Here is a 44,309-nt window from a genome sequence, read left to right on the forward strand (position 1 = left end):
GCCGCAGGCGCCGGCCGGCGCGAGCGCCGCCTGCTGGCCGTGGGCGCTGCCCGTGGTCGGCGCCGGCTGCCGTGGGCGCCCCGGGCGCAGGTTCCCCGCTCCCCGAGGGGTGTCAGACCTCGTGGTAGAAGCCCACGTTCACGCTGCGTGGGCCCGTGCGGTCGTGGATGACCAGTTCGCCCGAGCCGCCCATGGGCAGCTTCGCCGTCCCGCCGTACGGCAGCGGCTGCTGGACCCCGCCGCCTCCGCCCACCAGCGAGAACCGCACCTCGGACGACGGGTCGTCGTGCGTGCCCCGCAGCCAGGTCACCTGCCAGGTCCCCTCGGGCCCGCACAGGAACTCCAGGTGGACCCGCGAGACGAACAGCCAGTCGTCGGGCGTGGCGAGGCGGCACGCGCCCCGGTCGCGCCCCACCCGCAGCACGGCACCCGGCTCGCTCGGCGCGTCGGCCATCTGCATTCCGGCCGTCGCGCCGGCGTCCGTCCCGGACACCGAGGCCATGGTGAGTTCGAGCACGTGCGCTCCTTCGTTCCCGCGCGTTCCGCGTTCCCGCGTTCCGACGTTCCGATTGTCCCGCGCCGGGACCTGTTCGACGCCCGGCGACGTATCGCCGCCGAATGATAGAGCGCCGGGGTGTACGACGTCCGGCACAGTCGCATACCGCTCCGCACGGTCCATACCGTGCGGCACAGTTGCATACCGTGCGGCACGGTCGCACACCGCTCGCCGGTCCCGCGCGGCATCCCGCACAATGGACGCATGACCGAGCGCAAACCTCCCGGAGTCAGCTTCGAGACGTGGGTCGACCGGCAGATCCGCGAGGCGGAGGCACGCGGCGAGTTCACCGAACTCGCCGGTGCGGGCAAGCCGTTGCCGAGCGGCCCCGACACGTCGTACGACGAACTGTGGTGGATCAAGCAGAAGATGGCCCGCGAGGGCCTGTTCGTACTGCCTCCCACGCTGGCGCTGCGCAAGGAGGCGGAGGACGCGCTGGAGCAGGCCGCCGCGGCGCCGTCGGAGCGGGTGGTGCGGCGGATCGTCACGGAGATCAACGCGAAGATCCGCGACATGATGTTCAAGCCGCCGCCGGGCCCGCCCCTGGGCCTCAAGCCGTACGACGTGGACGAGATCGTCCGCGCCTGGCACGAGCGCCGCGCGGCCTGACGCACGAGCGCCGCGCGGCCTGACGCGCGACGGCGACACCGGGCGGCGGCGGTTCACCCAAGCGCGTCCGCTCACCAGTGAGGAGGCCCCGCCCGGGCACTGTGCCCGGGCGGGGCCTCCTCACTCACGCAACTCGCCTGCCACGCACGCCAGTCGCGGCGGCGCGGCGGCGAGGATCAGATCTTCAACAGCCGTTCCGTCAGTTCGCGGTAGTCCTTCAGGGCCAGCCGCAACTGCTCCGTGTCGCCCTTGTCGTCGGCGGAGCCCTGCCAGGTCGTGCTCAGGGCGCGGCGCCGCTGGTTGACGGCGTCGGTGAACCGTTCGGCGACCTCCTGGAGCACCTGGTCCGCCTCCTCGACCGAGCCGCGGGGCCCGTCGACGAACCCGGCGACCGCGTGCTGCAGGCGCAGCGACCACTTGTCGCCCTCGTCGTGCGGCATGAGCCGCCCGCCGGAGCCCGCGCCGGTCCCGGTCCCCGCCCCGGCGTTCACCCTCGCCTCGGCGCCGAGGACGCCCTCGCGGGACGCGCCGGTCCGGCCGCCCGGAGCCGCCTTGCCCGTGCTCCCGGGAACCGTGCCCCCGGGAACCTTCCCGGCGCCCTCACGCGCCGGTGAGCGGTCCTGCTCCGGCGTACGCGGTCCGGTGGCCGGAATCCGACCCCCGACCATCGTGTCCTGGCCGCCGTCCCGGACGCGCTCCTGGGACGCCGTGTCCCGGCCGCCGAGCACATCGTCACGCGCGGCGGAACCGGTCCGCGTCGAGGCCTCGGGCCCCGCCGTACCTGCCGCGCCCGCCGTGCCCGCGCTGCCCGTGAGCCGCCCGGCCGCGGACCCGCCGCCGTGCCCCGCGCCGCCCGTTCCCGGTGTCCTGGTCACATTGCCCCGCTCATCGCGCTCGTCCCGCTGGTCCCTGGACGGTCCTGCCGCGGTGTTGTCCGGCATACGTCTCAACTCCCCTTCACATGGCGCCTGTTGAGCGCCCACGGCGCGTGCGAACGGCCGCGGGAGCTGTCGGTTCGAGTGGTGTCGGCCGCTTCCTCGCCGCCGTCCCTTTCGGCCTTCCGCAGCTGCGCCCTGTCGTCGCGCGCGGAGGTCGTCAGGGCTTCGAAGAGAGCGCGGGCCTCGACCAGGGACTCACGCAGTTCCTCGGTGTCGGCCCGGTCGGCGCCGGCCCCGTTCGGGTTCACGGCCAGGTGGACACGGCGGTAGCCGTTCACGTGGTGCGCGTGGTGCACGGAGAGCGCGGAGAGCTGCTCCTCGTAACCGTCACCCGTCGGGAAGCCTCGCGCGCCCGCGACCTCGCCGAGCAGCCGGTCCGCCTCGACGACGGCGTCGCGCGGCGAGTCGACGAACTGCTCCTGGATCGCGGTCCAGCGGACCGCGTAACGGTCGCGCGCCGCGGGGTCCAGCGGCTGCTCGCGCAGCGACCCGTGCCGCTGCACGCGCTCCTCCAGCTCGCGCTCGGCGGCCTGGGAGTCGCCGTTGTGCCGGGCGAGTGCCCGGTCGTACTCGGGCCCGAAGCGCCGCTTCAGGCTCTGCCCGCCGCCCGCCCCGCGGGCCATCACGAGCCGAGCGATCACGGCGGCGACGACGGCCACCACGATCACGATCAGAACGATGATCACGCCTGTGGACATGGATTGCCTTCCGGGTTCTGGGCCCAGCGGGCCGCTTCTTCCGTCGGGTTGCCCGGACTTCGGGTAACAAACGGCCCGTGGCCGGATCCACGTCATGAGGGCCCTCAACCGGGCCCCGGGTCAGCTCACTTGGCGAGCCAGGTTCGTCCGGCCGGTTTCGGCGCCGACTCCTCGTAGGGCCGTTCCGCGTCGGAACCGCACAGCTCGGAGTTCAGTTCCGTCACGAGCTGGGTGAGGTCGGTGGGCCGGTTCGGCCCCCACCAGTCGCCCAGCAGCTCGGCGAGGGACTCCTCCCGGGCCGCGGCCAGCTTCCCGGCCACCTCCCGCCCCTCCTCGGTGAGGACGAGGTCAAGACCCTCGCGTACGCCCAGACGCCGCTCCTCCACCTGGCGCGCGGCCGCGATGACGATCTGCAGGGGCACCCCGCTGTGTTCGGCGAGGGCGGCGGGTTCGGCCCAGCCGTAGCGCCGGATGCGCAGCAGCAGCCAGCTCGCGGCGGGCAGCAGGTCGTACCCGGCGCGGGCGGTGATCTTCTCGTAGATGTGCCGCCGCCCCTCCCTCGTGCCCAGTACGGACAGCGCGCGGCACACCTCGTCGTACGAGGAGCGCTCGACGGGGTTGCTGGCGAGCGTCTGGGTGGCGTCGGGCGCCGTCACCGAGCCCCGCAGCCTGTCCTCGCGCAGGAACCAGGCGAGCACGAAGCCGACGGCGGCGACCGGGGCCGCGTACAGGAAGACGTCCGTGATGGAGACGGCGTACGCCTCGACGACGGGTGGCCGGAGCGCGGCCGGCAGCTCGCTGATGATCTTCGGGTCGGATTTGAGCGCGTCGGCGCCCAGGCCCGCCGGGAGTTCCTGCCCGCGGAGCACGTCGGCCAGTTCGGTGCCCAGCCGGCTCGTGAAGACCGAGCCGAAGATCGCGACACCGAACGAGGCGCCGATGGACCGGAAGAAGGTGGCGCCGGAGGTCGCGACGCCCAGGTCCTCGTACGAGACGGCGTTCTGCACGATCAGGACGAGGACCTGCATGACCAGGCCGAGCCCGAGGCCGAAGACGAGGAAGTACAGGCTCATCTCACCCGTGGAGCTGTCGACGTCGAGCCGGTGCAGGAGCAGCAGTCCGAGGGCCGTGACGGCGGTGCCCGCGATGGGGAACACCTTCCAGCGGCCCGTACGGCTGACGATCTGCCCGGACACGGTCGAGGAGACCAGCAGTCCGGCCACCATCGGCAGCATGTGCACGCCCGACATGGTGGGCGACACACCTTGGACGACCTGGAGGAACGTCGGCAGGTACGTCATGGCACCGAACATCGCGAAGCCCACGACGAAGCTGATCACCGCGGCGAGGGTGAAGGTGCGGATGCCGAACAGTTTCAGCGGCAGTACGGGTTCGGCGGCGCGCCGCTCGACGGCCACGAACGCCACTCCGAGGACGACGCCGAGGACCGCGAGGCCGATGATCTGCGGCGAGCCCCAGCCCCAGGTGTTGCCGCCGAGCGAGGCGACGAGGACCAGGCAGGTGGCGACGGCCGCGATCAGGAACGTACCGAGGTAGTCGATCGTGTGGTGCCGGGAGCGGACCGGGATGTGCAGGACGGTGGCGATGACGGCGAGCGCGACGACCCCGACCGGCAGGTTGATGTAGAAGACCCAGCGCCAGCTCAGATGCTCGGTGAACAGCCCGCCGAGCAGCGGCCCGAGGACACTGGTCGCGCCGAAGACCGCGCCGAACAGCCCCTGGTACTTGCCCCTCTCCCGGGGCGGGACGATGTCGCCGACGATCGCCATCGACAGCACGATGAGTCCGCCGCCGCCGAGGCCCTGGAGCGCGCGGAAGGCGATCAGCTGGGGCATGTTCTGCGCCATGCCGCACAGCGCCGAGCCGATCAGGAAGATCACGACGGCGACCTGGAACAGCTTCTTGCGCCCGTACTGGTCACCGAGCTTGCCCCAGAGCGGGGTGGCGGCCGTGGAGGCCAGCAGATACGCCGTGACGACCCACGACAGATGATCGAGCCCGCCCAGGTCGCTGACGATGGTCGGCAGCGCGGTCGACACGATGGTCTGGTCGAGCGCGGCGAGCAGCAGCCCCAGGAGCAGCGCCCCGATGGAGACGAGGACACCGCCCTGCATGTGCGGGGGAACGGCGGTGGCGCCGCGCGAATGATCTCGCGGATGCCGGGCCCCGGCTCCGGCCCCGGGACCACCGGGGACCTCCTCGGGCACACCCCCGCCGCCCGAGCCCCCGTCATCCCGCCCGCCACGCCGCCTGTCGCCCCGCCTGCCACCCCTGCCGTGCGCATCCTCGGCCATGAAGACCTCCCGGCCACGAGAATCCCGTTCCTCTTCCATCCTGGTCGGTGTGACCGGTTATGGCCTGTTGGATTCGGCCAGGAGTTCGGGATTCCGGGGGTAACCGGGAGATTGTGTGGAGGGGGTCTGCATAATCGCTGGAGTTCGTACGGGGAAGGATCAACGACGTGAGCGACCGGAGCGGTCATATATGCCCGGAATGCGGGGCACCCAGGGAGTCGGGGGGCTCCCCGACATGCGGCTGCGCGCGCAGAGCGGCGGACGAACTCCTGGAGACCCGGTCCGCCGAGACGGCAGCCGCGGAGGACTTCGACCCGCTGCGCATACGCCCCTACGTGGACCTGGAAGTACCCGCGGAGGGCGCCACCCCGGACCCCGGTAACGAGCGGCCGACCATAGCGATCCCGCTGCAACGCTCCGCGTCCGACGCCCACCCGGACGACGGGCACGACGCCTACAACAGCCACGACGTCCACAACGGTTACGACGACCCCACGGCCGACCCCTCGGACACCCCCGAGAAGCCGAGCCGCCGACGTCGTTTCGTGCTCGTGGGTGCCGGCGCCACAGCGGTCGTGGTCGCGGCGGCGGGGTTCGCGAGCGGACTGTTCTCGTACGAGTCGCCGTCGCGGAACGGCGCGGCCCCGGACGACCTGCGCGCGAGCGTGCCGGACACGGCGGTGGACGAGCCGTCCCCGTCGGACTCCGAGTCACCGTCGGCATCGGCGTCGGCCTCGGAATCCGCGTCGGCCAGTGAGAGCGCGACGCCGTCGGCCTCGGAGTCGCCGAGCGCCTCGGCCACCCCGTCCAGGACGTCCGCGACGACGCGCGCTCCCTCGCCGCAGAACTCGGTCAGCACCACCCCGCCGCCCGCCGACCCGACGGACAAGGCGGGCCCGGCGGTGCTGCGCCGCGGCGACGAGGGCCCCGAGGTCACCGAACTGCAGCTGCGCCTCAAGCAGTTGGCCCTCTACGTGGGCGACGCGGACGGCGACTACGACAACCGCACCGAGAACGCCGTACGCAACTACCAGTTCACCCGAGGCATAGACGCGGACCCAGGCGTCTACGACGAACAAACCCGAACCCGCCTGGAATCAGAAACATCAACCCCCTGACCCCCGGGGGCACGGGGAACGGCGCAGTGTTTCGCCTTTCGCCCTCAGGGGCGCGGGGAACGGCGCAGTCCCTCGCCTTTCGCCCTTAGGGGCGCGGGGAACGGCGCAATCCTTTCGCCCCTCAGAGCCGCGGACAACGACGCAACCCTTCGCCCCTTCAGGGGCGCGGGGAACGGCGCAGTCTTTTCGCTTTTAGGGGCGCGGGGAACGGCGCAGCCCTTCACCTGCCAAGGGCACGGCGAACGACGCAGCCCTTCGCCTGCCAGGGGCGCGGGGAACGGCGCAACCCCCCACAACGCCCCCCGCCCCCGCACACTCACCCCACCCACAACCGAACTCCCCCGCCCTCCAACCCCTCCACTCGAACCCCCCGAAGATCCCGAACAACCGCATCAGGCCGATGAATCCGAGCCCGATCCCCCACCCCCACCACCCGCATCCCCGCGGAGCGCCCCGCCGAGATCCCCGCCCCCGAGTCCTCGAACACCACGCACTCCTCAGGCGCGACGCCCAACTCTGCCGCCCCCTTCAAGAACCCCTCGGGATCCGGCTTGCTCGCCCCCACGGACTCCGCGGTGATCCGCAGTTCGGGCATCGCGAGCCCCGCCGCCCCCATCCGCGCGGCGGACAGCCCCACGTCCGCCGACGTGACGAGCGCGTGCGGCACCCCCTGCTCCCGCAGGGACGCCAGAAACTCCGCCGCCCCCTCGATCGCCACGACCCCGTCCATGTCGGCGGTCTCCTCGGCGAGCATGCGCGCGTTGTCGGCGTAGTTCTGCTCCATGGGCCGGCTCGGCAGCAGCACGGCCATCGACGCGTACCCCTGCCGCCCGTGGACGACCTTCATGACCTCGTCCCCGTCGAGCCCGTGCCGGTCGGCCCAGCGGCGCCAGACGCGCTCGACGACGGCGTCCGAGTTGACGAGGGTGCCGTCCATGTCGAGCAGCAGGGCGCGGGCGGTCAGCACGGTCGAGGCCGTCATCGGCATGCTCCAAAGCGTGGAATCGAAACGTTGAGTCGAGGCGCGGAATCGAAACGCGACCCCACACGCGGAACCCACGCGCGGAATCCCGGCGCGGAACCCCCGCACGCGGAACCCCCGCACGGATCAGGACGCGAAAAGATCACGGCGCAGCCGAGAACCGAACCCCGCCTCCGAGAGACAAGGTGGCCCCGCCCGCCGGTCAGGGAGTGCGAACGGGGACCACTTTGTTCCCCCACGGTACAAAACAAAGAGTGATCCCGCCACCCACGCACACCGAACCCGCACAGAACCCGTTCCGAAATCCCCGTCGGACATCTTGTCCTGTCATGCCCACGTCATTAACTTCTCACCTGACGCACATCTCCCGGAAACCGGCCCCCGCGAGCATTCAGTGGTTCGCAGGTCAACTTCCCCCCACCCGTAGGGAGTTCGCATGCCGAAGGTCTACGCGCGTCGACGGCTGAGTCTAGTGGCCGTCTTCGCCGCTCTGATAGCCATGGTCGGGCTTTTCAACGGCCCGACCGCCTCCGCCGCCCTGCCCACCCCGGTCAGCGCCGCCACCGCCCGCACCTACCTCGCCTCGCTCACCGTGGCGACCGAGGACCGCACCGGGTACGACCGCGATCTCTTCCCGCACTGGATCACCATCAGCGGCACCTGCAACACCCGCGAGACCGTGCTGAAGCGTGACGGTACGAACGTCGTCACCAGCTCCGCCTGCGCGGCCACCAGCGGCTCCTGGTACTCCGTCTACGACGGCGCCACCTGGACCGCCGCCTCCGACCTCGACATCGACCACCTCGTGCCGCTGGCCGAGGCCTGGGACTCCGGCGCCGACGGCTGGACCACCGCGCAGCGCCAGGCCTTCGCCAACGACCTGACCCGCCCGCAGCTCATCGCCGTCACGGACAACGTGAACCAGTCGAAGAGCGACCAGGACCCGGCCGAGTGGATGCCGTCCCGCACGGCCTACGCCTGCACCTACGTCCGTGCCTGGGTCCAGGTGAAGTACTACTACGACCTCTCCGTCGACTCCGCGGAGAAGAGCAAGCTCACCTCGGTCCTCAGCGGCTGCTGACCCGGCCCCGGAGCCGTATCTCTCGCGATGTCTCATGCGACGGATCACGCGATCTCACGTGATCTGTCGCAGGAATGTCCCCACCGGCCTCCGTCGTTCCGTACCGTACGGGGCGACGGAGGAGGTTGATCACGTGGCGAGTCTGCGCCTGGGTCCATTGCTGAGGTATGTCGACGGCTCGTCCGCGACCGTCTGGGTCGAGGCGAGCCGTCCGGCCACCGCCGAGGTGCGCTGCGAGGGCGGCGCGGGCGGTGAGTCCCGCACCTTCCAGGTGTCGGGCCACCACTACGCCCTGATCCCGGTCACCGGCCTGACACCGGGCACGACCACCTCGTACGAGGTGCTGTTCGACGGTGAGCGGGTCTGGCCGCTCCCCGACTCGCCCTTCCCGCCCTCGGCCATCCACACCCCCGTGGACGACCACGAGACCGTCCGCGTGGCCTTCGGTTCCTGCCGCTGGGCCTCGCCGCCCGACGGCGAGAAGGACCCGGTCGGCCCGGACGCGCTGGACACCCTCGCGGCCCGGATCGCCGCGGATCCCGAGGGCGAGCGTCCGGACGTCCTCCTGCTGCTGGGCGACCAGGTGTACGCGGACGAGGTGTCCAAGGCCACCCGCCACTGGCTGGAGGTCCGCCGCGGCCTCGACCAGCCGCCGGGCGCCGAGGTCGCGGACTACGAGGAGTACACGCACCTCTACTACGAATCGTGGCTCGACCCCGAGGTCCGCTGGCTGCTGTCCACCGTGCCCAGCTGCATGATCTTCGACGACCACGACGTCATCGACGACTGGAACACCAGCGAGGCCTGGGTCTCCGACATGCGGGACACCCCCTGGTGGCGTGAGCGCGTCCTCAGCGGCCTCATGTCGTACTGGGTCCATCAGCACCTCGGCAACCTCTCCCCCGACCGCCTCGCCGAGGACCCCCTGTACGAGGAGGTCCGCGCCACGCCCGACGGCACGGACGCCCTGCGCGCCTTCGCCGCCCGGGCCGACGCCGACCCGGCCTCGGTCCGCTGGAGTTATCGCCGCGACTTCGGCCGCACTCGCCTCGTGATGGTCGACAGCCGTGCCGCCCGCGTCCTCGACGAGCAGAACCGCTCGATGCTCGACCCCGAGGAATGGGACTGGCTGCGCGCGCAGATACGGGACGGCCACGTACTGGACGAGCAGGCGCCCGAGCCCTCCGACGCCCCCGGCGCGTACGACCATCTCCTCATCGGTACCTCCCTGCCCTGGCTGCTCCCCAACCTCGTGCACGACGCGGAGGCGTGGAACGCCGCGATGTGCCGCGGCGAGCGGGGCGAGCGCTGGGCGCGGCGGGGCGAGAACCTGCGGCGGGCGGCCGACCTGGAGCACTGGGCCGCGTTCCCGTCGTCCTTCGACAAGCTGGCGGAGCTGATCGCGGAGGCCGGTTCGGGCCCCCAGGCGCCCGCGACGATCTGCGTGCTGTCCGGCGACGTGCACCACGCGTACATCGCCGAGCCGGTCTGGCGGGAGGATCTGCCGGGCCCCGACGCCCGCGTTGTCCAGCTGACCTGCTCCCCCGTCCACAACTCCATCCCGCCGTACATCAAGGTCGGCTTCCGGTTCGGCTGGAGCGGGGTGGGCCGGGCGCTCGGCCGGCGTTTCGCCCGGCACGGCAGGGTCGCGGCCCCGCCCGTGGACTGGCGGAAGACCGGCGGGCCCTGGTTCGGCAACCAGCTGATGACGCTGACTCTGAGCGGGCGTTCGGCCCGGCTCCGGCTCGATCACGCGCGTGAGGAGCGGGGTGGTGGGGCGCGGTTGCGGACGATCGTCGAGTCCGTCCTGAGCTGAACCGCTCCGCTGGCGGTGGTTGGTCGTCCGCGGGCCACGGTGGGAGTCGGGTGCGCGGTTTGCCGCGCCCCTTGCGGGGCACGGCATACGCCTATGGGACGGGTTGCCCGTGATGTTGGTGCTTGGTGTGCATGAGTCCCGTGAGGCATCCCACAACCGGTGTCGTTGATCCGCTCCAGGGGTCGGTTCCCGTGGTGTGCGGCGGCATGATGATGCGGACCGTCCGCTTCCACCGGGGCGGTGAGCCGCGTATGCCCCACCTGTCCGGGAGTCACACCCTTGTCTGCAGCGCCCGCGGAGCCGACGGAACCGATGGACCCGATCGACCCCATGGACCCGATGGCCCCCATGGATCCGATGGAACCCTCGGTACCGACTAGGACCACCGGGTCCACGGAACCGGGAGATCACGTCTCCGTGGCCCTGGTCGGCGCCGGACCGCGCGGCACCAGCGTGCTGGAACGCCTGTGCGCCTCCGCGCCCGAACTCCTCACGCCCGGCACGCGTCTGACGGTCCACGTCGTCGATCCGTCGCCGCCGGGCCCCGGCCGCGTCTGGCGCACCGCGCAGCCGCCCGAGCTGCTGATGAACACGGTGGCCTCCCAGGTCACCCTCTTCACCGACGACAGCGTGGACTGCTCGGGCCCGATACGCCCCGGCCCCAGCCTGTACGCCTGGGCGGCCGGACAGAGCGGTGGCGGGCGGCTGGACCCGGACGACTACCCGACCCGGGCCCAGTACGGCCGGTACCTGGAGTGGGTCTTCGGCGAGGTGGTCCGCGGGGCGCCGCCCGCGCTGCGGATCGAGACACACCGGGCGCGCGCGACCCGCCTCGACGACACCGCCGACGGCCTCCAGACCCTCGTACTCGACAACGGCCGTGTCCTGCCGGACCTGGCAGCCGTGGTCCTCGCCCAGGGGCATCTGCCGACCGTGGCGGACCGGGCGCAGGAGCGGCTGTCCGCGGACGCCGAGCGCCACGGGCTGCGCCACGTCCCGCCCGCCAACCCGGCGGACCTCGATCTCTCCTGCGTGCTCCCCGGCGAGACCGTCCTGCTGCGCGGTCTGGGCCTCAACTTCTTCGACCACATGGCCCTGTTGACGACCGGCCGCGGCGGCCGTTTCGTACACGACCCGGCCGGTACGCGCTACCTCCCCTCGGGCCGCGAGCCGCGCCTGGTGGCCGGCTCCCGGCGCGGCATCCCGTACCAGGCGCGCGGCGACAACGCGAAGGGCCCGTACGGCCGCCACCTTCCGCTCGTACTCACCCCGGAGGCCATCGCCGGCTTCCGCAAGCGCGCGGACTCGGGCGACGCCCCGGACTTCCTCACCGAGATATGGCCGTTGGTGGCGAAGGAGGTCGAAACGGTCTACTACGAGACCCTGTTGGCCCGGAGAGGCACGCGGGAGCCACAACCCCCGGTCGTCCCGACGGCCCCGGCTGCCCGAGCCGACCGACCCGCGCAAGCCGCCCCGGGCGTACGCGGCTTCCGTGAGCGGTTCCTCGGCGTTCCTCACCGGGATCCCCAAGAGGCTTCGGTGCTCGACGAGTTCGGGATCTCCGGGGCCGACCGCTGGTCCTGGGACCGCGTCTCGCGCCCGCACGGCGGCCGTGTCTTCACCGGTCCCGCCGACTTCCGGGGCTGGCTGCTGGCCCATCTGCGCGAGGACGCCGAACAGGCCGCGCTCGGCAACGTCGACGGCCCGCTCAAGGCGGCTCTCGACGTACTGCGCGACCTGCGCAACGAGTTGCGGCAGATCGTCGACCACGGCGGCCTCGCGGGGCCGTCCCGCCGGGAGCACCTGGACCGCTGGTACACCCCGCTCAACGCGTTCCTGTCCATCGGCCCGCCCCGGCGCCGTATCGAGGAGATGGCGGCGCTCATCGAGGCGGGCGTACTGGAGGTGATCGGCCCCCGCCTGGAGGTGCGGGCCGAGGACGGGGCCTGGGTGGCGCACTCCCCCGACGTGCCCGGCTCGACCGTGTCGGCGACCACGCTCGTCGAGGCCCGGCTGCCGGAGCCGGACCTGCGGCGCACCGCCGACGCGCTGCTCGCCCGGCTGCTGAAGACGGGCCAGTGCCGCCCGCACACCGTCGACGGTTACGAAACCGGAGGGCTGGACGTAACACAGCGCCCCTACCATCTGATCGACCGTCAAGGACGCCCGCACGGAAGGCGGTTCGCCTTCGGCGTGCCCACGGAAGGGGTGCACTGGGTGACCGCGGCCGGGGTCCGTCCAGGGGTGGACTCGGTCACGCTGTCGGACGCCGACGCGGTGGCGCGGGCCGTGCTGCGCACGGTTGCCGCCGAGGTCGGGCGGGGGGCCGAGGCGGACGAGGAACCACCTTCGACACCCGTATCGACTGAAAAACCATGGCCCAAAGTTGAACTTGCAAGCATTGAATAGGCAGACCTAACGTAGAGCACTCACTCGGTTACGTCCCCCACCGGTCCGCCATGGACCGTACCGACACCGAAGGAGTCATCCCACATGACCGGACGCCTCAACAGCGCCCAGCCATACGCCATCGGCCTGTTCCGCATCGTCGTCGGCCTGCTCTTCGCCTGCCACGGAGCCGTCTCGCTGCTCGGCGTCCTCGGCGGCCTGGACGGCAAGGGCGCCACCGTCGAGACCGGCGCCTGGCCCAACTGGTACGCGGCCGTCATCGAACTCGTCGGCGGCACTCTGGTCCTGCTCGGCCTCGGCACCCGTATCGCCGCGTTCATCTCCTCGGGCGCGATGGCCTACGCGTACTTCAAGGTCCACCAGCCCGAGGCGCTGTGGCCGATCGAGAACAGCGGTGAGGGCGCGGCCATGTACTGCTGGTCGATGCTGCTGCTCGTCTTCACCGGCTCGGGCGCGTTCGGCCTTGACCGGCTGATCCCCGGCCGTTCGTCCACGACGACCGGGGAGAACCGCCCCTCGGAGCCCGTCGCGGCCTGACTGCCGCAGTGACACCAGTGACGCCAGAGACGTCACTGCCGTGGTCAACGTCAGTGGCGTGGTGTCATCCGGCCCACCCGAAGGGCACGGTGAAGCACGCCAGCCGGGCGCCCGCGCCGCCCGGCTCGGCGTGCAGCACGACGGAGGCGGCCTCGCCGCGCCGGAAGTTCCAGTCGTGACGCGCGCTCGCCCCGCCCTCGCCGCGGTCGTCGGCGGTGAAGTCGAGCCACACCTCGTTCTCGGGATTGATCCCGGCGGGGTCCGTGGTCGGCCGGTGCTGATAGTGCCCGCCCGCCGCGGCCGGGTCGGCGCCGCAGGGAGCCCGGTGCACATGGACCCCGTACGCGTACCCCGCCTTCATCCCCCTCGCACGCAGCGCCAACGTCGTGGGCCCGCGCTCCTCGCTGTGCTGGCTCACCTCGATCCACGCGGCGGGCGGTACGAGTCCGGTGCCGTCGTACGTGACCGCCGCCGACGCGACGAAGGCGCCGGGCGGGGCGAAGCGGGCGTCCGTACGCATGCGGTAGCCGGGCGCGGGATCGGAGTCGGCGGGACCGGCGGCGTCCGAGGGGCCCACGGTGACCGCGGTGATCACGACCGAGGCGAGGGCCCCGGCGAGGAGCAGGGCGGTTCTCCGTACGACGGCGCCCGCGACGCCACCCATGCTGTCCGCGCGTTCTATGCCTGACGTCATCGTCGGTTCCGCTCCTTGGGCGATCGGCGCTCGGTGGCCCCTTTCTCGTTGGTACGGGACGTCCGCGCCGCCCGCCCCGGGGACGTGGCAGCCGGGTGAACATGGTGTGGCGAACCCACGAGCACCCTGTGGCTCTCCTGTCGCACCCGAGGCGTACGCTGTATGGCTGTCACAGGCCGCTCCTGCCGCTCCCCCGCGACATCGCGGCATACCGGCACGGTCCGGGCCTACGGGGGAGACACAGGGGAGTTTCGGTGCTTGAGAGTGTGGGGTCGCTGTCCGGCACCCCTTGGATCTACAGCCAATGGATCTATGCCGTAGTGGCGCTGTCGGTCCTGTTCGACGTCTTTCTGCCGGTACTGCCGAGCGGCGTGCTGGTCATCACGGCGGCGACGGCCGCCGCGGCGGGCACCGGAGCGGCGGTCCAGCACGTGCCGGACATCCTCTCGCTGATCCTCTCCGCCGCGACCGCGTCGGTCCTCGGCGACCTGGTGGCGTACCGGCTGGCCTGGCGCGGCGGCGAACGGCTGGACCGCGCCATCGCCCGCTCCCAGCGCCTGAGCGGGGCGCAGGAACGTCTCGGCGCGGCCCTCGCCCGCGGCGGCGGCCTGCTGGTCGTGCTCGCCCGCTTCGCCCCCGCGGGCCGCTCACTGGTCTCCCTCGGCGCGGGGGCCGCACACCGGCGCGTACGCGAGTTCCTGCCCTGGTCGATCCTCGCGGGCCTCGCGTGGGCCGCGTACAGCGTCGCCCTCGGCTACTTCGGCGGCCAGTGGCTGGGCGCGACGTGGCTCTCCTCGGGCGTCTCGCTGGTCGCGCTCTTCGGGGCGGGCGCGGGGGCGGCCTACCTGATGCGCCGCCCGACGCCGGCGCCCGTACCCGTACCCGCGTCGGAGCCGAGCCCGGGCGCCTGAGACCCGGCCGGAGCCGGCGGGACGTGCGGACTCGGCCTAGGACGTGCGGCCGGCCTGGCCGCGGACCTCCAGTCCGGCCAGCAGTTCGGCCGTGGCCTCCGCGACCGCGTCGACGGCGCGTTCGAAGACCTCGCGGTTGTGGGCGGCCGGGGCGCGGAAGCCCGAGATCTTGCGGACGTACTGGAGAGCGGCGGCGCGGATGTCCTCCTCGGTGGCCTCTTCGGGCAGGACGGGCGGTCGGAGTGTCTTGATGCTGCGGCACATACGTCCAGTCTCGCGCGCGGCACTGACATCGCGAGCGTTCGAGTGAAGTCACCCTTCCGAGTCCCCCAAAGAACTCGCATCGCAAAATCGAACAGACGTACCATTGGGGGGTGGCTGCGACCTACGACTTCCCAAGCGACCTCCTGGCCGGTCAGGAGGAGCTGCATCAGGTCCGGGCAGAACTTCTGGCCCTGCTGAAGCGGCTTCCCTGGTCGGTCGAGCCCCTGGACGGCTTCAGCGACGACCACGGCTGGCGCAAGGTGGAGCGCCCCGCCTCCCCTGGCTGGACCCCCGACGAACAGGCCGAGGTGGAGAAGCTCCGGGAGCGCGAACGAGAACTGGCGGTCTTCGTGACCTGCCACCGCTTCTGGTCGGACATCACACCGACGGAAAAGGTGGACGCCCGAATGACAATCAAACACACCCAACCAACAAACAACCGCCCCCCGTCATAACAGGGGCACACCCCACCCCCTAGGGGCGCGGGGAACTGCGCGAACGGCCCCCAGTTGACCCACCCCCCGCAGACAAGGCAAGCCCCACCCCCACCCCCCAGGGGCGCGGGGAACGGCGCAAACGGCCCCCACCGAACCCACCCCCGCAGACAAGGCAAGCCCCACCCCGGGAGGGAACCCCGCTCAAGCCCCCGCCCCCCGCTCCTCCCGAATCTGCGAAACAACCCCCGCAACAGTCCCCCGCACAGCCTCCAGCTCAGTGAGGAAGTGCCAGTAATCGGGATGCCGCCCCTCCAACGACCCGATCGCCCGCTCCAGCCGAGCCACCGAGTCGTCGAGCGGACGCGCCTGCCGAGGGTCGGGCGTGTTACGCCCGGCCATGGCGAGCCGCTGCGCGTCCCGGATCGCGAACCGCGTCCGCTCGATCTCCCGCTGCGGGTCCTTCGACACCTCGTTCAGCCGCCGCAGCCGATCCCCCGCCGCGGACACCGCCTCATCGGTCGTGTTCAGCAACGCCCGCACCGTCGACAGCAAGGCCGTCGCGTCGGCCCACCGCTGCTCCTCGCGCGCGACCCGCGCCTCCGCCAGCTTCACCTCGGCCTGCCGAACGGCCTCCGCGGCCTGGTCCGGCACCTGCTGCAGGTCCTGCCAGCACGCGGCCACGAACCGCCGCCGCAACTCGCTGAGCACCGGATTCACCTGCCCGGACCGAGTCGTCAGCGCCTGCGCGCGCGTACGCAGCGAGACAAGACGGCGGTCGATCTCGGTGGCCCGCTCGGGCAACCGCTCGGCCTCCGCGCGCACGGCCCCGGCGTCCCGGGCGACCCGGTCGGCCCGCTCCAGCGTCTCCGGCACGCCGTGCTGCCCGGCTCCCTGATTGAGCTTGGTCAGCTCGGGAGCGAGCGCGGCGAGCCGGGCGGCGAGATCGTCGGCCTTGAGCCCGGTGGCCCGTACGGCGTCGAGCGCGTTCGAGGCGGCGAGCAACGACTGGCGGGCGCGCTCGACGGCGGGAGCGAGCCGGGCGAGCTGCGTCTCGGCCTTCCCGAGCAGCGGCCCAAGCCCTTGTTCGAACCGGTCCAGCTCCTGCTTGACCCGGCCCAGCTCGTCCTTCGCCCGGGTCAGCTCCGTACGCGCGTGGGCGGCGACGGAGGCTTCCAGGTCGTCGCGGTCGAGGTCGTGGGCGTCGACGGCGCTGATGTACGTGTGACTGACCTCGTCGATGCGCCGGCCGAGCGCCTCGAAGTCGGCGACCGCGCGCCGGGCGGGCGGGGTGTCGTCGACGGCGGTGATGGTCTCGATGGAGATGCGCAGATCGCGCTGCGCCGTGTCGAGTTCGTAGAACGCGGCCGCCGCGGCGTCCTTCGCGGCCTGCGCCTCGGCCCGCTGGCTCTCGGAACGCCCGCCGAACCACCGCCGCGTCCCCCCGCCGGCGAAGGCGGCGGGCAGCACGAGCGCGACCAGCGGAAGCGGCAGCAGAACGAGCGCCACCAGGTCACGGCCGGCACGGAACCGGGGCGCTCGGCGCGGCAGTTGGCGAGGTACTGGCTGTGCGCACGGCACAGACGGCGTGTACGGCTGTGAAGGTGTCGCCGGTGTCGCCGTCACTTCCCTCTCCCGTGCTGAGATCCGTCCTGCCCCGGTGGTGGCCCCGATTCATTCTCCCACCAGGTAAGGACGAACACACGGGCCGGTTAGTTCGCGGTACGCACCGTGACTTTGCCGTCCTGGGTGTGGGCGGACACCACATGGGAGCTGCTGTTGTCCCGCGGCACCGACACATCCACGGAGCCGTCCTGGGCACCGGTCGTGACCCGGTACTCGGCGTGCGGCAGCCCGATGGTGAGCGAACCGTCCTGCCCGCGCGCGGAGACCCGGTCCGGAACGGAGGCGAAGTCGAGCCGGGTGGACCCGTCCCGCGTGTTCACCTCCACCCGCCGGGAGTCGATACCACTGCCGTGGACGGACCCGTCCGCGGTACGCAGTGTCAGAGGCCCGGAGACATCCTCGACCCGCACGGACCCATCGCTCGCCCGGATGTCGAGGGCTTCCTCGAACCCGGTGGCCCGCACGCTCCCGTCCTGATCCTTCACCGTCAGCGCGACCCCGCGCGGCACGACGATCCGGTGCTTGGCAGAACAGTCGGCGACCACGCCGGAGCAGTGCACCCGGAGCTTGAGGGTGTCGCCCTTCTCCATGCTCCAGGTGATGTCGGGGTCCTTGCCGATCGCGACGTCGGCCTTGAACCACCGGGTGACCTGGACCTGGTCCACGTCCCCCACGACCAGCTCCAGCGCCGAGTCGTCGGAATCAACGGTCAACGTCCGCCCGTCGATCGCGAACGACCGCGTCTCAGGTTCCTTGTCCTCATCAGCGCTGTTCCCACACCCGGAGGCCAGCAGCCCCAAGGCGACCACCCCCACACCGACGGCGGCCAGGCCCCCGCGACGCCCCCGCACACCCCTGCTCGTAGACCGCTGACGACCACTCATGACGGGACTCCCCCCAGCTGCGAACGCCCGGGGCCCCACCTGCGCCCCGAACACTTCGACCGTACGGACCCGTCCCCCACGGCGGGATCCGGGCCACTCCCGGATCCGGGGTGGGGTAAACCCCCGCACGGCCCCCCGGAACGGGTTTGCGGGGCACCACCCCGGGCAATGTAGGCTGTCGACTCGTCCCGGGCGCGTAGCTCAGTGGTAGAGCGCCGCCCTTACAAGGCGGATGTCGGCGGTTCGAAACCGTCCGCGCCCACCAGTCCCAGGACACGACTAAGGCCCAGGTCAACCGGCGTGATGCCGGATGCCTGGGCCTTGATCTTTGTCGGCGCGTTTTCGCCGCCGTGCCACTTACGTGCCAGAAGGATCCTGCGGAGGCCGCTTGACCTTCCGGATCTGCCCGTCGACGTAGTCGGCGATCTGGTGATCACGCCCGTTGACGAGGTGCTGATAGATCAGCGCGGCCCGCACGGACGAGTGGCCCATGCGGTGCATCAGCTCACGGGTGGTGGCTCCACCGGTCGCGGCGAGGGTGTTCCCGGTGTGCCGAAGATCGTGGAAATGGACGTCACCGAGGCCGGTCGAGTCGAGCGCCCGAAGCCAGATCCGTCGGAAGTTGTTCCGCCGCAGAACACCACCGCGGGCCCCGACGAAGACGAGCCCGGTCCGGCCGGCACTCGCGTACTCGGCGAGGTGATGGGCCAGCTCCTCGACGAGCGAGGCAGGGAACGCCACGGTTCGGACACCGGCCGCGCTCTTGGGAGCCTTGACCGTGAGGCCGTCGGTACGCGTCTCGGCATACGCGCGACGAACGGAGACGGTACGGGCCTCCAGGTCGATGTCACGGCGCTGGAGTGCGGCCAGCTCACCGAAGCGGAGCGCCGTGAACGCGGCCAGGAGGATCAAGACGCGGCAGTGCGGAGGAACAGCCTCGGCTAGCCGGTAGACCTCAGGCACGGACAGGAACGGCCGCTCGGTGTGGGTGACCGCCCCAGCGCCCTTGATCCGGCACGGGTTGCGCTGGATCAGTCCGTCATCCACGGCCGTGTTCATGATGGCGCGGAGTACTTGGTACGACTTGGACACGGTGGCCACGCCGACCCCGGAAGCGAGGAGGTCGGTACGCCAGCGCCGTACCTGCGGTGTGGTGATCTCCCGCAACGGAACCGCACGGAAGCTCGGCAGGATGTGCAGCTTGAGCACGCCCGCGTTGCGCTCCCGAGTGGTGGCGGCGTAGTCGCGATCTTTGAACCAGGACTCCGCGAAGTCACCGAAGATCACCGTGACGTCAGGGTTCTGCCAGTTGCCGTCGAGGATCTCGGCCTCTTGCTTCACGAGCCAGCGGTCCGCGTCGGTCTGCGTGGCGAACGTCTTGTCCGCGGTGCGCATCAGACCGTCCGGGCCCCGGTAGCGGGCCTGGAAGCGCCCCGAGGGCAGCTTGCGTACGGATCCGAAGCGGCGACGGCGCCCTTTGGCGTTGGGCATCAGGCCACCGCCTTGAGATGCGAGGTACGACCGGTGATCGGCTCCACGGTGTGCGCCGCCACGAAGGCGTCCACAGCACTTTCGGGGATGCGGACATGACGGCCGACCTTGACGAAGGTGATGCGCCGCTCGGCGATCAGGCGTCGAGGGAAGCGGGCCGTCGTGCCAAGCAGCTCGGCGACCTGGTCGACGCTGAGGTAGCGGTCTCTCATATTGCGGCTCCTTCCGTGGCGCGTTGGTCGCGTAGGGCTTCGCGTGCGGTTTCACGGTTGAGTTGCAGGTCGCGGGCGATGGTGGCGGCGAGTGCGGATTCGCCGGGGGTGTGGCCGTGTCCGGCGTATTGCCAGTCGGCCAGGACGAGGACGGTGTCCGGCTCGATGTCGTTGAGGCCGAGTACTTGGCGTTCCTGCTCGGCACGGAAGTCGGCACGGGCCTGCCGGAGCTCCCCGAGGGTGGTCGAGTAACGCCGGGACTTGGAGGAGAAGTGGCCGCGGAAGCCGAGCATGTGGGCCCAGGCCCAGAGGCGCCGGTCCGGATACAGCGGATCGAGTCGCTTGCACGCTTCGATCAGGCTGCGGGTGTGGTCGGGCACGTCGTGGCGGTCGAGTTCGGAGAGTTCGCCGATGCGGCGGTCGATGGAGCCGGTGTTCTCGGCGGCTTTGGTGGCGTACTTGGCGACGTACGAGGCCACGGCTTGCTCAGTGATGTCGGAGCCGTCGCCGAACGCCTTCACGGGCCGTACGTCGAGCTGAGTGCCCCACCGGAAGGCGCGGGCGGGCTCATTCTCGATGGCAGGCACGGAGACCGATGTGTAGGAGTGCGCCGCGGCGGCTTTGATGGCATCCGAGAGCAGGTCAGCCGATGCCCAGAATGGGGGCGGGGTGTCAGGTCCGTCCGGGCCGTCGATGCGGACCACGGCGTGGAAGTGCAGGGCGCCGCGCTTCTGGAACTCGGCGACCTTTCCGTACGAGAGCCGAGCGACCTCCTTGAGCTCGCGTTGGGTGAGGCCGGCGCGGACAGCGATCTCGCGGCGCAGTCGGTTGGTGAAGCGCTGCCACAGCTGTCCGGCGTAGTTGTTGAACAGGACGGCGCCCGCGTAGTCGTACGTCTTCGGATCGAGTGCCGTGCCGAGCACGGGGGCGTCCGACGGGTGGCGGGTGCCGCAGCGGCAGGTGCCCCGGTCGGGACGGTTGTGGACCGGTCCGAAGGACGGAGCGGTGAGGGTGGCGAAGACGCGGGGGTGGTCGCGAACGGTGGCGGGGATGTCTCGGCGGTCGTCCCCGGCCAGGCCCGCGCGGATGAGGTGGTAGGTGTCTCCGGCGTACGTCCAGGCGCAGGAGGGGCAGCGGGAGGCGCGGCGGTTTCCGCAAGCGACGCGGAGCCGTCCGCCGGGCTCGTTCTCGGTGGAGTAGCGGTGCAGGGTCTCGCCGGTCGTCTTGTCCTTGGCGAGTGTCCAGCCGGTGAGGTGGATCGGGTCGGCGCAGCCGCCGGTGCGGTGGATCTGGTCCTGCCAGCGGTCGAAGTCGTCGGCCGAAGCCACCCTCAGCAGGTCGCCGAGGGTGATCGGGTTGAGGAGGACGTCAGGCACGGGCGCCCTCCCCTGCGGTCGAGCGGCGGGAGGTACCGGTGCCGTGGCAGGCCGGGCAGTTGGCGGTGATGATCCGCAGGTGGCCGTGCCGGTCACGTCCGCCGAGGGTGATGGCGACGGAAGCATGACCGTTGCAGTTCGAGCAGATGTGAGCCTGCGGGTGGCTGTGCGGGGGCATGCTGGGGGGTTCCTTCCGGTTGCGAGATCGGAGAGGGGCACGGCTCCCGGGCGGCGGAGACTTGGCGGTTGAGGCCGCCCGGGAGTAGGTCAGCGGTGCTTCGCCTCGCTCGTGATGAGCGAGCGGATGACCAAGGCGCAGATGGCGACGGACGCACCAGTGATGGCGACCGCCAGGAGCATCGAGACGAGTACGGCGCCGACGACCAGGACGACGGCCATGCCGCTTCCGACGAGGGCGACGACGGCGCCAGGGGTGAGCTGAACAGTCGGCTGAGTCGGAGCAACAGATACGGGCGCGGGGGCTGGCGGGGTGTGCTGGATGATGGCCGTCGGCTCGATGACGACGGGCGGGGTGATGAAGCCGGTGGGCTGCGGCATGGACGGGATCTTCGGGCGGAACATCGGCGGATCTCCCTTCGGGACGGGTTACTTGACGGCGGTGTCGATGACCGGGGCGAGGAGGCTGTCCGCGATGAGGTAGCCGCCGAGCAGCAGCACTAGGACCAGCCAGAGCGGCGGGCGGATGAGCTTGACGCCGAGGTAGCCGACGGCGGCAAGGGCGAGCCAGAGCGGAACGTCCACGGGGCGGGCTCCTATCGGGCGGTGCAGCGGTGGGTACGGGCGGCGAGCTGGGCGGCGGTCGCGCTGCCGTAGTCGGCGGACCAGCCGCACCGGTCGTTCGTGCACACGGCGGCGTGCTTGGTCTGGCCGTTGCGGTCGCGGTGGGTGCCGATCTGCACGGGCCCGATCCGCATCACGGAGTGGAAGTGGTCGCGAGCAGGCATGTCGGTGGCGCTCCCTTCTGATCAGGCAAGTTGGGCGGCGATGGCACGGGCGAGCTGGGGTGGAACGCCGAGGCGTGCGCGCAGGGTGTCGAGGTCGATCCGGGAGCCGGTTCGGGCGTGGTGGTCGGCGGCGACTTTCCGGGCGTGGTCGACCAACGCGGCCGGAACCGGCGGGGCCGCAGCGACGGGCAGAGCCGGGGAAGCTTCCGGAACTGGGACCGGAACAGCGGCCGGGAGCGCTGGAACTTCCTCGGACTCGGGCACCACGACCGGCACGGATCCCGGCTTAGGCGAGGCGACCGGTTCGGGGCAGGTCTCGGACTCCGGTGCCGCGGCCGGCACTTCGGTCGCCGCCGGGTGGTCGTTGGCGGAGTGGGCCAGGAGTGTGCCGCCCATGAAGGCCAGGGCGGGCCAGGCTGCGACGAGGATGCTCAGCCAGGCCGGGACCCGGTCGAGGTCGAGGAGTCCGGCGGTGGCGATGTTGGCGCCGAGCGAGGCGACCAAGGCGATGACGAACCAGCACCAGGCCAGCCGGGACGGCCCCTCGGAGCGCAGTCGTCGCCAGGCGGCGACCAGGAGCAGGTCAACGCTGATCGGGTAGGCCCAGGCTTTCCAGCCGCTCTGTCCGGCAGCGGCGGCCAGGTCGTGCAGGTGGGCGAAGGAGAGTGCCCCGGCAATGACGGCTTGGACGAGTACGGCGTCGACTCGGAGGGCGGGGCGGGCCATCACGGCTCCTTCCGACAACGAGGCATGGAGGGGGTAGGGACCTCGCGCGAGGGACGGTCGCGCCGACCGGGGGTGCAGAGAGGATCAAGCGGTGGCGGAGGCCGTCTTGGAGAGCGGCACTCGGGCCGAGGACAGCGGAGCGACCACGGGCCGGAAGGGCTCCAGGGCTGGCAGGTCCGGAGTCCGGTCAGCGTGCTTGTTGCAGATGTTCACGGCTTGACGCAGCGAGGTGTGCGGGGCGCGGATGCGGGCCCAGCCGCCGGAGGAGTCGCCGGTGACGGCGATGCCGGGGGTTTCGGTGGGGATCTGGATGGCGGCGAGGACGGCGTCCGGGGCGATGTCGCCGAAGGCCATGTTCGCGGAGGATTCGTCGTTGACGCGGTGTGCGGTACGACCGGTGAGCTGGGCGCGGAGCATGGTGATGCCCTTGCCGAGTTCGGAGCCGAAGCGCTGCCCGCAGATCTCCAGGTAGATCCCGGAGGCGCGGCCGAGTTGGGCGAGCCGGACCAGGGCGGTGACGATGCGATCCCGGCGCTTCTCTTGATCCTTGGTGGCGAACAGGGCGAGTTCGGCGACTTCATCGACCAAGACGACGACCGGGACCGGACGCATGTCGGCAGGCAGGTCCCAGATGTCTGCGGCGATCTGTGCGTCCGGGACGTTGACGCTGATGCGCTGCTGAGCGCGGATGAGTTGGTAGACGTCCTCCATGTGCGTCACGAGCGCTTCGAGGAGTTCGAGGGCGGTGTCCGGGTTGTCGGCGAGGGCGGAGAAACGCCGGGCGAGCGGAAAGAGTTCGACGCCCTGTTTGCAGTCGATGCCGACCAAGGCGACGTCCTGCGCGGCGAGTCCGGCAACGAGGTTGCGCTGATAGACGGACTTCCCTGACTCGGTTGCGCCGAGCGTGAGCCCGTGCGGCACGGCCCGGTAGTCGCGGTAGTGGACCGAGCCGTCTTCACGTAACGCGACCGGCACCCGCATCGGCCGGGTGTCGGCGGTGGCCGGCATCTGTACTCGCTTGAGCACGTCGTAGCCGGTCATGCGTACCTCCACCACGCCGGAGCGCAGCTCACGGGAGGTCACGCCGTACATGCCGAAGGAGTGGCGGAGTCGGTCCGACGCGGCCGAGACGTCGAAGGCGTCCTGACCCGGGCGGAGCTTGAGACGCAGTACCAGGCCCGTACGGGTGGGCCGGATCCGCAAGATGCGCGGGACACGAGACTCGGGCACCGGCCGGTTCGTGATGCGGGCCAGGGCCAGGCGCCACCGGGAGGGCGGCACCGTCAGCCCGCAGGCGTCCATGACTGAGACGTAACGGACCAGGACCCGCAGGACAGCGAAGGTGACGCCGAAGACCAGCCAGTACCAGGCGGGGCGCCGCCACCGCAGGAGACCCGCAGCGGCGACGACCAGCACAAGGACGATCAGGAAGGCAGTCATGATCAGACCGCCTGCGAAGCCGAGCCCGCGACAGCCAGCGAGGTGACCGCGACCACGCGGAAGGCGATGCCGTGACGCTTCTGACCGTTGAACTCGTTCTCCCACGGCCGGGCGATCAGACCGGTCAGCGCGACCGGGGTGCCCATGACCAGTTCCTCGGAGACGCCCGACTCGGGAACGGTCAGGGAAAGGATCTCCACCTCGTTGTTGGCCGCGAACATCACGTCCACGGTCAGCAGCTTCGCGCCGGTCTCGGCGTCCATGGCGATCTCACCGGTCCGGCGGTCCTTCAGCTTCGTCTGCGGAGCCTTGGCGACCATCACGGTGGCGTTGGAAGTGTCGACGGGGATCTGACGCATTATGGAACTACCTCTCTGAGGGTGGGAGCGGCGTGCTTACTTGGCGGTGGGGACGCCGCTCCTGTGCGTTGACGGGTGGCCCGCAGCGAAGCTGTAGCCACTCGCACCGTCCGTCTGGTGCGCACCAGTAGGTTGCAACTGGTGCGCACCAGAAGTCAAGCACTGTAGTGACTCCGGCGTTGCAACTCGCTTTGCTGCGACACTTCTAGAGAAGCGCTCGCGCCAACGATTCGGTAGCCAACAGGGGTTAACACACGTCTCGTTAACCCCTGCCGACCTGCACCGATGTGAGGCATGCTGCTGTTACGGCTCAACACCCCATGCGGAGCGGCACAGGTGATGAACGGACTCAAGACAGCAAGAACCGCGCGCGAATGGTCGCAAGAGCGCCTGGTGCGCGAGATCGAACGTCATGCGCGTCAGCACATGCTCAGCGTCGCGTCGACAGCGAGCCTGCGTGTGTACGTCTCGGAGTGGGAGAACGGCCGGCGCGCCATCTCGACCCGGTACGCAAGCATCCTCCGCGTCCTCCTGGGCGTCACGGACGACGAGTTGACCGGCAAGCCCGAGGCGCTACCCACCGGCTCCGCAGTCGACGGCTACGACGAACTCATGGGCCGTATCGATGCGGCCCGCAACGTCAGCCAGACCATGGTGAAGACGTTCATGGACCAGACCGAACTACTGCGGACCATCGACCGGCAGCTCGGTGCCGCAAGCCTTGTCGACCAGATGACCGCGCACCTGTCGACGCTGGAAGACGCTCTCACGTTCGCCGTACTGCCCGAGACGCGGCGCCCGGTAGCCGTGGCGTTAGCCGGAGCGGCGACCTTGGCGGCGTGGCAGGCACTCGATGTCGGAGCGGTCGAACGAGCCTGGCGCCACTACGAGTTGGGTAAGCGGGCCGCCCAGGAGGCAGACGAGCCGATGTATCTGGCTCACGCGACCGCGGAGCAGGCATACGTACTCTGCGATGCGGGCCGGGCCCCGATGGCTGTCGAGTTGGTACGGGACGCGCAGCGACTCGGCGGCACGGCTATGTCCCCGCGGCTCAGGGCATGGCTGTACGCGGCCGAAGCCGAGATCTGCGCAAGAGCAGGGCTCCAGGAGGAGTGCCGGCGTGCGCTCGACAACGCGATGAAATGCCTACCGTCGGGCGAGGAAGCCCGCGACCCCGACATGCTGAGCATCTTCCTCAACGGCGGTCACCTGGCCAGGTGGCGAGGCAACGCACTGGCCCTGATAGGCGACGACGAAGCGGTAGGCAGCCTCTACACCGCCTTGGAAGCGACCGATCCGACGTTCATCCGGGCATCAGCAGGATTGCGCTGTGATCTCGCGCAGGCGCACGTGGCCCGCGGTGAGTACGACCAGGCGCACGAGCACCTGCGCCAAGCCCGCTTGGTAGCAAGCCGTACAGGTTCCGTGCGTCACCGCCGCCGAATCGAACAGCTCACCCAGCGGCTGTAGGCGAAGCGCCGGCACCCCGGGAAGCAAGGACATGCAGCAGGGCAACGAGGGTTCCAGACCCCATGAGTTCCCCACGAGCCATCAGGCCAGGGATGTCAGCGAGGGGAACCCAGGCGATGTGCCCGGCTTCTTCCAGGTCAGTCGGTTCGCCGACGAGCTCTGCGCCCTGACCCACGAAGATCTCGTGCGGCGAGTCGACCATGCCGACCATCGGCTGATAGGTGACCACGTGCTCAAGCCCGTCGGGCCGCCAGCCGGTCTCTTCCTCGACCTCACGCAGAGCCGCCTGCAAGGAGTTCTCCCCCTCATCGACGATCCCGCCAGGGAGCTCCCAGCCGAAGGACCGGGGGACGAAGCGGTACCGCCACATCATCAGGACACGGTCCTGATCGTCGATGACGGCAGCGATGGCCACGTGATGCAGGCGTACGACGTGATGTTCAAAACGCTCGACGCCAGGCGGCTCGACATCGACGAGACCGAGCTTCACCCAACGGTTGTCGTACAGAGTCCGCTCACCATGGATCTGCCAGGGCTCGACGTCCGTCGGGGTCTCCGTGGTGACGGACCGATTGGGTACGCGATAGGAACTACGGCCGTGAACTTCGACGGCGCCCTCAGCGACCAGCTTCGCCAGCACCTGACGAAGGGCGGTGCGACCGATCTCCAGTTCCTCGGACAGAGTCCGCTCCGACGGGAGCTTGGCACCGGGCTGGTACTTGCCTGCCGTGATCCACTCGCGAATCGTGCGGTAGACCCGCTCAGACTTCGGTCCCATCCCGTGAGCACGCTCCTTGTCGTCGCAACGTCCTGACGTCATCAGGCGCAGCAAGCGTAGCCCTGTACCTACTCACGTGAGTAGGTCGTCCGACACCGATGATCAAAGACGCTCAGAGTGCGCGGTAGAACTTTCCCTACTTCATCAAGGCGGCTCGCTCCGCTCCCCGCGCGCGGCCCGGCCCCCGGCCGGGCCTGCGCTCCTGTCTCCGCCCCGCTCCAGCCCGGCCGGCGCCCGTGCCGCGCTCAAAGCATGCAGCCGCCTGATGCCAGAGAAGGGGTACGTCGTGGCTGGGGCGGTCGGCTCCGCGGCTTTACGGAGCCACTTTGGCGCGAGCCTCGAAGATCATGGCCCCAACGTCGTGCTTTACCGGGCAGGTCCACAGACTGCCCGACGCGCCGGAAGCTTACGGGGCCATGATCACTCGCGCCAAAGCAGCTCCAGCCCAAAGCCGCTCCGCCGACCGGAGCCGTGGGCGACACGAGACGGGGCGCGGATAGCTGCTAGACATCGCGTTCCTGTGGTGGAGAGCAGTCGGTGCGACCACCGCCACGGCGGACAAGTCGGCATCGAGCAGCGGGCCGCCGCCCCCGCCGACGAGGCAGTCAACCTCCTGAACGCCGGCAACACCACCCAGCACGTACGAAGCAACCTCTACGCCTCAGCGGCCACGCTAGTGGCAGCGCACCAGCCCGGCGCGCGAAGAACCCCCACCCGCCACAGCCCACCTTCTAGGCCCGGCGATGCAAGCGCTCCCCTTCGACCGAACGTTCGCCCAGCAACAGAGTCCACACAAAGGGCCGGGCAGGTCAGCCTCTCGTCGCCAACCGTCGAGGCGAAGGTCCAATACCCTCGCCTGGATGAGCCTCCTTGGTACCCACCTGAGGTTGGTACGCCTCAGGAATCGGGACAGGCGCGACGGCACGCGGAACGCTCAGCTGCCGCTCGGGCAGCAAAGACGGCGCTCCCGCCAAAAGACGAGACCTGACTGAAGCCCCGCCCAGTTCAAGGTCTCTCACGATTGTCCGCCCCAGCACCTCTGCAAGTAGCGGAGGGGTCGCGTTACCCACCATCCGCCGACCAGCGCGGAACGGCTGATCGATGCTCCATTCGTCAGGGAAGGTCTGCAAGCGCATCTGCTCACGCACAGAAAGGGGCCGATTGTCCCAGTGGAACGGCCCCGTGCTCGGCCCAGGAGAGGCTGGCAAGGTCCAGGACGGTCGATCCTTGGCCAGCTTCAACAGAAACGACCAGTACCGAGTTCGCCACCCGAAGAGTTCGTCACCGTCGCCACGAGCCGTGAGATGGAGATAGTTGCCACCTTCTGGGATGGAAGGCAGTAGCGCTGCCCATTGCCCTGTAGCAACAGGCTTCTCATCCTCTTCAAGATCCCAAAGCACGTCCCAGGCCCGCATCGGGTCGCCTGCGTGGGTCGCCTCCGGCAGGTGAACCTCTGCACCGTCCCGGTACGCAATGCCGATGGCCCGACGTCGGTGCTGAGGCACCCCGTAGTCAGCTGCATCAACGACCTTGGCCACCATCCTGTAGGAGGTGCCATGCCGATCGTTAATACCCGCGAGCCCCTCGTCAATGACCTCGGAGGCGTTCCCGTCCCCTCTCAAGAACCCCTCAACGTTCTCGACGAGCAATGCCCTAGGGAGGAAACCTTCAACCAGGTCGAGCATCCCATGCACACACTTGGCTCGGTCGTCCTCCATGCCACTCCGTGCAGTCGAAGCCCACTGCGCAGCCTTTGAAAACGGCTGACAAGGCGGCCCCCCTGCAATGAGGTCGAGTTGCCCGCGCTTCATCCCTAGCGCTCGGGGAGTGAGGTACTGGGCAGCAGTGTTGACATCACCGTTGCCAGGCATGGCCCATCCCGGCCGATTGGCTGCGAGCACGGCCCTGGCGTCAGCGTCAACTTCCATGCAAGCGACGGTAGCCAGCCCAGCCCTCTCCAGACCCACGTCAAGACCACCCGCTCCTGTAAACAGAGAGAGCACCTTCCCCACGGGCCGGGTTCGCGCTGACGATCGTGCGGCGGTCAACGGAGGCACTCCCCGAAGTAGATCTGCTCAATGTGTTGACAGAGGGAGCTCACCGGAGAAAACCGCAGTTGTCAAGTCAGTTGGGCAGTTAAGCGGGCACAGGCATCGAAGAATATCCGACAGGTGTTCGAAAAGCGACCAATGTCCTACCGATGGGCTAACTTCTTCCTACGCAGATGAGGGGGTTGCCCATGGACTATGACAGCTGGAACAGAGTTCTCACGGAACACTTCTTCCCCCTCCGTGAAGCAGCAGCCCCTGTGTACTTATCGGTAGACGATGCCCTACTCACCGAACTGCTGACCAGTCACACCCAGGCTGCCACAACGCCCCCGACTGCAGCCGAGAACTTCCAAACTGCCATCAGGAGCCGGGTCTTCGGGCGCGACCCCTTCGAAGGGATCGCCTCCCGTGCTCGCCGCTGGCGCCGACACGGGGCCGCGGGCAACCCGCCCTTCATCGCACTCCTCGCAGCAACAGTGCTCGCAGCCTCCAGGATGAGCCGCTCCGACAGGTTTTCCTACTATGGCCCGCTCCGCGAGCTGCTCGGCCTGCACGAAGGCTCCGGCATGCCAGACGGCTACGACGTGATCGTCCCCACCCTGTGGGATCACCTGAAGTGGTGGCTGACCGAGCATGAACAGGGCCGACGCGGCCTGCCCTCCGCCATTCCCCATCCGACCCAGGTCAACATCGGCTGGTCCCTGTCCCAAGCCGTTCTGGTCGGATCGGACCGCGTGCAAGTCGGGCTGTTCCTGTCAGCGATCGGAGCCCAGCCGGGAGACTCGGTCCCCGAAGCGGAACTCCTCGCCCGGTTCCAGGAGTGGGTACGGCTCAATCGGTCCAGCCCACGGATCCAGCGCGCACTGGCATCGCCGGAGTTACGACCGATCCTGGCGAGCATCCTGCAGCAGGAACTCACCCACTACGACGGGCTCCCGAGAAACTCCGCTGGCCTGCCGTGTGTGCCCTTGTCTCTCACGACCGAAGCCGGCGGTTTCCCGTACGGCGTTGCAGCCCGCATCCCCTCCCACCTCCGTCTCGAATCGCTCAGTCTGAACGGCGACGTCATCAGGGTTCCCTCGGGCGTGGAATGGTTACCTCTCACGCCTCCGGACCAGGAACTCACTCCGGGATCGGCACTCGAACTGGCCGCCGACACCGCCACACTGATGCTCCCCGCTCGCGACCTCTACGTCCTCCAGGCCAACGACTTGGTCGGGAAGTGGACATCCGTCAATGCAGCGGAAATCGGGGTGCCTCATCGAGTACTGGTGAGGACTGCCTTCGCAGCGCAGGCCGAGGCGGTGATGCTCGCTTGCGGATCAGACGGCGTACGTCAGCCCCGCAGGGTTCAGGTGCCGCCCGGCTGGACGTTGTTCAGCGGCTACACACCGACCCGATCCGCGACGGTCTCCGGCGTCGTCGGCCCGCTGGCCCCGCTGCACCAGCAGTTGGCCCGCCTGTCCGGCGGCCTCCGCATCGATGGCGGCAAACAGACCTACCTCCTCGGGTACGCACCTGACCTTGTTCTGCCAGCAATTCCCGATGACCATCCGCGCACCGTCACCATCGACGGGGTGCCCTTGCCGCCGGTTTCTCAGGTGCCGACGGACACGATCACGATCCGGCTAGCGGAGCGAGTGCACTCCGTCGGCGAGCACCAGATCGAGGTCGGACATCGCAAGCTCACGTTCACCCTGGTCGAGCGCTACCGGGAGAGCGTTGCCCTACCACTACTAGCGCTCCCTCCGAGGAGCGCCAAGCTGGCCACCATCCCCAGCAGGATCCCGAACTCGGCAAGTCCGTCGGCGCTCGCTTCCTGGCTGCCGCCCGGCCATTTGTCCGGCTCGTTCTTCGGAAGCTATCGGCTCGACCCCCTTCCTCCGACGAGGATCCTGCGCCTCGGCGGCTCGATCTACGCCCTAGGCGGGAATCGCCTCGCTGCCCAGCTCGTTCCCGAAGCGCCAGGCTGGATCGCCACCATGGACCATGTGCCTCACGCGATCGACATCGAACCGCTGCTCGCTGCTCTGCCTTTCCAAGCTGTATGGCTGCTTCAGGTAACCAGTTCCCAGAACGCCAGGGCCTGGCTAGCCCCGATCGTCCAAACCGGCTCGTATAGCCCGTGTGACGCCCCCTCAGGGAGCTGGACAATTCTCAGTCAAGCTGACTGGCGCAGGCTGACCTCGCGAAGCATCACCACCGCAGTGGCTTGCGCACAAGACTGGACCGACTACACGGCAGGGAAGTGAATGGTGCACGACGAGCTGCTCCTGTGGTGTTCCGAACGCGGCGCCGGGAGCCTCGATGCCTTCCAAGACACGTACACATGGCTGGGGAAGGGCAAGCAGGAGAGTTCCACGCTGGACTGGCGCATCGCGCTGTACAACCTGCAGATTCTCAGCCATGTCGAAGTGGACTGGGAAGCCCGGATCTGGGGTGTGACGCCACCGGTCCTCACCACCTTGCCCAATTCCGGAGGGCACGCGCTTCTGGTGGGGCAAAGGCCGCTCTGGCTCATACAGCGGCTGGAACGGCTGCACGAAGACCCTGACCCTGGTATTGCCGCCCTCGCGCAGTCCGTGGTAGCACTTCCGCCACATCGACAGGCCGACGGCCCGTCGGTGCGGATGGTGACACTAGCGGATCCTGAAGAATGCCGCGCTCTCTGCGAGGCACTCGGCATCGCCTTCGAGGACCGCGCTGCGGATCAACTCGTTCCACGTCTTCCCCGCTTTCAAGAAATGCTCACCGAACGTGGCGTACAGCGGGGGCCCGGCGGCATCGAGCCTCAGAAGATGTCCGAGGGGGGCGGTGACCTCTGGACAGATGTCGAAGGCCACGGCGAACCACCGCTCCACGGCGCCTACCGATATCAGCGCTACAACACCCACCGCTATATCTACTGGATCGGCATGAGCGGCTTCATCGCCGACAAGCGCACGGTGGTGTACGCGGAACTCGCGCGCGCAGAACGCTGGGTGCTGCGGTACAGCCCGCTGCAGCGGGAACTTTACGCACCGAAACGCATGCAGCTACCGCATCTCCACGCCCGCGCCGCCGTGCTGCGCAGCGGGCTGCTGCCGCAACTAACCGCGCTCGATCCGCAGGCAGCGCCAGACCGGCATTCGATGCCTGAGTACAAGAGCTACGTCAAGTACGTGAACATTGACGAGGCATTCGCCAGACAATTAGCCGAATCTCTATACCAGAAACTTCAACTCGTCCCCTAAGTCCGGACCCCGTGAGGATCTTGATGTCTGGCATCTCTCCGTCGGCCGTCCACGGCCAACTTGCCGAGTACTTCCAGCGGTACTACGACACCGCCTACTCGCTTCGCGACTCTTCGGTAGGCGAGGAACTCAAAGAGCTACTTTGCACTCCCGGGGTCCTCTTTCAGGATCCGTATCTGGAGCTTTTGCCTCAATATGTGCAGTCAGCTCAGACTCTGGAAGAGCTAGCGACGGAAATAGGGGTTCCGGAGTTCGCCGGACTTCTGGGAGATGGGCTGCTCCGGGGAATCCCCAGGCTCTACACCCATCAGGTGGAGGCCCTGAGGGCAAGCAATCACGGACGGGACATCGTAGTGACGTCCGGAACCGGTTCCGGAAAGACCGAAGCCTTCCTCGTCCCGGTGCTAGCCAGACTAGCCAATGAATCTCGTCAGTGGGCACCAGCAGGGCCCCAGAGTGCCGAGGAGCGGCCCTGGTGGCGCACATCACGGCACTGGCAGGCCCAGCGCCACGGAGGCGGCCGCCCCTCGGCCATGCGCGCCATGTTTCTCTATCCAATGAACGCGCTAGTGGAGGACCAGCTGATCAGGTTGCGACGCAGCCTGGACGCACCAGACGTACGCGGCTGGTTCGACACGCACCGTAACGGCAACCGCTTCCACTTCGGCCGCTACACCGGCCGCACCCCGGTTGCCGGCCCCCTGGAGCTAGCCTCCAAGCCGAATTCCTCCAAAATGAAGGAATTGCGTAGGGCTCTGGCCTCGATGGAGGACCGAAGCCACCAGCTGGAGCAGCGCATCGCGGACGGCCTTGTGGAGGACGAGGAAGCCCGGTACTTCCTCCAGCGCCCCTTCGGGGCCGAGATGCGTTCTCGTTGGGACATGCAGGTCGCTCCGCCAGACATCCTCATCACCAACTACAGCATGCTCAACATCATGCTCATGCGCCGAGACGAGGATCCCATCTTCGATCGGACTCGTAACTGGCTGAAGAGTTCCAAGGACCACGTCTTCAGCCTGGTGGTGGACGAACTCCACATGTACAGAGGTACTCAGGGCACTGAGGTCGCCTACCTCCTACGCAAGCTTATCGACCGCCTCGGGCTGTCCACCGATTCCGACCAACTGTCCGTGATCGCCACCTCCGCCTCCATGGATCCGGAAAACCCGGTGGACCGGAAGTTTCTGAGCGACTTCTTCGGACGATCAGCCGACCGCTTCTCCGTGCTCGCCGGTGAACGCGTCCGGACCAAGGGCAGGACCGATCTCATGCCCTGGGCAAACACCGTTGGCCAAGGAACAGGTGTCCTGCCGCCACTTCCTGACCGGCACGCGGCGCTCCAGGCCGCGTTCAGAGCGAGCGACGAGGACGACTCCCCCCGAGCGAAGCCGCTGACCGACGTGTCGGCCAAGCTCTTTCCTGGCCTCGCACCCGATAAGGCACTGGAAGCCACCGACGCACTCATCTCGCGCCTTGACGGGGAGGCGGATGCCGGCTCGCGATTCCGGCTCCACCTGTTCTTCCGGAACGTCACCGGCATGTGGGCGTGCGCGGATCGCAACTGCTCGGAAGTCCAACCACGCACCGCGGATTCACCGGCGGAACGCCTGGTCGGAAAGCTCTACAGCCGGCCCAGGTATGCCTGCGAATGCGGCGCTCGCGTCCTGGAATTGCTGTACTGCGACACGTGCGGAGAGGTCTTCCTCGGCGGATTCCGTTCTCCGAACCTCGGCCACGATCCCACGAGGCGCTACCTGGTCTCCACCGCAACCGATCTCGAATCCCTCCCGGACAAGGCGCGCTTCGATCGCACCGCCGATGTGTACAGCATCTTCCTGCCCACTGCGGGAGAACGCTCCGACCTCGACCTATCGCCGCACAAACACAAGGGTGGCCGACCGAAGGCAAAGAATCGGCCGGAATACACGTTCACCTTTGTTCCGGCCGTGCTGGATCCCGCGAGCGGCAAGGTTGGCAGCTACCCGAACGAGGAGAACAACGGGTACCTGCTGGTGGCGCAGAGCCAACCGCAGGGCCACCTCGGGAAGGTCCGCGCCTTTCCCACCGTCTGTCCCTGCTGCGGGGAAGATAAAGAGATCTTCAAGAATGTCCGCCAGTTCGAGGACCCGTCACGTTCCCGGTCCCCCATCCGCACCATGGGTACAGGTTTTGAGAAGTCCAACCAGGTCCTAACCGATGCCCTCAAAAGGCAGCTGCAGACGAAGATCGTCGTCTTCTCGGACAGCCGACAGGACGCGGCCCGCATCTCTGCGGGCTTGGAGCGGTCGCACTATCAGGACTTGGTCAGGCAGCTCGTGATCGCCGCCCTCGATCACCCGAAGGATCTCGTGGCGTTGGCGGCAGAGTTCTTCAAGGGGAACAAGGCAGGCCAGGCCGCGCTGACCCAGCTCACAGCGACTGGTTCACCCGATCTGGTTGCAGCAGTGGTCGCCCTGGCCCATGACAGCCTCACCCCCGAACACGAAAGCGTGCTGGCGGACTACCGGGCCCAGCAGAAGGGCCCGACACTCGTCGAACTCGGCAACGAAGTCAGCACGCAAGCAGTTACATACGGCGTGCATCCCGGTGGGCCCTCGTTTTCACTGAGCGCTAGCACCGAGTCACGGAGCTGGACCAGGCTCTACGACTGGACCAGTGGCGTCCCGATCCAGCGGCCCGAGACTTCTCTCACCAACGATCTACGCGTCCTGAGTTCCGAAATCCACAGAACAGTGCAGGCACAGGTCCAACAGGCGGTCTTTGCGGGAGGCGGCCGCGACCTGGAGTCGCTCGGCATCGGCCATGCCGCTCAGGACATCACCTTCAAGAGCCGGTTGCTGGATGACGAGGTCTTCCGCCAGGTGTGCCTGTCCACGCTGAGGCTGCTGGGTGTGCGCCGCCAGTTCCAGGAGCAGCGCCCTGAGCCGCCGGCGAATCTGCACACAGCAGCGAGGAAATACATCAACGCCGTCGCACAGCGTCACGACGTATTCCCGGACGCACTGGTCCAAGAGGTGAAGAATGCACTGGGGCTGAGCGACGCGGAGCCTCGGATTGAAGGGCAGAAGATCAGGATCGTCCTGGCCGGCGGGACAGAATGGCGCTGCGAACGGTGTACCAGAAGGCACCTCCACGGCTCCGCGGGCGTCTGTGCCTTCTGCCTCAGTTCACATCTCGTTACCGAACCCCTCGACCCAGATTCCGTCACCCTGGACGACTACTACACCTTCCTGGCCCGGGAGGCCGGGATCCCTTTCAGGCTCCACTGCGAAGAGCTGACGGGTCAGACCGACAACGACGATGCACAGGCTCGGCAAGCCCTCTTCCAGTCGGTCTTTCTGAGCGGGAAGGACATCGAGTTGGTCGATGAAGTCGACCTACTCAGCGTCACCACCACGATGGAGGCCGGCGTCGACATTGGCGCGCTCCGCGCGGTGGTAATGGCGAACATGCCACCACAGCGCTTCAACTACCAGCAGCGTGTGGGCCGGGCCGGCCGCCGACTCGATCACCTGTCCATCGCACTGACGCTGTGCCGTGGCACCAGGACCCATGACGACCACTACTTCCAGCACCCCTATCGGATCACCGGCGATCCCTCGCCTAGCCCGTACGTGGATCTCGATCGCCGGGAGATCCTGCTCCGTTGCTACGCCGCAAGCCTGCTGACTCTCGCCTTCCGGTCGGTCGAGGGGACGTCCGACTGGGATCCGGGACGCAATGTCCACGGGCCCTTCGGGACCGTCAGCGGATGGCCATTGGTGCGGGATGACGTCCGTACCTGGCTGGCCGACAACGACATCGCTAAGAGACACGCGGGCCAGGTTCTCCTGCAAGGGGCGTCTCCTGGCGCGCCTTCGCTGGATGATCTGGTCTCCTGGGCCACTTCCCGCCTCTACTCCGAGATAGAGGAAGTGGTGACGAACGCGCCGGACGCCGGTCCGCTCAGCCAGTCGCTCGCGGAGCGCGGAGTGCTCCCTATGTTCGGATTCCCCACCCGGGTTCGCAACCTGCATCATCAGAGGCCGCACGGACCGGAACTCACCGACGTCATCGATCGGGACATCGACATCGCCATCTCGGAGTGGGCGCCCGGCGGTGAAGTGGTCAAGGACAAGGCGTTGCACACAGCAGTCGGCCTCGTGACGTACGAGCCCGCCGGCGGGCAGTGGTTGCCCGGCAAAGCTCCGGACAGTGATCGTCTCATGGTGGGTATCTGCGCCAAGTGCCTCTCCGTCAATCTCCGCGAATCCGAGCATTCGTGTCCTGTCTGTGGGGCCACCGCAGGAGAAGCCGGTGACTACCGGATGCTCCCGTCGTGTCAGCCGCTCGGCTTTCGCACCAGCTACAAGGCTCAGGATTACGACGGCACATTCGAATTCACACCACGCGCGTTCTCCGCGCGCCTCACCCTTGACACGACATCAGCGCTCGTCCCACGCTGCACTAAGGCCGCTGAATTCAGAAGCGGCCAGGGACGCATCGTGGTGGTCAACGCAGGAACTGGCGAGGGATACCAGTTCGGCAAGGTCAAGGGACACGACGGTCTGCTGGACACAAAACTCCTGGCTGACGCCGACCGCGCGAGAGATCTGGGCCTGCCCACACAGCATTCGGTCAGCAACGAGGAGAAGCTGGCACTGGCCTCAGTGAAACTGACCGACGTTCTTTTGGTCGGCCTCCGCGAGCAACCCGCCGATCTGGCCCTCGACCCGAGACGCATGGCCGCAAGGGCTGCTTGGCTCTCACTCGGTACGGTTTTCAAACTCGCTGCCGTCAGGCTATTGGACATTGACGGAAGAGAACTCTCGGCGGGTCTCTATCCCGACCGAGGAGAAGAAGAGGGCAGTGTCAAGGCGCAAGTCTTCCTCTCGGACACCTTGGAGAACGGTGCCGGATATTCGACCTGGCTAGGGAAGCGCCCTACCGACTTCCTGCTCGCCGCACGTGAGGTCGCGGCCGATCTCACCCGCCACCGCTCCGGCAGCTTGAGGGCCGGGCCATGCGACTCGTCCTGCTACGACTGCCTGCGGGACTACAGCAACAGCGCCTACCACCCGCTGCTCGATTGGCGCCTGGCCACACAGATGGTCGAACTGCTCGATGGGGGGAACCTGGACTTCACCGCTGAGGAGGACTATGCATTCGAGCGAGTCGAGCGGTTCGCCAGAAGCTTCTCGCACTGGAAGGCTGATTCCTCCCACGGCTTGCCAGTCCTGAAAGACATCCAGCACGAAGATCTCGCTGTACTCATCACCCACCCTCTTGAGTCCTGGACCGGTCCCGCCCGCTCGAAGCGTGTGACCCGAGCGCTAACCTCACTGGAGGCAGAGGGCTTCGAGGTGTTCGAGTCGTTCGAGTCGTTCGAGAACCCGGTGCTGGACAGCGAACCGCCACAGCGCGCGATCGTCGCGGTCGACACGTTCGAGCTGCTTCGGCGGCCCGGCTGGATCGAGTCGAGACTGCAGAGCCTCTTCGATTGACCGGTCGGGTAGAAGGCAGGGACCCCTTTTGGGGCCCCTGCCCTCTGTCACCGCCGCTCCCGCGCTTTCGCGCACCTAGCAGTTCCGCGCATATGAGTTCTGGTGGACACACGTCTGGAGTACGCTGATGCATTTTCTTGTAGTGCCTCGCAGCGCGGGCTTCACCGTGCCGTCCAGCCTTCCGGCACTCGTCCTTCGGCGCGACCTTTGGGATGATTTTGGATTCAAAACCATGTTCGATGCTTATCTGTATCCATCCCGAACAGAGGCATCTATTGACTTGGGATCCGTCAAGATCATAAAAAGAGGGCAGAGCGGCGGCACCACCGAGATCCCCGAAAGTTTCGTCCAGCTCGATGATAGTTATTGCTCACTCGGGCAAGCGTTTTCCTACTATGAAGCGCTGCACGGACTTCCGGTCGAATTGCGCGACAGTGTTCTGTTCGGGCTCCGCGATATCGCTATCGACCCCTCACTCAGGGAATCGTTCGCCAACGAGCCGGCGATGGCCGCCTCACTCCTGCGCTACGGGAACGCCGAACTCGCATTGAGAGACGCCACAGCCCTGTTCGAAGGAACGATATCCTCGCAGGACAGTGAACTCGGGTTCACGTTCAGAACGAGTGTCGGAGGGGATCCCTTCTCCATTAACTTTGGTTTCGCAGATCGCTACCCCCTGCCAGGCCGCATCAACGTCGTCGTGGGCTACAACGGATGCGGAAAAACGCAACTCCTTGCCAACCTAGCCAACACCGCGCATGCAGACCTTACCGACCGAGCCGACGAGAGCTTCATCCGGCGGTACGGAGAATTCCCAGGAACAAGCGGTGCGCCACGCTTCTCATCGGTCATAGCTATCTCATATAGCGCTTTCGACACGTTCGACCTACCGGGGAAGAACCGACAAGAAGAGGATCGGTTGGAATCCAGCGGCGAGGTCTCGGGATACACCTATTGTGGCCTTAGGAGATATAATCGCAGCCTTGATTCCCACACGCCCCGCACCGGGTCACTCAAGGGTGCCGAGGAGATCCAGGATGACATCATGTCCGCCCTCGTTAGGGCTAGTACGCCCGAGCGTAAACAGAGGCTGACAGCAGCCCTCTCTCCGCTGAGCCGAGAACCTTCCTTCAAACGAGTTGAGTTGTCCGACACCTTCGCCTTCGACAGTGATTCGTGGCGGAATTCGTTTTCTGGCCTCAGTACCGGACACAAACTCGTGCTCAACATTGTCGTGCAGCTTGTAGCGCACCTGGAGCCCGGATCATTGGTTCTGATCGACGAACCCGAATCCCACCTGCACCCTCCGCTCTTGGCTGCCTTGCTCAAGAGCATCAATATATCCCTGGACCAGTTCAACTCCTACGCCGTGATGGCGACGCACTCCCCGGTCCTCCTCCAGGAAGTCCCCAGACGTTACGTCAGGGTCCTGCAGCGCTTTGGAGATCTCACACTTGTCGCCAATCCAGAGATCGAAACTTTTGCAGAAAATGTAGGACTGCTCACGCGCCACGTATTCAACTTGGACAGCAGCGCGACCGACTATCACTCAACCCTCCGATCCATGCAGGAGAGCTTGAACCTGGATGAGATCATAGAACTGTTCGACGGAGAGATGAGCGCACAGTCCATTTCTTACCTGGCGAGCATCAGCCGCGATCGGCCCGGTAGATGATTCGACTCCCTCGCCCGGACAGAGATCGCCTGGCCGACCTCGATCTCGCCGTGAGCCGTAGACGACCATCCTCTCGGCGTGTCCTCATGGGAGTGCGCGCGGGAATCATCGACGCCTATGGCGACTACGAGGACGTTCTGCGAGATATTCGCCGGTTTACGTCGCTTGCCCACGGTTCCGATGTGCTCACCAAGGCCCTTCTGGGGAATTACGCACTCCTGGACAGAGGCCGTCCTCTGGAAGATCTCAGAAACTCGATCTTCCGAACAGCATTGACTCGCAACTCTCGGTGTCCGCTGTGTGAAAGAGCCCAGGTTTGCGCCCTCGATCACTTCCTTCCAAAGAATGCATTCCCGGAATATTCGATCCTGGCCGATAACCTAATCCCTGTCTGTGAAAGGTGTAATCGACTAAAAGGGGATGAATGTGACAAGGTAGACGGACTACTCATGTTTCACGCATACTTCGATGAATTCCCGGACGTCGAAATATTAGTCACGGAAATAGACGTCGAAAGCACCGTCGCAATCAGATACTCTTTGCACCGCTCCGATAAAATAGACAACCTCACCTTCACGAGAGTCGAAAAGCAGTTCAAGATACTTGGCCTTTTCGATTTCTATCAGATGGAGGCCATAGCCGAGCTAACGGACCAAATTGATCTTTATGATGAAACATATACCTCCCTCGGTGATTCAGGATTGCGATCAACTCTTAGCGCCTTGGCTCGAGGAGCCGAGAGAAAGGGCGTAAATCACTGGAAGGCGGCTCTTTATCGTGCCCTGTCTAGAGATGCAGAATTTTGTAGCGGCGGCTATCGGAAGCTACTCACATCACCGATGGCTTGACGGGGTCAAATCTGGCGGGGACCGCAATGGTAGGTAGCCTGTAGTGCTAAGGACAGCACGGACAGCTGGGTTGCGTCCAAGGAAGGCCAAGCGGATCGTCTTCGCCCCTGGAGCCGCACGGTCACGGGCCGCCGAGGATGAAGCCAAGCAGGCGGCCACGGACGCTTAACATCTGACCGCACTGAAGAAGAAGCTCGGCATCACACCTCGCGCGAACGGCTCCTCATACCGCCCCTTCCGTAGCGGCCTTCCCGCTCTCTGCCAGGACCGTTGACAGCCAGGTGGGTACGAGGAGGTGCCGGGCCTGCCCCTGAGTAGAGGTAGAACATCGAGCGCTGAGCAAGTGAGTGTCTAATTGCGTGACAACGCCGACGAACACCGGCGGACGACCGCGAACGTCTGCGGACCATCAGCGCGGGTGAGGCCCACACCGGCCCAAGGCACCGCCCCCACCCAAGTTGCTTCGGGACGAAGAAGTCCTCACCGCCACGCTTCCGCCGGCGCAGCTTGCTCTGGTCAACGGCATGGCAGCGTGGCCGAGGTCGGTGGGGGTGCGGCGAGACACACGTGTGCGTGGTCGGTCGGCGCACCCGCCATGGTGGCTGACTGTCGTCGGCTGAGGCCCAGGCACTCCGGGGCCCAGCTCCGCCAAGGAACGTTCGAGGCGAAGGGAGCGTGCCATTCGCGTGCCAGATCCTGCGGGGAACCAGGGGGAACAGCGGGGACTGGCCCCGGGTGCAGCCAGGGCTCCAACACCACTCCGCGGCAGGTCAGCGCAGCAACCGCCGCCAAGAAACCCGAGCTTCCCAAGCTGAGAGTCCGACGACTCAGTAGGGCTCGCAATCTTGCATGTGCGGCAACCCGCACATGCCTCGCCAGTACCCACCGGATCACCGGACGCGCCTCAGGGATACGCTCCCGGTCTTGGCATGGATCGGACACGTGAATCCGGGGGGATCATGGAGATTTCAGTGCGCGGCTCGGCACCGCGCAGAGTGACGAGCGCGGCGTTTGCCGTCGTACTGCTCGCTGGGGGAGCGGTTGCCTGCGGCAAGGGCTCCGTGAGTGATTCCGCGAATGAGGACCAGCCCAAGGTGACTCCCGCGGCGGCCGTGGCGAAAGCGGCGAAGAACTCCGAGGACATCGCATCGCTCCACTATCGGATCACCGGGGCCGTGCCGGAGAGGGGCCGTCTGGAGGCTGAGGCATCCATGAGCACGGAACCGCTGGTCATGCGCATGCAGATGGCCATGGCCGACCAAAGCGAAAACCGTCGGCTGGAGGTCCGGTTCGTCGACAAGGTGATGTACGTCGGCGGGAGTGCGATCGCCTCCGAGAAGTTGGATGGCAAGAGTTGGTTCAGAGCCGACCCGGCCGTATGGGGCCGTGGCGCGGTCGACAACAACTCCTACCGCGTACTGCCCAGCCAACTTGAAGGAAACCCCGCCGTACAGTCCACGATTCTGACCGGATCCAAGGATCTGCAGAAAGCGGGGACAGAGACGATCGACGGCACCAGAACCACTCACTACAGAGGAACGGTCACCAGCAGCGGCTTGAGCGCCGCCCGTGATGCTGCCGCCGACAAGGCGACTCGGGAGCGCCAGATCGAGAGCTTTGATCAGTTCATGGCACTGCACATCGACGAGACGCTCACCATGGACCTGTGGATCGACGACGACAACCACACCAAGCAGTTCCGCATGCGGGGTGATACCTACGCCACGCGAGGCGGCACCGAGGGCACCCCGCTCGATTTCACCGGTGGCGACCCCCTCGATTTGACCATCACCTTCCTCGAGGTCAACCAGCCAGTGACCGTCAAAGCCCCACCATCCGGAGACACCGCCGACATCGGCGCACTGGCGGATCAGGCACCGGCAGGCTGAGCGACATCCGGCCCGGTGGCACCGTCTCAGTTTCCGTCTCATTCAGCGACGTTCACGACCGTTCAGGCGGGCCCCTGGGCTGCCCTCGTCTCAGTGGTCAACCGCCCATGAACCCAGTTGAACGCCCCCGAACGACACTCATCGCACCACCCCCACAGTTGGAAAGCGTGCTGGTGGAGCGTATCCCTGGCCGACACGGCAGAGAGGGTGTCAGACCTCGATGACAGTGTGTGCGGCATGGAGACACCCACTGCCCCTTACAGCGGGGATGAGGAGCATGCTGTCATCGCACACTTCCGGCTTGCCGGTGACGGTTTCGGCGATGCCGACCAGCGCGAGCAGATTTACGAAGCTGAGCAGGCGATGGAGGCAGCGACAGAGGAAGCAGGCGTCGGGGAAGTCGACGGAAACGAGTTCGGAGGAGGCGACGCCGTCGTGTACACCTACGGACCCGACGCCGATGCTCTGTTCAAGGTCCTGGAACCGATTCTGCGCAGCCTGCCGTTCCGACCGGCGTACGTCCTTCTCCGGCGGGGTGACGTCGAGACACGTGTTGATCTGTAGGCCTCCCGTGTAGGCGACGAACACACCGCAAGCGCACCGGATATGACGGGGCAGCGGGGAACCACGGTTCAGCAGCTGAGCCCGATGAGGCCACACCGCAAGCTTTCGCCCAGGTCGGCGCCCAGACCGGCCTCAGGAGACGCAGCTTCCCAAGCTGACGGCTCCAGAAGGTCGCAGCTAGCCGCCGCCTCCGTCCAGATAGCGGCCAGCTCCTCGCCCATTTGACAGCTCCCACTTAAAGCAGGCGGCCTCGAACTATGTCCGAGCCCCCTGCCGCACTGGACACGACCCGACCGGAAGTCACCCTCGGCGGTCAGACTGTGGCTCCCCTCCAAGGAAGTCCGGCATCGCCAGACAGCTCCCGCGGCTGTTCGCCACCCGCAACACATCCCGCAGTGAGCCAGCCAGTTGGGCAACGAGAAGGCTCAGCCACTCCGGATCTGAAGCCCCATCGTCGAGTACCTGAAGCGCTTGCTCCAACAGCGCAGACGCCATTCCGAGTTGCGTCGCCTCGATCTGGTCTGCCAAGCGGGACACGTAGCTGTCCTGGTCTTCAGTGCTGAGGTAGCACGGATTGCCGTCCGGCCCCGCCCACGGGAGAAGCCTCAGTCCGTCCTGTGTAGTCATCTCTGTGTCTGCCTCTCTGTGCCCTTGATGTTGGGTGCCGACACGCCGGCCGATGCCTGGCTGCTCACCGCTTCATTTCCGTGGCGGTGGAGTAGTCGGGCATCGAGTGGCACGCGCAGTCGCAGGTCTCGTAGATCACCGGCACGTCGACCGGCGCCGACGCCGGTGAGGATTCCGAGCAAGCGTGGTGTGTCCCGATTCGGCAGGCGATCGATTGATAGAAGGCAACCGAGGCATCTGGGCCACGGGGCTGCCGTTGCGAGGACATCAGCGGACCCCCAGCAGAGCTGAACAGCCGTCGGGCGGTAAGCAAGGAGCAACGGCAACCGTTGGGTGTCGTCCGCTCCTTTCACAGGCCAAGACGTATGGGCGTACGAGTGCGGCGTCCTCACCCCTGAGCGGGTGTCGGTGATTCGATTCGTCGCGAGGCCATCCCAGAGCGACCGTCGGCTCGTCAGCGGGCACCGTGGATGCGGGAGCGGCTGGCCCCCGGGAAGACATTGAGGGGCGGCGGTGCCTGCCCCTGCGGGAGTGTCGCGCCCTGGTGAAGGAGACGGCGCGGCGGATGAGGTTAAGCACGCTGAATCAGCTCCTGTCGCTGATCGTTTGGTCTCCGGCATCGCCTGTCACGGGGACCGCTTTGCGTACGACCGCCCATAAGGTGCGGTCGCCCAGGCTGGTGGCAAGGAGTCCGAACCGATCGGCTCCCGCCACGACCTCCAGGACCTCCCGCCATGAATCAGCGGAGAGGGATTCCGGCACCTCCGCTTCGACCGATGTGTGGTGAGCGTGTTCCGTGACTCGCGTGGTGAGTCCGACGGCGTGCAGTCGAGCGGCGATGGCTGCCGTGCTAACTCCTAAGGCGGACACAGACAGCCTCCGTCACCGGCGATCACTTTGCGTGAAGCTGGTTAACTAGATTAGAGCTAGTGGACTAGATTTTCCACATGTCTGAGCAACCGCCCTACCTCCACGTCGCCGATGAACTCCGGCGACGGATCACGGAGCATGTGTGGGAGCCGGGTGACCGTCTCCCTTCCCGCGCCCAGATCGGCCAAGAGCTCGGCGTGGGCGAGAACGTGGTCCGTAGGGCGCAGGAGTTGCTGATCTCCCAGGGGCTGCTGGAAGGCCGTGCCGGATCCGGCACGTATGTCGCCGAACCTCAGCAACGGGTGCGGATTGTTCGGTCCTCAGAGCTCGTAACACGATCTTCTGTGTGACTCAGGTGCAGTCAAAGCGAAGCGGTCGAG

At 67.6% G+C, this 44,309-nt stretch carries 38 protein-coding genes, 1 tRNA gene and 2 pseudogenes; 19 read left to right on the top strand and 22 right to left on the bottom strand.

Translation table 11 applies throughout. From position 1 onward, the window contains the following. Window positions 1–112: 112 nt before the first annotated feature. A complete protein-coding gene (locus IE278_RS38650) occupies window positions 113–517 on the bottom strand; it encodes a hypothetical protein (RefSeq protein WP_189779692.1) in 405 nt (134 codons plus the stop codon). A 243-nt stretch (window positions 518–760) separates the two neighbouring features. Here IE278_RS38650 and IE278_RS38655 point away from each other — a divergent pair, with 243 nt between their 5' ends. Beyond that, window positions 761–1,165: a DnaJ family domain-containing protein gene (locus IE278_RS38655; protein WP_189779693.1), complete on the top strand. Its 405-nt coding sequence runs from the start codon at window positions 761–763 to the stop codon at window positions 1,163–1,165. Window positions 1,166–1,341: 176 nt separating this feature from the next. Here IE278_RS38655 and IE278_RS43130 read toward each other — a convergent pair whose 3' ends face one another. From IE278_RS43130 to IE278_RS38670, 3 genes are all read right to left on the bottom strand, one after another. Continuing rightward, window positions 1,342–2,106, bottom strand: coding sequence for a hypothetical protein (locus IE278_RS43130; protein ID WP_308434965.1), 765 nt, complete (start codon window positions 2,104–2,106; stop codon window positions 1,342–1,344). Window positions 2,107–2,111: 5 nt separating this feature from the next. Further along, the gene (locus IE278_RS38665) at window positions 2,112–2,801 is read right to left on the bottom strand and encodes a hypothetical protein (protein WP_189779694.1); all 690 of its coding nucleotides are present in this window, start codon (window positions 2,799–2,801) and stop codon (window positions 2,112–2,114) included. 125 nt (window positions 2,802–2,926) lie between these two features. Continuing rightward, complete coding sequence (locus IE278_RS38670; RefSeq protein ID WP_373312215.1) at window positions 2,927–5,116, bottom strand: DHA2 family efflux MFS transporter permease subunit; 2,190 nt, start codon at window positions 5,114–5,116, stop codon at window positions 2,927–2,929. Window positions 5,117–5,451: 335 nt separating this feature from the next. Here IE278_RS38670 and IE278_RS38675 point away from each other — a divergent pair, with 335 nt between their 5' ends. Continuing rightward, a complete protein-coding gene (locus IE278_RS38675) occupies window positions 5,452–6,234 on the top strand; it encodes a peptidoglycan-binding domain-containing protein (protein ID WP_246571461.1) in 783 nt (260 codons plus the stop codon). Window positions 6,235–6,550: 316 nt separating this feature from the next. Here the strand turns inward: IE278_RS38675 and IE278_RS38680 are convergent, their stop codons facing one another. Beyond that, window positions 6,551–7,222 (bottom strand): HAD family hydrolase, encoded by a 672-nt coding sequence (locus tag IE278_RS38680; protein ID WP_189779696.1) that lies wholly within the window; start codon window positions 7,220–7,222, stop codon window positions 6,551–6,553. A 430-nt stretch (window positions 7,223–7,652) separates the two neighbouring features. Here IE278_RS38680 and IE278_RS38685 point away from each other — a divergent pair, with 430 nt between their 5' ends. The 4 genes from IE278_RS38685 to IE278_RS38700 all read left to right on the top strand — a co-directional run bounded on the left by IE278_RS38685 (window position 7,653) and on the right by IE278_RS38700 (window position 13,059). Further along, on the top strand, window positions 7,653–8,297 hold the full coding sequence (locus IE278_RS38685) for an HNH endonuclease family protein (RefSeq protein ID WP_189779697.1): 645 nt from the start codon (window positions 7,653–7,655) through the stop codon (window positions 8,295–8,297). 133 nt (window positions 8,298–8,430) lie between these two features. Next, entirely contained in the window at window positions 8,431–10,113 is a 1,683-nt protein-coding gene (locus tag IE278_RS38690) for an alkaline phosphatase D family protein (protein ID WP_189779698.1), read from the top strand. Window positions 10,114–10,470: 357 nt separating this feature from the next. Beyond that, the gene (locus IE278_RS38695; protein ID WP_189779722.1) at window positions 10,471–12,522 is read left to right on the top strand and encodes an FAD/NAD(P)-binding protein; all 2,052 of its coding nucleotides are present in this window, start codon (window positions 10,471–10,473) and stop codon (window positions 12,520–12,522) included. An 84-nt stretch (window positions 12,523–12,606) separates the two neighbouring features. Then, complete coding sequence (locus tag IE278_RS38700; protein ID WP_189779699.1) at window positions 12,607–13,059, top strand: DoxX family protein; 453 nt, start codon at window positions 12,607–12,609, stop codon at window positions 13,057–13,059. A gap of 64 nt (window positions 13,060–13,123) precedes the next feature. On the opposite strand, the gene IE278_RS38705 is transcribed toward IE278_RS38700, so the two are convergent. Continuing rightward, complete coding sequence (locus tag IE278_RS38705) at window positions 13,124–13,723, bottom strand: superoxide dismutase family protein (RefSeq protein WP_189779723.1); 600 nt, start codon at window positions 13,721–13,723, stop codon at window positions 13,124–13,126. A gap of 284 nt (window positions 13,724–14,007) precedes the next feature. Between IE278_RS38705 and IE278_RS38710 the strand changes: the two genes are divergently transcribed. Then, complete coding sequence (locus IE278_RS38710) at window positions 14,008–14,664, top strand: DedA family protein (protein ID WP_189779700.1); 657 nt, start codon at window positions 14,008–14,010, stop codon at window positions 14,662–14,664. A gap of 36 nt (window positions 14,665–14,700) precedes the next feature. Here IE278_RS38710 and IE278_RS38715 read toward each other — a convergent pair whose 3' ends face one another. Continuing rightward, window positions 14,701–14,928 (bottom strand): DUF2277 domain-containing protein, encoded by a 228-nt coding sequence (locus tag IE278_RS38715; protein WP_189779701.1) that lies wholly within the window; start codon window positions 14,926–14,928, stop codon window positions 14,701–14,703. Window positions 14,929–15,038: 110 nt separating this feature from the next. Here IE278_RS38715 and IE278_RS38720 point away from each other — a divergent pair, with 110 nt between their 5' ends. Further along, the gene (locus tag IE278_RS38720) at window positions 15,039–15,383 is read left to right on the top strand and encodes a DUF8825 domain-containing protein (RefSeq protein ID WP_189779702.1); all 345 of its coding nucleotides are present in this window, start codon (window positions 15,039–15,041) and stop codon (window positions 15,381–15,383) included. Window positions 15,384–15,566: 183 nt separating this feature from the next. Here IE278_RS38720 and IE278_RS38725 read toward each other — a convergent pair whose 3' ends face one another. Continuing rightward, window positions 15,567–17,009, bottom strand: a complete 1,443-nt coding sequence (locus IE278_RS38725) for a coiled-coil domain-containing protein (protein ID WP_189779724.1) — start codon at window positions 17,007–17,009, stop codon at window positions 15,567–15,569. A gap of 65 nt (window positions 17,010–17,074) precedes the next feature. Further along, the gene (locus IE278_RS38730) at window positions 17,075–17,872 is read right to left on the bottom strand and encodes a DUF4097 family beta strand repeat-containing protein (protein WP_189779703.1); all 798 of its coding nucleotides are present in this window, start codon (window positions 17,870–17,872) and stop codon (window positions 17,075–17,077) included. Window positions 17,873–18,062: 190 nt separating this feature from the next. On the opposite strand from IE278_RS38730, the gene IE278_RS38735 reads away from it, so the two are divergent. After that, window positions 18,063–18,137, top strand: a tRNA-Val gene (locus IE278_RS38735). Window positions 18,138–18,229: 92 nt separating this feature from the next. Here IE278_RS38735 and IE278_RS38740 read toward each other — a convergent pair. The 10 genes from IE278_RS38740 to IE278_RS38785 form a co-directional block, all read right to left on the bottom strand. Next, complete coding sequence (locus IE278_RS38740) at window positions 18,230–19,363, bottom strand: tyrosine-type recombinase/integrase (RefSeq protein ID WP_189779704.1); 1,134 nt, start codon at window positions 19,361–19,363, stop codon at window positions 18,230–18,232. Then, a complete protein-coding gene (locus tag IE278_RS38745; RefSeq protein ID WP_189779705.1) occupies window positions 19,363–19,575 on the bottom strand; it encodes a helix-turn-helix domain-containing protein in 213 nt (70 codons plus the stop codon). Before IE278_RS38745 ends, IE278_RS38740 begins: the two co-directional genes overlap by 1 nt. After that, complete coding sequence (gene repSA / locus IE278_RS38750) at window positions 19,572–20,951, bottom strand: replication initiator protein RepSA (RefSeq protein WP_189779706.1); 1,380 nt, start codon at window positions 20,949–20,951, stop codon at window positions 19,572–19,574. Before repSA ends, IE278_RS38745 begins: the two co-directional genes overlap by 4 nt. Continuing rightward, window positions 20,944–21,129 (bottom strand): hypothetical protein, encoded by a 186-nt coding sequence (locus IE278_RS38755; RefSeq protein ID WP_189779707.1) that lies wholly within the window; start codon window positions 21,127–21,129, stop codon window positions 20,944–20,946. Before IE278_RS38755 ends, repSA begins: the two co-directional genes overlap by 8 nt. An 89-nt stretch (window positions 21,130–21,218) precedes the next feature. Further along, window positions 21,219–21,533, bottom strand: a complete 315-nt coding sequence (locus IE278_RS38760) for a SpdD-like protein (RefSeq protein ID WP_189779708.1) — start codon at window positions 21,531–21,533, stop codon at window positions 21,219–21,221. Between the two features lie 24 nt (window positions 21,534–21,557). Beyond that, window positions 21,558–21,713: a hypothetical protein gene (locus IE278_RS38765; RefSeq protein WP_107018476.1), complete on the bottom strand. Its 156-nt coding sequence runs from the start codon at window positions 21,711–21,713 to the stop codon at window positions 21,558–21,560. 11 nt (window positions 21,714–21,724) lie between these two features. Next, window positions 21,725–21,916: a mobile element transfer protein gene (locus IE278_RS38770; RefSeq protein WP_189779709.1), complete on the bottom strand. Its 192-nt coding sequence runs from the start codon at window positions 21,914–21,916 to the stop codon at window positions 21,725–21,727. Window positions 21,917–21,937: 21 nt separating this feature from the next. Then, entirely contained in the window at window positions 21,938–22,642 is a 705-nt protein-coding gene (locus IE278_RS38775) for a DUF2637 domain-containing protein (protein WP_189779710.1), read from the bottom strand. Window positions 22,643–22,726: 84 nt separating this feature from the next. Beyond that, on the bottom strand, window positions 22,727–24,082 hold the full coding sequence (locus IE278_RS38780; RefSeq protein ID WP_189779711.1) for an FtsK/SpoIIIE domain-containing protein: 1,356 nt from the start codon (window positions 24,080–24,082) through the stop codon (window positions 22,727–22,729). Window positions 24,083–24,084: 2 nt separating this feature from the next. Beyond that, on the bottom strand, window positions 24,085–24,441 hold the full coding sequence (locus IE278_RS38785) for an SCO3933 family regulatory protein (protein WP_189779712.1): 357 nt from the start codon (window positions 24,439–24,441) through the stop codon (window positions 24,085–24,087). 339 nt (window positions 24,442–24,780) lie between these two features. On the opposite strand from IE278_RS38785, the gene IE278_RS38790 reads away from it, so the two are divergent. Beyond that, window positions 24,781–25,911 (top strand): NsdA family TPR-like regulatory protein, encoded by a 1,131-nt coding sequence (locus IE278_RS38790; protein WP_506417404.1) that lies wholly within the window; start codon window positions 24,781–24,783, stop codon window positions 25,909–25,911. On the opposite strand, the gene IE278_RS38795 is transcribed toward IE278_RS38790, so the two are convergent. Then, window positions 25,895–26,689 carry an NUDIX domain-containing protein gene (locus tag IE278_RS38795; protein WP_189779725.1) on the bottom strand — a complete coding sequence of 265 codons (795 nt, stop codon included), beginning with the start codon at window positions 26,687–26,689 and terminating at the stop codon, window positions 25,895–25,897. The two genes, IE278_RS38790 and IE278_RS38795, sit on opposite strands and share 17 nt — an antisense overlap. 496 nt (window positions 26,690–27,185) lie before the next feature. Here IE278_RS38795 and IE278_RS42685 point away from each other — a divergent pair. Continuing rightward, window positions 27,186–27,359: pseudogene (locus tag IE278_RS42685) on the top strand (XRE family transcriptional regulator); the annotation flags it as partial. Between the two features lie 139 nt (window positions 27,360–27,498). On the opposite strand, the gene IE278_RS38800 reads toward IE278_RS42685, so the two are convergent. Beyond that, a complete protein-coding gene (locus IE278_RS38800; protein WP_308434966.1) occupies window positions 27,499–28,746 on the bottom strand; it encodes a DNA cytosine methyltransferase in 1,248 nt (415 codons plus the stop codon). Window positions 28,747–28,928: 182 nt separating this feature from the next. Between IE278_RS38800 and IE278_RS38805 the strand changes: the two genes are divergently transcribed. The 7 genes from IE278_RS38805 (at window position 28,929) to IE278_RS38835 (ending at window position 42,432) form a co-directional block, all read left to right on the top strand. Further along, a complete protein-coding gene (locus tag IE278_RS38805) occupies window positions 28,929–30,992 on the top strand; it encodes a hypothetical protein (protein WP_189779714.1) in 2,064 nt (687 codons plus the stop codon). Further along, complete coding sequence (locus IE278_RS38810; RefSeq protein ID WP_189779715.1) at window positions 30,993–31,973, top strand: hypothetical protein; 981 nt, start codon at window positions 30,993–30,995, stop codon at window positions 31,971–31,973. It begins immediately after the preceding gene. Between the two features lie 23 nt (window positions 31,974–31,996). Further along, a complete protein-coding gene (locus tag IE278_RS38815) occupies window positions 31,997–37,456 on the top strand; it encodes a DEAD/DEAH box helicase (RefSeq protein ID WP_189779716.1) in 5,460 nt (1,819 codons plus the stop codon). Between the two features lie 127 nt (window positions 37,457–37,583). Beyond that, window positions 37,584–39,131, top strand: coding sequence for an AAA family ATPase (locus tag IE278_RS38820; RefSeq protein ID WP_189779717.1), 1,548 nt, complete (start codon window positions 37,584–37,586; stop codon window positions 39,129–39,131). 92 nt (window positions 39,132–39,223) lie between these two features. Next, window positions 39,224–39,979 carry an HNH endonuclease gene (locus IE278_RS38825; protein ID WP_189779718.1) on the top strand — a complete coding sequence of 252 codons (756 nt, stop codon included), beginning with the start codon at window positions 39,224–39,226 and terminating at the stop codon, window positions 39,977–39,979. 959 nt (window positions 39,980–40,938) lie between these two features. Next, window positions 40,939–41,868, top strand: coding sequence for an SCO4651 family lipoprotein (locus IE278_RS38830; protein ID WP_189779719.1), 930 nt, complete (start codon window positions 40,939–40,941; stop codon window positions 41,866–41,868). A gap of 237 nt (window positions 41,869–42,105) precedes the next feature. After that, window positions 42,106–42,432 carry a hypothetical protein gene (locus tag IE278_RS38835; protein ID WP_189779720.1) on the top strand — a complete coding sequence of 109 codons (327 nt, stop codon included), beginning with the start codon at window positions 42,106–42,108 and terminating at the stop codon, window positions 42,430–42,432. 1,212 nt (window positions 42,433–43,644) lie between these two features. Here IE278_RS38835 and IE278_RS42695 read toward each other — a convergent pair. Continuing rightward, a complete protein-coding gene (locus IE278_RS42695) occupies window positions 43,645–43,929 on the bottom strand; it encodes a hypothetical protein (protein WP_246571484.1) in 285 nt (94 codons plus the stop codon). Between the two features lie 77 nt (window positions 43,930–44,006). On the opposite strand from IE278_RS42695, the pseudogene IE278_RS38840 reads away from it, so the two are divergent. After that, window positions 44,007–44,252 (top strand): annotated as a pseudogene (locus IE278_RS38840) (GntR family transcriptional regulator); the annotation flags it as partial. Window positions 44,253–44,309 lie beyond the last annotated feature (57 nt).

Origin of the sequence: Streptomyces tauricus (assembly GCF_014650955.1) — a bacterium.
GTDB lineage: Bacteria > Actinomycetota > Actinomycetes > Streptomycetales > Streptomycetaceae > Streptomyces > Streptomyces tauricus.

What these genes read in the sequence shown, in the direction of transcription:
- IE278_RS38655 (WP_189779693.1), top strand. Translation starts at nt 761, where the DNA reads ATGACCGAGCGCAAACCTCCCGGAGTCAGCTTCGAGACGTGGGTCGAC.
- IE278_RS43130 (WP_308434965.1), bottom strand. Translation starts at nt 2,106, where the DNA reads ATGCCGGACAACACCGCGGCAGGACCGTCCAGGGACCAGCGGGACGAG.
- IE278_RS38665 (WP_189779694.1), bottom strand. Translation starts at nt 2,801, where the DNA reads ATGTCCACAGGCGTGATCATCGTTCTGATCGTGATCGTGGTGGCCGTC.
- IE278_RS38670 (WP_373312215.1), bottom strand. Translation starts at nt 5,116, where the DNA reads ATGGCCGAGGATGCGCACGGCAGGGGTGGCAGGCGGGGCGACAGGCGG.
- IE278_RS38680 (WP_189779696.1), bottom strand. Translation starts at nt 7,222, where the DNA reads ATGCCGATGACGGCCTCGACCGTGCTGACCGCCCGCGCCCTGCTGCTC.
- IE278_RS38685 (WP_189779697.1), top strand. Translation starts at nt 7,653, where the DNA reads ATGCCGAAGGTCTACGCGCGTCGACGGCTGAGTCTAGTGGCCGTCTTC.
- IE278_RS38695 (WP_189779722.1), top strand. Translation starts at nt 10,471, where the DNA reads ATGGAACCCTCGGTACCGACTAGGACCACCGGGTCCACGGAACCGGGA.
- IE278_RS38700 (WP_189779699.1), top strand. Translation starts at nt 12,607, where the DNA reads ATGACCGGACGCCTCAACAGCGCCCAGCCATACGCCATCGGCCTGTTC.
- IE278_RS38705 (WP_189779723.1), bottom strand. Translation starts at nt 13,723, where the DNA reads ATGGGTGGCGTCGCGGGCGCCGTCGTACGGAGAACCGCCCTGCTCCTC.
- IE278_RS38715 (WP_189779701.1), bottom strand. Translation starts at nt 14,928, where the DNA reads ATGTGCCGCAGCATCAAGACACTCCGACCGCCCGTCCTGCCCGAAGAG.
- IE278_RS38730 (WP_189779703.1), bottom strand. Translation starts at nt 17,872, where the DNA reads ATGAGTGGTCGTCAGCGGTCTACGAGCAGGGGTGTGCGGGGGCGTCGC.
- IE278_RS38740 (WP_189779704.1), bottom strand. Translation starts at nt 19,363, where the DNA reads ATGCCCAACGCCAAAGGGCGCCGTCGCCGCTTCGGATCCGTACGCAAG.
- IE278_RS38745 (WP_189779705.1), bottom strand. Translation starts at nt 19,575, where the DNA reads ATGAGAGACCGCTACCTCAGCGTCGACCAGGTCGCCGAGCTGCTTGGC.
- IE278_RS38755 (WP_189779707.1), bottom strand. Translation starts at nt 21,129, where the DNA reads ATGCCCCCGCACAGCCACCCGCAGGCTCACATCTGCTCGAACTGCAAC.
- IE278_RS38760 (WP_189779708.1), bottom strand. Translation starts at nt 21,533, where the DNA reads ATGTTCCGCCCGAAGATCCCGTCCATGCCGCAGCCCACCGGCTTCATC.
- IE278_RS38770 (WP_189779709.1), bottom strand. Translation starts at nt 21,916, where the DNA reads ATGCCTGCTCGCGACCACTTCCACTCCGTGATGCGGATCGGGCCCGTG.
- IE278_RS38775 (WP_189779710.1), bottom strand. Translation starts at nt 22,642, where the DNA reads ATGGCCCGCCCCGCCCTCCGAGTCGACGCCGTACTCGTCCAAGCCGTC.
- IE278_RS38780 (WP_189779711.1), bottom strand. Translation starts at nt 24,082, where the DNA reads ATGACTGCCTTCCTGATCGTCCTTGTGCTGGTCGTCGCCGCTGCGGGT.
- IE278_RS38785 (WP_189779712.1), bottom strand. Translation starts at nt 24,441, where the DNA reads ATGCGTCAGATCCCCGTCGACACTTCCAACGCCACCGTGATGGTCGCC.
- IE278_RS38790 (WP_506417404.1), top strand. Translation starts at nt 24,781, where the DNA reads ATGAACGGACTCAAGACAGCAAGAACCGCGCGCGAATGGTCGCAAGAG.
- IE278_RS38795 (WP_189779725.1), bottom strand. Translation starts at nt 26,689, where the DNA reads ATGGGACCGAAGTCTGAGCGGGTCTACCGCACGATTCGCGAGTGGATC.
- IE278_RS38805 (WP_189779714.1), top strand. Translation starts at nt 28,929, where the DNA reads ATGGACTATGACAGCTGGAACAGAGTTCTCACGGAACACTTCTTCCCC.
- IE278_RS38810 (WP_189779715.1), top strand. Translation starts at nt 30,993, where the DNA reads ATGGTGCACGACGAGCTGCTCCTGTGGTGTTCCGAACGCGGCGCCGGG.
- IE278_RS38815 (WP_189779716.1), top strand. Translation starts at nt 31,997, where the DNA reads ATGTCTGGCATCTCTCCGTCGGCCGTCCACGGCCAACTTGCCGAGTAC.
- IE278_RS38820 (WP_189779717.1), top strand. Translation starts at nt 37,584, where the DNA reads ATGCATTTTCTTGTAGTGCCTCGCAGCGCGGGCTTCACCGTGCCGTCC.
- IE278_RS38830 (WP_189779719.1), top strand. Translation starts at nt 40,939, where the DNA reads ATGGAGATTTCAGTGCGCGGCTCGGCACCGCGCAGAGTGACGAGCGCG.
- IE278_RS38835 (WP_189779720.1), top strand. Translation starts at nt 42,106, where the DNA reads ATGGAGACACCCACTGCCCCTTACAGCGGGGATGAGGAGCATGCTGTC.